The organism is Serratia sp. 25CWL12 (genome assembly GCF_055790885.1).
On record NZ_CM147698.1, the window covers coordinates 346,029 to 403,699 of the forward strand.

47 protein-coding genes and 2 pseudogenes (2 of these 49 cut by a window edge) are annotated in these 57,671 nt (G+C 49.6%); 10 read left to right on the forward strand and 39 right to left on the reverse strand.

Annotation, left to right across the window (positions count from 1 at the left end; genetic code table 11):
* From ACX9GV_RS01590 to ACX9GV_RS01635, 10 genes and pseudogenes are all read right to left on the reverse strand, one after another.
* A protein-coding gene (locus ACX9GV_RS01590) for a phosphoribosylanthranilate isomerase (protein ID WP_023489260.1) crosses the window boundary here: on the reverse strand, positions 1-1,141 show its 5' portion. Its footprint begins 83 nt before the window's first position; the window shows 1,141 of its 1,224 coding nt (coding positions 1-1,141); its start codon is at positions 1,139-1,141; its stop codon lies beyond the left edge, outside the window.
* The gene (gene trpD / locus ACX9GV_RS01595; RefSeq protein WP_473196810.1) at positions 1,101-2,192 is read right to left on the reverse strand and encodes an anthranilate phosphoribosyltransferase; all 1,092 of its coding nucleotides are present in this window, start codon (positions 2,190-2,192) and stop codon (positions 1,101-1,103) included. The genes ACX9GV_RS01590 and trpD overlap by 41 nt, the downstream gene beginning before the upstream one ends.
* Positions 2,189-2,791, reverse strand: a complete 603-nt coding sequence (locus tag ACX9GV_RS01600; protein ID WP_023489262.1) for a cysteine hydrolase family protein — start codon at positions 2,789-2,791, stop codon at positions 2,189-2,191. The genes trpD and ACX9GV_RS01600 overlap by 4 nt, the downstream gene beginning before the upstream one ends.
* 79 nt (positions 2,792-2,870) lie before the next feature.
* The gene (locus ACX9GV_RS01605) at positions 2,871-3,947 is read right to left on the reverse strand and encodes an LLM class flavin-dependent oxidoreductase (protein ID WP_037386620.1); all 1,077 of its coding nucleotides are present in this window, start codon (positions 3,945-3,947) and stop codon (positions 2,871-2,873) included.
* Between the two features lie 157 nt (positions 3,948-4,104).
* Positions 4,105-5,828: pseudogene (hutU, locus tag ACX9GV_RS01610) on the reverse strand (urocanate hydratase).
* Positions 5,829-6,186: 358 nt separating this feature from the next.
* Complete coding sequence (locus ACX9GV_RS01615; RefSeq protein ID WP_023491900.1) at positions 6,187-6,726, reverse strand: YagK/YfjJ domain-containing protein; 540 nt, start codon at positions 6,724-6,726, stop codon at positions 6,187-6,189.
* Between the two features lie 438 nt (positions 6,727-7,164).
* Entirely contained in the window at positions 7,165-7,710 is a 546-nt protein-coding gene (locus ACX9GV_RS01620) for a YagK/YfjJ domain-containing protein (protein WP_023491901.1), read from the reverse strand.
* A gap of 155 nt (positions 7,711-7,865) precedes the next feature.
* Complete coding sequence (locus tag ACX9GV_RS01625) at positions 7,866-8,444, reverse strand: YagK/YfjJ domain-containing protein (protein ID WP_037386618.1); 579 nt, start codon at positions 8,442-8,444, stop codon at positions 7,866-7,868.
* A gap of 181 nt (positions 8,445-8,625) precedes the next feature.
* Positions 8,626-9,222 (reverse strand): hypothetical protein, encoded by a 597-nt coding sequence (locus ACX9GV_RS01630; RefSeq protein WP_473196811.1) that lies wholly within the window; start codon positions 9,220-9,222, stop codon positions 8,626-8,628.
* 97 nt (positions 9,223-9,319) lie between these two features.
* Complete coding sequence (locus ACX9GV_RS01635) at positions 9,320-9,526, reverse strand: helix-turn-helix transcriptional regulator (protein WP_023492866.1); 207 nt, start codon at positions 9,524-9,526, stop codon at positions 9,320-9,322.
* Between the two features lie 217 nt (positions 9,527-9,743).
* On the opposite strand from ACX9GV_RS01635, the gene ACX9GV_RS01640 reads away from it, so the two are divergent.
* Positions 9,744-10,007, forward strand: coding sequence for a helix-turn-helix transcriptional regulator (locus tag ACX9GV_RS01640; protein WP_473197951.1), 264 nt, complete (start codon positions 9,744-9,746; stop codon positions 10,005-10,007).
* Here ACX9GV_RS01640 and ACX9GV_RS01645 read toward each other — a convergent pair.
* Positions 9,986-10,224: pseudogene (locus ACX9GV_RS01645) on the reverse strand (helicase RepA family protein); the annotation flags it as partial. The gene ACX9GV_RS01640 and the pseudogene ACX9GV_RS01645 sit on opposite strands and share 22 nt — an antisense overlap.
* Before the next feature lie 630 nt (positions 10,225-10,854).
* On the opposite strand from ACX9GV_RS01645, the gene ACX9GV_RS01650 reads away from it, so the two are divergent.
* Entirely contained in the window at positions 10,855-11,796 is a 942-nt protein-coding gene (locus ACX9GV_RS01650) for a pectate lyase family protein (protein WP_473196812.1), read from the forward strand.
* Positions 11,797-11,806: 10 nt separating this feature from the next.
* Here the strand turns inward: ACX9GV_RS01650 and ACX9GV_RS01655 are convergent, their stop codons facing one another.
* The 5 genes from ACX9GV_RS01655 to ACX9GV_RS01675 all read right to left on the reverse strand — a co-directional run bounded on the left by ACX9GV_RS01655 (position 11,807) and on the right by ACX9GV_RS01675 (position 22,011).
* Positions 11,807-13,090 (reverse strand): IS4 family transposase, encoded by a 1,284-nt coding sequence (locus ACX9GV_RS01655; RefSeq protein WP_473195461.1) that lies wholly within the window; start codon positions 13,088-13,090, stop codon positions 11,807-11,809.
* Between the two features lie 542 nt (positions 13,091-13,632).
* Positions 13,633-16,719 carry an efflux RND transporter permease subunit gene (locus ACX9GV_RS01660; protein WP_473196813.1) on the reverse strand — a complete coding sequence of 1,029 codons (3,087 nt, stop codon included), beginning with the start codon at positions 16,717-16,719 and terminating at the stop codon, positions 13,633-13,635.
* Positions 16,716-17,852, reverse strand: a complete 1,137-nt coding sequence (locus ACX9GV_RS01665; RefSeq protein ID WP_473196814.1) for an efflux RND transporter periplasmic adaptor subunit — start codon at positions 17,850-17,852, stop codon at positions 16,716-16,718. Before ACX9GV_RS01665 ends, ACX9GV_RS01660 begins: the two co-directional genes overlap by 4 nt.
* Positions 17,853-18,134: 282 nt before the next feature.
* The gene (gene sodC, locus ACX9GV_RS01670; protein WP_023490590.1) at positions 18,135-18,659 is read right to left on the reverse strand and encodes a superoxide dismutase family protein; all 525 of its coding nucleotides are present in this window, start codon (positions 18,657-18,659) and stop codon (positions 18,135-18,137) included.
* Between the two features lie 415 nt (positions 18,660-19,074).
* Positions 19,075-22,011, reverse strand: coding sequence for a DUF2339 domain-containing protein (locus tag ACX9GV_RS01675; RefSeq protein WP_473196815.1), 2,937 nt, complete (start codon positions 22,009-22,011; stop codon positions 19,075-19,077).
* 388 nt (positions 22,012-22,399) lie between these two features.
* Here ACX9GV_RS01675 and ACX9GV_RS01680 point away from each other — a divergent pair, with 388 nt between their 5' ends.
* From ACX9GV_RS01680 to ACX9GV_RS01690, 3 genes are all read left to right on the forward strand, one after another.
* Complete coding sequence (locus tag ACX9GV_RS01680; protein ID WP_473196816.1) at positions 22,400-22,678, forward strand: type II toxin-antitoxin system RelE/ParE family toxin; 279 nt, start codon at positions 22,400-22,402, stop codon at positions 22,676-22,678.
* Positions 22,678-22,965, forward strand: coding sequence for a HigA family addiction module antitoxin (locus ACX9GV_RS01685; RefSeq protein ID WP_023490585.1), 288 nt, complete (start codon positions 22,678-22,680; stop codon positions 22,963-22,965). Before ACX9GV_RS01680 ends, ACX9GV_RS01685 begins: the two co-directional genes overlap by 1 nt.
* A 392-nt stretch (positions 22,966-23,357) precedes the next feature.
* A complete protein-coding gene (locus tag ACX9GV_RS01690) occupies positions 23,358-24,749 on the forward strand; it encodes a Fic family protein (RefSeq protein ID WP_473196817.1) in 1,392 nt (463 codons plus the stop codon).
* A gap of 222 nt (positions 24,750-24,971) precedes the next feature.
* Here ACX9GV_RS01690 and ACX9GV_RS01695 read toward each other — a convergent pair whose 3' ends face one another.
* The 8 genes from ACX9GV_RS01695 to ACX9GV_RS01730 form a co-directional block, all read right to left on the reverse strand.
* A complete protein-coding gene (locus tag ACX9GV_RS01695) occupies positions 24,972-26,294 on the reverse strand; it encodes an MFS transporter (protein WP_037386598.1) in 1,323 nt (440 codons plus the stop codon).
* 267 nt (positions 26,295-26,561) lie between these two features.
* On the reverse strand, positions 26,562-27,392 hold the full coding sequence (locus tag ACX9GV_RS01700; protein ID WP_037386595.1) for a hypothetical protein: 831 nt from the start codon (positions 27,390-27,392) through the stop codon (positions 26,562-26,564).
* 124 nt (positions 27,393-27,516) lie between these two features.
* A complete protein-coding gene (locus ACX9GV_RS01705) occupies positions 27,517-28,653 on the reverse strand; it encodes an alcohol dehydrogenase family protein (protein WP_023491585.1) in 1,137 nt (378 codons plus the stop codon).
* A gap of 153 nt (positions 28,654-28,806) precedes the next feature.
* Positions 28,807-30,105 (reverse strand): MFS transporter, encoded by a 1,299-nt coding sequence (locus tag ACX9GV_RS01710; protein WP_473196818.1) that lies wholly within the window; start codon positions 30,103-30,105, stop codon positions 28,807-28,809.
* Between the two features lie 102 nt (positions 30,106-30,207).
* Positions 30,208-31,830: a dihydroxyacetone kinase subunit DhaK gene (locus ACX9GV_RS01715; RefSeq protein ID WP_473196819.1), complete on the reverse strand. Its 1,623-nt coding sequence runs from the start codon at positions 31,828-31,830 to the stop codon at positions 30,208-30,210.
* 505 nt (positions 31,831-32,335) lie between these two features.
* A complete protein-coding gene (locus tag ACX9GV_RS01720; protein WP_473196820.1) occupies positions 32,336-33,361 on the reverse strand; it encodes a Fic family protein in 1,026 nt (341 codons plus the stop codon).
* A 268-nt stretch (positions 33,362-33,629) separates the two neighbouring features.
* Complete coding sequence (locus ACX9GV_RS01725; protein WP_473196821.1) at positions 33,630-34,610, reverse strand: DNA-processing protein DprA; 981 nt, start codon at positions 34,608-34,610, stop codon at positions 33,630-33,632.
* Positions 34,610-36,721, reverse strand: coding sequence for a RecQ family ATP-dependent DNA helicase (locus ACX9GV_RS01730; protein ID WP_473196822.1), 2,112 nt, complete (start codon positions 36,719-36,721; stop codon positions 34,610-34,612). Before ACX9GV_RS01730 ends, ACX9GV_RS01725 begins: the two co-directional genes overlap by 1 nt.
* 177 nt (positions 36,722-36,898) lie before the next feature.
* On the opposite strand from ACX9GV_RS01730, the gene ACX9GV_RS01735 reads away from it, so the two are divergent.
* On the forward strand, positions 36,899-37,723 hold the full coding sequence (locus ACX9GV_RS01735) for a hypothetical protein (RefSeq protein WP_473196823.1): 825 nt from the start codon (positions 36,899-36,901) through the stop codon (positions 37,721-37,723).
* A gap of 152 nt (positions 37,724-37,875) precedes the next feature.
* On the opposite strand, the gene ACX9GV_RS01740 is transcribed toward ACX9GV_RS01735, so the two are convergent.
* The 3 genes from ACX9GV_RS01740 to ACX9GV_RS01750 all read right to left on the reverse strand — a co-directional run bounded on the left by ACX9GV_RS01740 (position 37,876) and on the right by ACX9GV_RS01750 (position 40,666).
* The gene (locus ACX9GV_RS01740) at positions 37,876-38,670 is read right to left on the reverse strand and encodes an ABC transporter ATP-binding protein (RefSeq protein WP_473196824.1); all 795 of its coding nucleotides are present in this window, start codon (positions 38,668-38,670) and stop codon (positions 37,876-37,878) included.
* Positions 38,667-39,569, reverse strand: a complete 903-nt coding sequence (locus ACX9GV_RS01745; protein ID WP_473196825.1) for an ABC transporter permease — start codon at positions 39,567-39,569, stop codon at positions 38,667-38,669. The genes ACX9GV_RS01740 and ACX9GV_RS01745 overlap by 4 nt, the downstream gene beginning before the upstream one ends.
* Before the next feature lie 134 nt (positions 39,570-39,703).
* Entirely contained in the window at positions 39,704-40,666 is a 963-nt protein-coding gene (locus tag ACX9GV_RS01750) for an ABC transporter substrate-binding protein (RefSeq protein WP_023491598.1), read from the reverse strand.
* A 391-nt stretch (positions 40,667-41,057) separates the two neighbouring features.
* Between ACX9GV_RS01750 and ACX9GV_RS01755 the strand changes: the two genes are divergently transcribed.
* A complete protein-coding gene (locus ACX9GV_RS01755) occupies positions 41,058-41,447 on the forward strand; it encodes an SHOCT domain-containing protein (RefSeq protein WP_473197952.1) in 390 nt (129 codons plus the stop codon).
* A gap of 82 nt (positions 41,448-41,529) precedes the next feature.
* Here the strand turns inward: ACX9GV_RS01755 and ACX9GV_RS01760 are convergent, their stop codons facing one another.
* From ACX9GV_RS01760 to ACX9GV_RS01805, 10 genes are all read right to left on the reverse strand, one after another.
* Complete coding sequence (locus ACX9GV_RS01760; RefSeq protein WP_473196826.1) at positions 41,530-42,843, reverse strand: NAD(P)/FAD-dependent oxidoreductase; 1,314 nt, start codon at positions 42,841-42,843, stop codon at positions 41,530-41,532.
* A gap of 141 nt (positions 42,844-42,984) precedes the next feature.
* Entirely contained in the window at positions 42,985-43,947 is a 963-nt protein-coding gene (yjiA, locus tag ACX9GV_RS01765) for a GTPase (protein ID WP_023489836.1), read from the reverse strand.
* 24 nt (positions 43,948-43,971) lie between these two features.
* Positions 43,972-44,175 carry a YbdD/YjiX family protein gene (locus ACX9GV_RS01770; protein ID WP_023489837.1) on the reverse strand — a complete coding sequence of 68 codons (204 nt, stop codon included), beginning with the start codon at positions 44,173-44,175 and terminating at the stop codon, positions 43,972-43,974.
* A gap of 120 nt (positions 44,176-44,295) precedes the next feature.
* Positions 44,296-46,449 (reverse strand): carbon starvation CstA family protein, encoded by a 2,154-nt coding sequence (locus ACX9GV_RS01775; protein ID WP_473196827.1) that lies wholly within the window; start codon positions 46,447-46,449, stop codon positions 44,296-44,298.
* Between the two features lie 344 nt (positions 46,450-46,793).
* The gene (locus tag ACX9GV_RS01780; RefSeq protein WP_473196828.1) at positions 46,794-47,666 is read right to left on the reverse strand and encodes an STM4011 family radical SAM protein; all 873 of its coding nucleotides are present in this window, start codon (positions 47,664-47,666) and stop codon (positions 46,794-46,796) included.
* Positions 47,667-47,668: 2 nt separating this feature from the next.
* Positions 47,669-48,979 (reverse strand): STM4012 family radical SAM protein, encoded by a 1,311-nt coding sequence (locus ACX9GV_RS01785; RefSeq protein WP_473196829.1) that lies wholly within the window; start codon positions 48,977-48,979, stop codon positions 47,669-47,671.
* Between the two features lie 8 nt (positions 48,980-48,987).
* On the reverse strand, positions 48,988-49,770 hold the full coding sequence (locus tag ACX9GV_RS01790) for an STM4013/SEN3800 family hydrolase (protein WP_473196830.1): 783 nt from the start codon (positions 49,768-49,770) through the stop codon (positions 48,988-48,990).
* Positions 49,770-50,048, reverse strand: a complete 279-nt coding sequence (locus tag ACX9GV_RS01795; RefSeq protein ID WP_473196831.1) for a hypothetical protein — start codon at positions 50,046-50,048, stop codon at positions 49,770-49,772. The genes ACX9GV_RS01790 and ACX9GV_RS01795 overlap by 1 nt, the downstream gene beginning before the upstream one ends.
* A complete protein-coding gene (locus tag ACX9GV_RS01800) occupies positions 49,997-50,884 on the reverse strand; it encodes an STM4014 family protein (RefSeq protein WP_473196832.1) in 888 nt (295 codons plus the stop codon). Before ACX9GV_RS01800 ends, ACX9GV_RS01795 begins: the two co-directional genes overlap by 52 nt.
* A gap of 50 nt (positions 50,885-50,934) precedes the next feature.
* Positions 50,935-51,855 (reverse strand): STM4015 family protein, encoded by a 921-nt coding sequence (locus ACX9GV_RS01805; protein ID WP_473196833.1) that lies wholly within the window; start codon positions 51,853-51,855, stop codon positions 50,935-50,937.
* Between the two features lie 169 nt (positions 51,856-52,024).
* Here ACX9GV_RS01805 and ACX9GV_RS01810 point away from each other — a divergent pair, with 169 nt between their 5' ends.
* Positions 52,025-52,510, forward strand: a complete 486-nt coding sequence (locus tag ACX9GV_RS01810; RefSeq protein WP_473196834.1) for a hypothetical protein — start codon at positions 52,025-52,027, stop codon at positions 52,508-52,510.
* Between the two features lie 62 nt (positions 52,511-52,572).
* Here the strand turns inward: ACX9GV_RS01810 and rtcR are convergent, their stop codons facing one another.
* Positions 52,573-54,159, reverse strand: coding sequence for an RNA repair transcriptional activator RtcR (gene rtcR, locus ACX9GV_RS01815; RefSeq protein ID WP_473196835.1), 1,587 nt, complete (start codon positions 54,157-54,159; stop codon positions 52,573-52,575).
* A gap of 291 nt (positions 54,160-54,450) precedes the next feature.
* On the opposite strand from rtcR, the gene ACX9GV_RS01820 reads away from it, so the two are divergent.
* Both ACX9GV_RS01820 and ACX9GV_RS01825 read left to right on the forward strand, forming a co-directional pair.
* Positions 54,451-55,686 (forward strand): RtcB family protein, encoded by a 1,236-nt coding sequence (locus tag ACX9GV_RS01820; RefSeq protein ID WP_023490342.1) that lies wholly within the window; start codon positions 54,451-54,453, stop codon positions 55,684-55,686.
* 4 nt (positions 55,687-55,690) lie between these two features.
* Entirely contained in the window at positions 55,691-56,482 is a 792-nt protein-coding gene (locus tag ACX9GV_RS01825; protein WP_473196836.1) for a nucleotidyltransferase domain-containing protein, read from the forward strand.
* Between the two features lie 110 nt (positions 56,483-56,592).
* Here ACX9GV_RS01825 and ACX9GV_RS01830 read toward each other — a convergent pair whose 3' ends face one another.
* Positions 56,593-57,671, reverse strand: partial view of an autotransporter outer membrane beta-barrel domain-containing protein gene (locus tag ACX9GV_RS01830; protein ID WP_473196837.1) — the 3' end only. The gene runs 1,942 nt beyond the window's last position; 1,079 of the gene's 3,021 nt are visible here — the last part of the coding sequence; its start codon lies beyond the right edge, outside the window; it ends in the stop codon at positions 56,593-56,595.

Consider the following 57,671-nt stretch of genomic DNA (forward strand, 5'->3'; position numbering starts at 1 on the left):
CCGTGGCCTCGCGGACGCGAGCGATACCCCCATAGTTCACCTTTTCGGCAACACAGATAATCCCCAGCACCTCTGCCCCTGCACGGTGTATGGCTTCAATCAACCCAAGCAGCGTCCCTCCAGAACTGATCAGGTCATCGACGATATAGACGCGATCCCCTTTTTCCACACCGTTGAGGTAAAGCGAACCATGGGTATATTCGCAATCGAAGGCCACCTGCACCTGGCCCGTCAGACCGGAGGGGTACCAGCGGGCAATACCAAAAGGCAGGCCAGATAACAGGGAAACTGCCGCCAACAGCACTCCCCCTTTATCCTCTTCACCCACCAACTTCGTGCCCGGTAGAAAGGGCATGGCATCACATACCCGTCGGGCAGCCTCGTGTAATAACTCAGCGGAGGTTGCCGGTACCTGCTCTGTCAAGGCATTGAGCAAGAATTTGCTGCCTTTGATCTCCACAAGAGGTTGGTCATCGAACGTCGCTTTAAGCAGATCGGTGTCTGACATGGCGGTCGTCTTGTTGAGTCTCTTGGCACTCACTACGCTCTGCATAAACTGTTGCAGCTTGTCGGCATCTTTGGTTCGAATCGACGCCGCGACGCCTGAACTGACGTCCACCCCCTGTGGTGAAAATGCAGTAATGAGTTGCCCAACGTTTTCAGCATGCAGCCCACCCGCAACGATAATTGGCCGTGCAAAGGATTGTCCTGTCAGCAGATCCCAGTCGAATGCGGTTCCGGTTCCCCCCTTCACTCCAGGAAGGTGCGTGTCCAGCAGATAAGCTGAGACGTCATAGGCGTTGATCATCGTGATATTCAGATCGTCTCCGATATGAAATCCTTTAATGACAGGGATACCCACCTGCCGACAATACTCATTGGATTCCTCTCCCTGTAACTGCACGGCGGAAATGCCGGTTTCCCGTGCTATCCGCTGTACGACTGCCAGCGGCTCATCCACAAAGACTCCCACCGTCTGGGTAAAAGGAGGCAAGCGTTCGATGATGGCTTTTACCGTTGATGCATCGACCTGTCTGGGGCCGGGAGAAAAAACGAACCCTAGGGCGTCGGCTCCTGCTTGAAGTGCTATCAGAGCATCATCAAGGTTGGTTATCCCACAAACCTTCACACGTGTTTTCATGGTGATGTTCCTTCATTATTTTTAGTATTTTCTGTGCCTGACCACTGTCAAGCATGTGCCTGGTGATACGTGCGGCTTCCTTGAACGACGGTGCTCGCCCCGCCAAGACCAAGGCTACACTGGCTGTAACGACGGTGGCTTCGCGATGGGGCCCCGGCAGTCCCCGTAAGACATGGGTGCAAATTTCAGCATTACGCTGAGGCGTGCCGCCTTGAAGTTCCGACAGGTGGCACGGTTGAACATCAAAGTCCTGTGGCATGAGGGAGAAGGTTCTCACCTGACCCTGACGTACTTCGCTTATCAGCGTTTCGCCAACGCAACTCACTTCATCCAGCCCATCCACGCCGTGCACGACAAAAGCGTCCACACCGCCCAACCGGCAGAGCACCTCTGCCATGGGGGCCAACTGGGTGGGTCGGGCCACGCCAATGATTTGCCGTTGTGCGCGGGTTGGGTGGACCAGCGGACCAGCCAGGTTAAAGAGGGTGGGAACGCCGATGCTACGGCGGACATTCGTCAACCCTGCCGGGAAACGGTAGTACTCAGAAGTAGCCACAAAAGCGAAATTGCAGGCGTGCAAATCCGCTCGGATCTGTTCTGCCGTGCTGCTACGGGTGATATCCACCCCCAGAGCGGTCATCACATCGCTACTGCCACTGCCACTGGTACTTCCTTTATTACCGTGTTTCACGACAGGGATGCCAGCCGCCGCGACGACAAAGGCGGCTGTCGTGGAGATATTGAATGTCCCGGCACGATCACCGCCGGTTCCCCCGAGGTTAAGCACCGGTAACTCCCCGAGCGAGATGGGAGGATGGCGCATTCTGATGGCCTCGACAGCCCCCATGATCTCCTCGGCAGTCTCCCCTTTCTGGCCGAGTGCGACCAGCGTCGTGGCTGTTTCCAACGCATTAAAACGCTGTTCAAGGATGGCATTGATGACGGCACGAGCCTGTTCTCTGCTCAAGTCCTGTTTTTCTTCCACCAGTGTACGGATCAGTTGTGGGTAGGTGATCTGTCTGGGTAGTCTTGGGTCGACTATTGTGTTCATTTCCCCTCCGCCTTCCCGTACAGCATCGATATCACGGCTGACAAAGGTTGTACGTTGCCGAAGACATAGGCGATATTTTCCAATGCGGCCTCGTGGCGGGTCTGGCTGGTTCCTGCTACACATTCCTGGGGTACCCATACCCGATAGTCGAGCTGCATGGCATCTTGTGCCGTCGCCCTGACACACACATCTGTCGCGACCCCGGTCAATATCAGCGTATTGACCCCCAGCCCCCGCAGTAACAACTCCAGATCAGTTGCGAAGAAGGCACTGTAGCGGCGTTTGACAATGACGTAGTCACCCTCCAGGGGCCGCAATTCGGGGATGATTTCAACCCCTGAACTGCCTTCCAGACAGTGCAATGTCTCGCCATAGTCGAGTTCACGTCCAAAATCGACACGTTGCCGTCGATGTGCTTCCTGGGTGTAGATAATGGGGATATGGGATTGCCGGGCGAAATTCAGGAGCGTTGCCACATGCGGGACAATATCCCGCCCCTTACTACAGGGAATGGGGGCATCTTCATCAATGAAATCGTGTTGCATATCGATAACGAGAATGGCGGCCCGTACCGGTGTGATGATGTATTCCATTGTCATGCTGTTCCTTCCTTAATATCCTCACTGATGAGGGGGCACTCACGGTGAATATCGCCTAGTTACTGTCCGTCAGCAGGCGTCAGGCGAAATGTTTCTCGACGATATTTGCCAGCTCGGCATAGCTGTGACGTGTCGTTTCTAATTCATCAAGGTGGTCAAAGCCCATCACATGGAGTACACCGAAACCACCGGAGAGGTATTGCATCTCCTCTATTTTTTGCCGCACGGTTTCGGGGGAACCAACTATCCAGCAGTGTTTGGCGCAATACTCGGCGGTGACATCGCTGTCCGGTACATCCGGATGGTGTTTCAACAGGCCAAGCGCATTGTTTCCAGCCAGCATGGGCAGATAATCTTCACGGAAATAGCGGCCCATTTCTCCATCAACAGCGAGTTTCCATGCCTGTTTATCGGTTTCGGCGACAAAGAAAGGGCGACTGACTCGCCAATCTGCACGGGAAGGTGGGCGGCGCCCAGTTTCTTGCGCCCCTTCTTCCACGACGCGCCAGTGGGTATGTAAATAATCAGGTGTAAAGCAAAAGCTGATGGGTAACCAACCATTCCTGCCAGCAATACGCAGTGTGTCCGAGGCGGCTGACAGCCCGGTCACTCCTATTGGCGGGTACGGCGACTGAAAGGGTTTGAGATGATATCCGGTAGATTTTTCTAATTGGTCAGCAGGGCGACGAACCGTCCAATATTTCCCTTTGAACTCAAAGGGGCCATCGCTTTCCCAAAAGCGCGTCATAATGGCGATAGATTCGGCCGTCATTTCACGATGTGCGCCAGCGCGGTAATCAATATCAAACATCTCCAGATCGAGATGGGTCCCACTGGCCCCAATACCGACCATTAATCGCCCCTTCGAAATATGATCCAGCCAGCAGATTCGGTGAGCCAGTTCAGCAGGGTGATGAAACGGCAGCATGAAGGCACCCGGCGCCAGCCTGATTTTCTCTGTGACAAGAAACGCCTGGGCCAACAAAAGATCCGGTGAGGGACAGGGTTCTCCAGGCATCATATAGTGTTCCCCGATCCACGCTTCAGTGACGCCAATGTTGTCGAAAAATTGCAGGGTATCGAGGTTGTGGTAATGTCCCTCATACGGAGAGCGGTGACGAGGGTGAGCAGGCATCATGAATGCGCCAAGCTTCATAGTCTATTTCCTTGCATGCCAGTGTTATCCGGATCCCCGGGAGGTTTCGAGCACGGTGACTCGGTGAAAAACAGTCATGTGTATTGCACAAGCGCTTAGCCTTCTCTTCGGGGAGTGATGGCAGAATACAAATAATAAGAGGAAGCGGTGCTTGTGGTTATCGGATCATCGGCAGGGTCAACCCTTGCCGCTTCGCTGTGGCAATCGCCAATTCATAACCTGCATCCGCGTGTCGCATGACACCGGAACCGCAATCATTCACCAGCACTCGGGCTAATCGCTCAGCGGCGGCTTCTGTTCCATCGGCGACGATAACCATACCGGCATGTTGCGAATAGCCCATCCCAACACCGCCGCCATGGTGAAGGCTGACCCAGGTTGCGCCTCCAGCGGTATTGAGCAAGGAATTCAGCAATGGCCAGTCAGATACGGCGTCAGTACCATCACGCATGGCTTCAGTTTCACGATTTGGACTGGAGACCGACCCCGTATCCAGGTGATCACGTCCAATCACGATCGGGGCTTTCAACTCACCTTTGCGAACCATTTCATTAAAGGCCAACCCTGCCAGATGACGTTCTCCCAGGCCCAGCCAGCAGATACGGGCAGGCAGCCCCTGGAAACGGATATGCTTGTGTGCCATATCGAGCCAGCGGTGGGTGTGGTGGTTATGTGGGAAGAGTTCTTTGATTTTGGCGTCGGTTTTGTAAATATCTTCAGGATCGCCCGATAACGCTACCCAGCGAAAGGGTCCCTTGCCTTCGCAAAAAAGCGGGCGAATGTAGGCAGGCACAAAACCGGGGAAATCAAACGCGTTGGTGACCCCCTTATCGAAAGCAACCTGGCGGATATTATTACCGTAATCCACCACCGGTACGCCCATCGACTGGAAGTCAAGCATCGCTTGGACATGCAAGGCACAAGAGTGAGCCGCGGCATCCGTCAGTCTGGCATGTTGGGCGGGATCACGCTGTCCCGCACGCCACTGCGCTACACTCCAACCCGCCGGGAGATACCCATTAATCAGGTCGTGTGCAGAAGTCTGGTCCGTTACCAAATCAGGGCGGAGGCCACCTGCTTTCGCACGTTTAACCAGTTCTGGCAGGATCTCTGCCGCGTTACCCAGCAGGGCTATTGAGACCGCCTCCCGTGCCTTCGTATGTTGACGGATAAGCGCTAGGGCATGATCAATATCTGTGGCTTGTTTATCGACATAGCGTGTACGCAGACGGAAATCGATACTGCTCTGTTGGCACTCAATATTCAGTGATACCGCACCTGCCAAGGTGGCAGCCAGAGGCTGTGCGCCCCCCATCCCCCCAAACCGGCGGTCAGGATCCAACGCCCAGCCAGATCACCCCCATAATGCTGACGACCCGCTTCAGCGAAAGTCTCAAAGGTACCCTGTACAATGCCTTGGCTACCGATATAGATCCAACTGCCCGCGGTCATTTGGCCGTACATAAACAGGCCTCGACGATCAAGCTCGTTGAAATGATCCCAATTAGCCCATTGTGGAACCAGATTGGAATTAGCCAGTAAGACACGAGGCGCGTTGACGTCGGTTTTAAAAATACCGACGGGTTTACCTGATTGCACCAACAGTGACTCATCTTCATTGAGGTTTTTCAGCGAGGTCAGTATCTGATCGAAGCAGGCCCAATTGCGTGCGGCACGGCCAATACCGCCGTAGACCACCAGATTTTGCGGGTCTTCGGCAACGTCGGGATCCAGGTTGTTCTGGAGCATCCGGTAAGCGGCCTCAATCAGCCAGTTTTTACACGTCAGTTGGTTGCCACGCGGGGCGCGGATAACACGTGTGTTATCGTGGCGTATATCTTGTTTTGGTGTAGCCCTTTCAGCCTCTGTTATCGTATTCATAACGTATTCTCCGTATCGTCGTCACAATGCCGGGCATGTCTAGCAATCTGCCAAAGAGAGGGGGGAAATGAGTGTATTAATCAATTGTGATAAAATATATCTATTAATGTTATTAACATATTAAATCATGTTAACGAATATGTTTGTACACAAACTGTACATGTATAGTCAAGCTCTATTTTTGAACAAATGTCTGTTATGCGTGGTCAGATGGTAAAAGCAGGCGAGTGAACCGTTTTTTCCAAGGGAGAGTCAGTGTCACGATTTGTTGTAGTTTATTGTAGTGGATCACAAAATCAGGACATCCTCGTAGCTTTTTTCCACTGCTCTTTGTATTCACCGTGCGGTGATTGGCAACTTACTGGATCGTACATACCACCGAAGATAACGACGTCACGCTGTTGCTGAGCGCAGCGTATTGGGAGGCGTATTGCTCAACATCACCACGGGCAACCTGGATGCAAAGGGCTTCCGACAGCAGCACTTGCGGCAATTCGTCGGACTGCTCAATAACGGATGACCAGGCTTTGCTGATGAGGGCGTTAACAGCATCAATTTGCGTCTGTAACGAAGGGTCATGGCGGACGCTGTAGAACGTATCCTGGTTCAACAACAGTATCGGGATGACGCTATCGCCCTCAATACCCCACAACAGACTGATTTGAGTAGGTGGTGCTGGTTTACCTGCCGATTGGCGACTGTCGATAAATACGTTGAGCAACTGGAGTAATACAGCTTGAAACCGGGTTATCAGCGCGTCTAGGGGCTGCGTTGAAACGGCGAGCAAGCGTAGTGTGACACGTAATGCGATCAGCCTCGGATAATGATTAATGGCAGCCTGAAGCGTGCGTTTGATGTCGTGAGCATCGAGTTGAACGCTGGAAAGAAGAATCCTCATTAGCATCGCCCTCTGGACTGGTAACACGCCAGTATACTGAAAATCGTGCGATGGTAGAAAGAACACGATTTGGCTCCACAATATTGTCGGTAGCACCGCCTGCAAATCAAGTGGGAGGCAACGCTAACGGGATTGATGGCGTTGATTTTTTGCATGTGAGTGTCCTTGTTTGAACCATGAGTAACGCTGGCCCTGCGGCAGGTACAGGGAACCTCGCATGACGCATGAGCGCACTGAGTCAGAGTGGGACCGCCGAATGGGGGGTTGTTAACAAACGCCGTGTGATAAAACCGCTCAGGCTGGGGGGCATCGTTAACGGCTTGGGTTTGCCTGAGATAAAGGGAATACTGGCCATCATTGTGGTATTGGGACAAACTGCAATTGCTGTAAAATGGCATCTGAATAGATGTATGTATCTCCGATCGCTGTTGGTCTGCGTTACACGTTACTCCGGTAGAAGGCAACAGGCGCAGGAAGTTGCCTGGCGATATTTCTCAGCACTTCGTGTTGCGCAGTCAATTTGGCCGGTATTGTGCGACAGGCCAACACACACGGTTCGGATGGAAAGAAAACCTGGGGCTCCGTTGTAAAGGAGGTATCACGGCAGGTAGCAGTCCATGCCTGGCGAATGAGAGCCAGAACCGTTTCCGCGCCCTCCTGCTGTTGCCTGCAACAGAACGTACTGAGATTGAGCATCAGAATGACCTGAATATCGCGTGAGGTACCCATCCCCCATAATACCCTGAGCATAGTGGGTGGTGCAGCTTTGCCTTCTGATTGCCGTATCTCGATGTATCGGTGGGTCATCTGCTGAAGCGCATGAATAAATTGCACTACAGTCTCTTCAGGAAGTCGCAATGCGTCAACATCGGGTTGTCGCAAGCTAAACCGAAAAGCCGCCAGTCGTGGGTAATGGTCAATGGCTGACTGTAGTTCACGATGGATCAACTGCGCATCTGTCAGTTTTTCATTAAGTCGTTCCATGGGATATCTCTGGTCGAGGTCAAAAGAAGGGAGTGCTACGTAATTAAATCGTGAATACGCCGATATGCCCCAGGCTTCCTGAAGCAGCTACGCTGACAGCGGATATCAGTGGCGTAGTCACGCCACTGCAGGCGTTTAACATTGTGATTTCACATTTAGCTGAGCGCTGGCGGAAGCCTTGGGCGACCCGTTAGCGGGCGTTCAGGCACCTCGTTACAGCCGTGAAGTAACAATCCCTCTTTCTGCTGAATTTTAGTCAGATATTCCAGTACCAGCCGGATGTTAGTGATGCTGTCTGGATCGTTGTAGTGCACCGGGATATTGATATTGGCCCTGTAATGCGCTTTAAATTCACAGCGATGATGCCAGCCATCGCCATCGGTAATAACGTGCCACAACTCACCCGCTTTCGCTGCCCAGGGATAGGTTATTTGCGTTCGATTACCATCCAGCCAGAAGACCACATGACCATGGTAGTGATGATCCTCAGTCCACTCGATGACCCAGAAATACCCCACTACTGCTTGAAGGCCCATCATTTTGTCCATCAGCAAGTGGATATCCTTTTCCAGTTGACGGTGAGATTGTTGATAATATTTAGCGGTTCCTTTCTGATAGAACAGATCTATGCGGATAGCCCGCAGACAGGCATACCGATTTATCATGCTGTCTGTATGCCAGTTCAGGACAGACGACAGAAACCAGTCTGGAGTCCAGGTTAGTTTAGTATTCATATGATTAACTCTTGATAGCTGGTTGATACCAGCAGGAGAGATGAAGCCCCCCTCGAAGAGGGGCGATTATCAGGATGATTTGCAAGGAGTTACTGAAGTGGTTGTAAAAAGGGAGTGCCTATTAATTATATTAATTAACCGATATTAATTTTAACTCCCTGAGCAGAACAAGGCTTGAAGCTTAAATTAGCGGGTCGAGGACAGTGCGGTAGGCAAAAATGACGTACTCATCCACTATGCTGGTTAAAGCGTAGTTCTCGTCCTGCCGTTCGTTAATCCAGTGATTAACTTCTTCTTCAGTTTTAATCTTCAGGTTTTCAATCCAGTCAGCAAGAGAATTTCCCAGCATGAGATCGTACCAGCATAACCAGACAAGTTTCAGGCGGGTTTCGGTTCCGCTGAACTGCTGAAACAGGCTGGTGAGTTTATTGGCTAGCGAACGTTGTTTTAAGCGGACACATTCAGAAAGCAGGACACCTTCAAGCATGGGGTGATGTACGAGCAAATGCTCCTGCGTATATAAACTGACGCTCAGATCATCCTCAAGAGATAATGATGCTGCCGATGTTTTCCCGTAAATTATTAGGTGCAAGCATTGCGGAACAATCGCAATAACCGGCTCTTTACCAGGAAATCGTAGGCATCCTACTGCCAGAGTGTGGGTATAATAAATATTCTGATGACACATGCCCTGTCGAACGGCCAGCTTTGTAAAATCCATCAGCCAGGTCTGGTAATATTTGTGGAGTTCTTCGTAACGAGGTTTATAGTCTTTCATGGTGCATATTCCTTCTAGGTGAAATGACAGGCAGCAGAAAACCTCCGGGGTAGCCGGATAATTATTTTCATGCTGCGGGTTTAGTTAGGTGAGAGGTTTATTTGCGGGACTGGTTAATACGCTCCTGAAGCCAGGCTTCAACTTCGCTTTTTAACCAGCGAGAGCTACGACCCATTTTTATTGGTTTTGGGAAAGCATCATCTTTAATTAGCTTATAGAACCACTTGTCCGTTAAACCAGTCACACTGGTGATAAATGCCATATTGACAAACTGGTCTTCTAAAAGAGAAGTATGGGTATTCATTATTCGATTCTCCGGTTAAGAAAGGTAAGCCGGACTCGTGATGTTTGATAACGACCACGTGCTTCGGCATACCAACCCGGTAATTTGTAAAAAAAGTTGAAGGTCATTGACCTCTATGCCACTACGGGCCGTGTATACGCCGCCGGTGTGTGAAGACTCCATTCGTAATTTACTGGCGAACTGGAAGGGTAATCCTCCGATTTTTACAGCCTATAAGCTGTTTTATTGTTTTGCAGCTTATCCGTTGAAAACCTTGAATCAGTTGCGTCCATTGCTGATTGGCTTTCGCAAAGCGAATGGGCTGACGCAAAAAGACCTGTCTGAAAGGTTAGGTGTCACACAGCAAACCTATGCCCGTCTGGAAGCAAACCCTGGAAGCGCCAGTATTGAGCGTTTGTTTAAGGTGCTTACTTTACTGGGGGTTGAAGTGGTGCTCTCTTCTGAACCAAGAGGGCTGTTATCTGCGTCATCATCCACATAGAGATCGACAGAACTCAGGTCATAGGCACGACGTGCTGGTTCTTCTGCATCTTTCATCTTGGTGCAACTGAGGATCAACGCACCGCCATCACCCTCACGGCGCACATTGAACTCTACATTCAAGGCGGCCTGGAAGGTGCTTGAGCCGCGAGCTGTCCTGATCTTTACCGGAGTGGTGAATAAATCAGCACCGTGGCCTGGGTTGCCGCTTTGATGTAGGGGTAAAACTTAGAATGCATCATTTTTTAGCTATGATGTTTGAAATTAAACCTGTTTTTTATCCTGCTCGGTGTACTTCTTTACAGCGCAAAGTACGCAGGAATCTGTTTTTTCGGGATTAAGAAGAGGCTATACAATTTTATAATCCTGTACTACGCTTTAGCTATCTTGTTTTTTAGAAATGCTGTTTCAATTTTAACATGGGCCGATGTTATATATGAAAAAAATACTTTGAGTGTTGGAAAGGCGGCAAGTGCGGGGGAGGCGGTAATATAGCCTACTTTGTAACTGGGTCGAATAAAAAAGCTAACATCTAGGTGCCTTGAATATAGATACTTAACTTCAAGTTGCCTGTGGGCGATATTTTCGCGACAAGTCGGCCTTAGGATTTGACAGCGGCTGGCACCCTTTGTTGGGACAAATAATGCAGCTAATATTTATGGCGTTTGAGAATCAAATGGGATATCCCAGTGATTTCCTAGATTAGTTGTAAGCTTCTCTATCATTCGGTAGTTAGAATGATATGGAATCATGGATCTGTCGGTAAAGGGAGTATAACAATTTGATTTTTTTTGTTTTTTCCTTCTTCCTGGATCTATTCATCATTTAATTAAAATGGAGCTTTATCAATGAGATCAATTAATCACGTACCCCCTCATAAACCATGGTATGAAAATCCTATTGGATGGGCCTCAGAGGCTGGCGGCACAACAGGTGGAGGACAAGATCCAGAGCTTTCTTATTATGTCAAAAATATAGAAGAACTTAGGCAAGCAATAAAAGAATCAGGCGATCGGCCTAAATATATTTGGGTCAGTGGGGTGATTGATGCAAGCGGTGGTGTTCCATATGTTAATCGTGCCGATCAATCAAAACGAGGACGTATATTTATCGGGAGTAATACGACACTCATTGGGATGGACCATCAGGCAAAATTTATCGAAAGTGCACTTTTTGTTCAAGATGCCAATAATGTGATTATTCATAACCTGTTTATTGAAAATCCTGTGGATGTGGAGCCTCAGTTTGAAGACGGTGATGGTTGGAATGCTGAGTGGGATGGATTGAGTATTGTCAGGTCACATCATGTCTGGATCAACAACGTTACATTTAGCGACGGCCGCTTCACCATGGACAATTATAAGATCGTCGATGGTTGGAAATACGTTCAGCATGATGGTTCGTTAGATATTAAACGCGCATCAGACTATGTTACTGTATCGAATACTGTTTTCACACTACACGATAAGACGATTCTAATCGGCCATAGTGACAGCAATGATGCGGAAGATACCGGAAAGTTACGAGTAACATTTCATAATAATTTGTTTACTCGTATTGTACAGCGTACTCCACGGGTACGTTTTGGTAATGTTCATCTTTTTAACAACATCTTTGATAACGATATTGATGACCCAATATATAAATACCAATACAGTTTTGGTATTGGTAAAAACTCGAGAACCTTGTCAGAGTATAATTTTTTCAGGGTGAAGGGATGGACTGAACACTGTGGAATGTTCAAGGAGTTTGGCGGGTCATATCTGTCTGATGTAGGTTCTCATACGTAGGTACTTAAGGTCATAAATCACCCACTACAGCACCCGAGTAAATATCTAAGCCCATTGAAAATAATGATGTTTCTTTATCCCGTTTGAGATTTGCTCGTCGCGCATGTTCTGCCAAAAATGCCACTGTAGTACACAGAAAATCCTCTAGAACCACTGGGTTGAGTAAGGCTTCAAGAAGGTTCTGCATCCAGAGTAAGCTGCATCGGGCCACCTTTTGAGTTGAAATACAGACACCTGCAATCAGTCCAGTAGTGAAAGCCACACTCCTCTTTAGTAGAACGGCCAACATACTGCCCCAGACCAGGGTTTGCACAATGTTTTTATCTCGTGTAATGAACGTTTTCAGACCACAAAATGATTTTAACTCTTTGAAAAATAATTCTATCTGCCATCTCATTGAGTAAAGATGACAAATGTCCCATGCAGAAAAGTCACCCCGAGATAAATTGGTGATCAGGTAACCGGTACGTTGGTTCCGTCTATCCCAAAAGGCGATCAGCCGATAGCTTCCAGGACGATTACTCCACTCGAGGCTTAAATCTCGATATTCACCCGGCTCTACGGTTAACTGATTGAACTCACCCTTTTTCAGCTCCATCACGGGTTTACCAAAACAATCCCGAACAATACAGGAATCTGGTTTGAGATTTTTTTTCGCTCGGAAAATGTAGTAACCCCCTGATTGGTTAATGTTATAGCAATAGTTGAGGCTAAAGTAGCCTGCGTCCATCATCACCAAGGTTTCTTTCAATTCATGGGCATAGGGTTGGTATAACCGCTCACTCTCTTTATCGGCATCAATCCCCAGGTAGTTTGCGGTGCCACTCATCAGATCAAGAGTCATATGAAGCTCAATGGCGGCAGGTGCGGTTGGAAATCGCCCCGGGAATACATCCCGAAGGTCAGGATGTAGAGTGAGCGAACTGCCGTCATGTATATGTATATATTTAAATGGAAATTTTTTTGGTAGGTCCTGTTGAAACGGTTGGATTAGCCATTGTGTCATCGCCTCTTCAACCAGTTTTTGCATGAGCCTTGTCAACTGCGGTTTTTTTAATTGATTGTGAAAAGGTTTATAATAAATCAGTGAGTTAGAGATACTTCCCAATGTCCTATGGATGTCAGCCAAATTGGCATGACGCTGATCGCTGAGTGTTCGGACAATGGCAAAAACCATATGGACAGGTTGTACATTACGTAATCGTTGAATAAATTTAAAACTACGAGCTAATTCAAGTAGATAAAAAGGGTTAAACAGGGCTTTTAGCGTATCGCTCAGCGTGGTAATCTTCATAGGTGTCGTGGCCTTGAGTGGACCTTTTTGTGGTGAAAATATCTGATCATAGTCACGGCGCAACTTCAAGTTTTTTCTGATTTTTATCAATGTATTACGCTAAGATCCTACCTATGTGTAGGTTCTACTTTCAATAGGTTACCGTCTGATGATGAGTGGGGAATGGATAGGCCACCAAGTGACTTAAATAGCTGTGGATTTAATAGCTCTTTTGAAATGCCACCTTACGATTATTTGCCGCAGCAGGGTATGACTGAAGAGCTAGAATATTCAATTAGGAATAGTGTAGGTAATATATTTGATTATCGTATCTTAGTCTGATATTTGTGTGGGTAATTATTCAGATTTTTGTGGATAATAATCAAAGAAAACTACCATTGACCAGAGACCTCCCCCCTGAACAAGGCAATGATGGGGGCACATTGGGGGGGCTATAAATACCCCTTCGGTATCAATACAAGCTAGAGTCGGTTTTAGTTCTGTTAGTGGATTGAAACGCTTGGATCTGAGCGGGCCATTTAATGACCCGCTTTTATCCTTGGCTAAGACGGCTTTTTAGTGAATTTGCGGTAACACCACTGGCTAAAGTCATCGACGTATAAAAATATCGCCGGGATCACCAGCAGGCTCAGCACGGTTGAGGTCAACAAGCCGCCAATGACGGCAATTGCCATTGGTGAACGGAAGCTGGGATCGGCATTGCCTAGCCCTATTGCAATGGGCAACATACCGGCCCCCATGGCAACAGTGGTCATGATGATAGGGCGCGCCCGTTTATGGCAGGCATCCATCAGTGCCTCTTGGCGCGGTTTGGCAGCCACGACTGGCCGCCCGTCGCTGCCATCATTGCCGCGCCGCGCCACAATAGCGTACTCCACCAGCAGAATAGAGTTTTTTGTGGCAATCCCCATCAACATAATCAACCCAATCAGTGAAGGCATTGACAAGCTTTGCCCTGCGACTAACAGGCCGACGAAGGCACCCCCTAAAGAGAAAGGCAGTGCGGCAAGGATGGTCACCGGGTGTAGGAAATGTTTGAACAGCAGCACTAACACGATGTAAATACAGAGGATGCCGATCAGCATCGCCAACCCAAAGCTGGCAAAGAGTTCGCTCATGGTTTCAGCATCGCCTACTTCTACCACTTTCACCCCAGCGGGCAAATTCTGTATTGAGGGGAGTTTTTTAACCTCATTGACCACAGTACCTAATGGAACATTGGAAAGTTCGATCTCCAGATTGATATTGCGTGAGCGATCGTAACGGTTGATCACCGCAGGCCCGCTTGCAATCGCGATATCTGCAATTTGGCTGAGCATCACCGGGCCTTTAGTTCCGGGGATAATAAGACGTTTTAATGATTCGATATCTTGCCGTGCTGCATCATCCAGTTTCACCACGATGTCCAGTTGCCTTTCGGGCAAATTCAGCTTTGGCAACGACATATCATAGTCCCCCAACGTGGCGACCCGCAGTGTTTCTCCGATAGCGGCACTGCTGACCCCCAGATCCGCTGCGCGGGCAAAGTCAGGACGAATGACCACTTCCGGCCGGACCAGGCTGGCGGTGGAGGCGATATTTCCCAACCCTGGAATAGTGCGCAAATCCCGTAGCACTGCCTGTTGGGCGGACATCAAACTGCGCGGATCTTCACCACTTAGCACCAGAATATATTTCTCTCCAGATGCACCCAGGCCCACTTTGGTACGCACCCCGGGCAATTGCGTTAAGAGATCGCGGATGCGAGCTTCAATAGGTTGTTTACGCTCCCTCTCATCGCGCGAAACGAGTTGGATGGTCAAGGTCGCATTACGCGGCTCCACCAGGGAGGAGGAGAAGGGATCGCTTCCCGCACTTCCGGCGCCAATAGTGGTATAGATGCTGCGTATTTCAGGTACCTGACTGAGCAACTGACGAGCCCGTTCAGCCATCGCTTCAGTCTGGGTTAAGGTCGACCCTGGCGGCAGCTCAACAGACACTTGAGTTTGCGAGTTATCATCCGGCGGCATAAATCCAGAAGGTAGCAGGGGGATCAACATCAGCGACGCAATAAAGAATAGCCCGACAGAAAGCAGCGTTTTGACCTTATGATGAGTACACCAGTTGACGATGCGTAAATAGTGGGTGAGCCAGGCTGGATCGCGATCGTTTGCCACTAAGGGCTTGAGCATATAAGCGGCCATCATGGGCGTAAGAATGCGCGCAACGACCAGCGAAGCAAAAACGGCGATCGACGCCGTCCAACCAAACTCTTTGAAAAATTTGCCTGCAATACCGCTCATAAACGCCGTAGGAAGGAAAACGGCGATCAGTGTAAACGTGGTTGCAATCACCGCTAAGCCAATCTCATCGGCGGCTTCTATCGCAGCTTCATAGGGGGTTTTACCACCGCGCAAGTGGCGCACGATGTTTTCGATCTCGACAATCGCGTCATCAACCAGAACCCCGATCACCAACGACAGTGCCAGCAGACTGATCACATTGATAGAAAACCCCAGCAAGGCCATACCAAAAAAAGCCGGAATCACTGACATGGGCAGCGCCACTGCCGAAATAAAAGTAGCCCGCCATTCGCGCAGGAAAAACCAAACGACCAACACCGCCAACAACGCGCCTTCATACAGCAGATTGAGTGATGAGTTGTACTCCGCTTTGACTGGGCTGACGAAGTCAAATGCTTGGGTGATAATCAGATGCGGGTATTCTGCCTTAATTTTTTCCAACGCTTTTTCGACAGCGTCGCCAACTTCTACCTCGCTCTCCCCGCGGCTACGCACGATCTCAAATCCAACAACTGGCTTGCCGTCAACAAAGGCGGAAGAGCGGACTTCAGCCACAGTGTCGGTGACAGTAGCGAGTTGATCGAGTCGAACGTAACGCCCATCGATAAGCGGGATCTGTAGTGCAGCGATCTCTTTGGCGGAGTGTTGCCCTCCTAGGGTGCGAACAGTCTGTTCGCTATTGCCAAGCTCGGCGCGTCCACTGGGGGCATCCTGTTGCACTAAACGCAATTGTTGCGAGATTTGTGCCGCGCTCACCCCCAGACTTTCTAGCTTTAATGGATCGAGCAGCACCTGGACCTGACGATTGACGCCCCCGACTCGATTGACGGCCCCGACGCCGCGGATCGCCTGCAAGCTGCGCACCAGGGTGTTATCCACAAACCATGACAGTGCTTCTTCGTCCAAATGTTCTGAGCGCACCGCATAAACCAGCACAGGCGTTCCAGACAGATTGACACGTTGTACCACAGGATCACGGACATCGCTGGGGAGATCAGAGCGCACACCCTGTACTGCTGAACGCGTATCATCCACCGCTTCCTGGACCGGTTTCTCCAGTTGAAATTCCAGCGTCATAATAACGCCGCCTTCGGAGATCTTGGTATAGATGTGCTTTAGCCCCTGCAGGGAAGCCACGGAGTCCTCCAGTTTGCGCGCCACGTCGTTTTCCAACTGTTCCGGCGAAGCGCCCGGCAAGGCGGCGCTGACGGTGACCATCGGTAACTCGATATCGGGAAACTGTTGGATCTTCATACTACGGAAACTGATGATCCCAGCGACGGTGAGTAGCACAAACAACATAGCCGCAGGGATGGGATTACGTATAGACCAGGTAGAGAGATTCATTGTGCTGTTTCCCCTGTGGGGAGGGGGTTAACGCGCACTCTTTCGCCGTGATTGAGGAAACTGGCACCGCTGGTAACGATGCGCATATCAGGCTGCAGGCCGGTGAGGATCTCAAACCGCCCTTGATATAACTGACCAATCTCGACTTTAATTTCGCTGACGTTGCCCGCGTCATTAACAGCAAAAAGGTAGTGAAACCCTTCCCGTGAGACGAGAGCAGATTGTGAAACGGTAAGCGCTGATATTTCACCGACGTGGAACGTCCCTTGGGCAAACATACCCGCTTTTACCCCGAGCTGTTGTTGCTGTGTCGGGGTGATATCGACATAGACGATGGCGTTGCGTGTTTGCAGGTCGAGTGAAGGGGCCAGGGCGCGGATGCGGCCTGTGAGCTCGGTTCCTGCTGTGGTGCGCAATACGGCACTCATACCCGGTTTGAGGAGGGGTAATTCTGCGGCGGTCAGTTCTGCGCGCCATTCCAGGCGCTCTTGACGGATCAGGCGGAATAATTCGTTGCCACGGTTGGCGACGTGACCAACAGTTGCGCTTCGCGATGAGATAATACCGTCGTCAGGGGCCAGTACGCGCGTTTTTTCCATGCGCAACCGCTGGTATTGAACTTGCGCTTTAGCTTGTTGGACGCGAGCACGTGCTGTTTTATCGGCGGCGAGGTATTGGTCGATCTGCAATTCGCTGAGTGCACCGGTATTCTTCAGTTTGCGCGCGCGTTGTGCATTCGTGCTGGCTTCGTCTTTATTCGCCAGAGCTTCAGCTAAAGCAGCCTCTGCTTGGGCAAGGTCAGCGGCGACTGTTTCGGGGTCAAAACGCGCAAGAAGTTGGTCTTTACCAACGCGGTCGCCAACATTGACGTAAATTTCTGCCAGGCGTAACCCATCAGCCTCACTACTGACAATCGCTTCCTGCCAGGGGGCAATATTACCATTGGCGTTGATTTGGCGTGGTAAATTCTGTTGTCGGGGGACTTCGATATTAACGGTAAGTGCCGCCTGTTTTTCTGGCGGAGTATCACCATGTGCTGGGCTGTTTGCACTTATTGTAAAAATAAAATAAATGCTGATACCGATTATGAGGACAATAGCGCCGAGAAAAATTCTATTTTTGTACCACGTCATGTCAATTATCAACCCTTTGGAGGTGATTAAAAAATCCATTTAACTCATCAGCATACTAAAGTCACATAATCCGAGGCGTCAAGCAAGTCGCACGTCTCCTTTTATAATCGTCATCACGTGGTCGATCGAATGGATGATATTACAAGACAAGTGCAGCACAAGCGGTTGATCTCAACACAGCATCAGCACGGTTTGGTATTGGCTTATCGGAAAGTGAGATAAATAGTTAACCCCTGCCATGGTGTTGTCCAGGGGTTATGCTTTAAGAATCTAGGGAGGTAACTATGCTTTGATCACACCACAAGCAAATCGTGCACCGCCACCGCCAAGAGGACTGGGATGGTCGGAATGGTTATCACCACCTGCATGCACCATGATGGCTTTTCCATTTACCTCATTAATCTGCTTCAATCTTGGCGCTAGCACTGGATAGGTGGATGAGCCATCGGCATCTACATAGAGTGCGGGCAAGTCACCCAGATGGCCATCACCATAAGGGCCTAGGTGTTTGCCTGTTTTCGCCGGATCAAAATGACCACCTGCCCCCAAAGCAGCAACGGCTTTGCCGTCTTTCATTGCGGGTTCGCAACTGCCTTTTTCATGAATATGAAATCCACGAACACCTGGCTGTAACGCTGTTAACTGTGGTGTAAATAACAAACCATAAGGGGTTTCACTGATGGTGATTTGGCCGATATTTTGTCCTATTCCTTCGGCACTGACTTGATGAATGGGGACATTAATGCTTGCCGCCTGTACCGCACTTGATGCAACTAAACCCAAAACCGCATACCAACATTTTTTCATTCCGTGCACTCCTGTTTCATCGGTAGGTATTTAATAAATATTGTCCTAGAGGCTGTTGATCTTTCGTGGTGGATTATTAGGCGGTATGAAGGACTGATATAATGACTTTCGCCAAAAACTAACCGCGACAGCCCAACATGCCAAAAACGATATTAACAGATGGATACTGGTTAAAGCTAATCCACTTGATGCTGAAACGGGTCGCGCCTATGGCAAGCAGGAACACAGAAATAGATTAGAAGTGAAATAGATTCCTCTGCCGGAGGGAAAAATGCTGATTATATGCGTCGTACATAACAGCGAATCTAATCTAACCAGAGCATTGCCCCCCAAGCACTCAAGCTGCCATCTGGCAACCTGAATGGCTTGGGGGGGCACTTATTTCCGCGCAAGCTAACTTTTATTTCCGCGCAGGTTAACTTTGCCCGGCGGTGTTCTCCGTATCTTCAGTGGTGGGGGCTTCAGCAATTTTCATGGTGACAAATTTCTGATAGAACCAACCGACAGCCACCAGACACAGGCCGAGGCCCAGGAATGAGGCGGAACGATAAAGCCCTTCTAGGCCAGACATATCCCACAGGAACAGTTTGACGATCGTCAATGCCAGCAGCCCCAGCGAAGCGAGGCGTACTTTGTCATTTGACCAATGTATTGCGCCGTACATCATGCCAATGGCCGTCAGCATCCACACCAGTGAGTAGCTGTATTGTTCACCGCTATACACCACCGGGCTATCCAACCGAGCACCATGCCACAACTGGCGAACCGTCAAGGTAATGAACACCATTCCCAGCAGAGCTGTGACGCCCAGTACATAAGGCTTTAGCTGTACTGTTAACCATTGAGCTGGCCAGAATTTTAGCGCAACCAACATGAATAGCATTGGGATCGCATAGGCAACGGTGACCATATTCAGCAACGGCAGGTTACCGACACTTTGTGCTGACCACAGTGGGTTAAAGGCAAGCAGGCTGGCTGCTGTCATGAGCAGCATCAGAACAGCACTGGCTTGGGCTGCCCAACGGTAGATATCACGCAGTGAATCCGCCAGCCGTTCGCGATAACCATAGGCCAACGCCATGATGCCGAAGGTGACGCCATGCAATGCACAATCAGTAAGAGAGGCGAAATCCAGGGAAAGATGGTAGCTGCCATGCAACAAGTGGCGTAGCTCGACATTAATCCATAAGGCCAGCAGGTAAATGGCATTGGCCGCTAACCAATTGGCGGTATCGTCACCGCGCCGGGTAGCAAGCAAACGTGAACTCAACCACAGGCAGAGAATCGGAATGCCAAAACCGTATAGCGTCCAGGGAATGGTGACGGAAGCGATATGCAAGGGCGACGAATAGTCAATAATAAAGGGGTTCAGTGATAAACGTGCCAGCAGTAACATGGCATGTATCTTGAAAATCCAGGGCAGCAATGAAATCTGACGCCAACGTTGCCAGAGTACCAGTAACAGCAGTTGAGCCGCCAGCAATAGGGTGAGCGTAACCTGGCTGAAACAGATGAATAGTGCAAAGGCCAACATCAGTTGAGCGGCAATCTGGTAGATTGAGCGCAGAAGCTCTGATGCGCGGGCGTACAAATCACTGAACATGTTCCAGGCGACATACATCACCAGGCAAACTGCCAGCAGAGAGTACTCAACCCAGAACGGCTCAAAGTTATCGCGACAAGCATAATAAGTACTTGCCACAGTACACATCGGTACCAGTACAGACAACGCCGCCCACCAAAGTTTACGGTAAACCGGTCTGGTGACCTGGTAGATGCCATATATCCCGCATATTAGCGCTAATAGACTCACCCCTAATAAGCTGACCCAGACTCTTTCTGGCGTAAAGAGCGCGACTGCGTTAACAAAGGGAGAAATGGCTAATACCCCGACCACTGGGACAAACAGATCCAATGACGGGGAGCGTTTGGCGATCAAGAGCAGGCTGATAGAGAACGGAATCAGCGTGGCCCAGGCCAGCAATGAATAGTTCTCGACTATCGTTAAGGCAAACAGTGAGAACGCCGCAATGAATCCAGTAAATAGGGGATCCAGTAGTGCGTTGGGCCAGTTCGTCCAGTCATTATTGCGGAAACGCATTTTGCTTTTGAGTGACCACCCCAGGTGTGGCCAGGCAAGGAATCCGTAAGTGGTTGCTAGCAGGAACAATGAACGCGCTAACTGGTGTTCTTCGGTGGCCATGGTTAAAGAAATAAATAGCCACAGATAGTTGCCCGCCATTGCTCCCAGCCATAACCAGCGGCGATAAACCCGGCTCATCAGCCCGATAGCGGCCAAACTGACCAGGAACACATAGGCCAATAGCCCGGTGACATTACCACTGCCGGTTGAGACAAATAACGGCACGGTGTAAGCCCCAAGGAGCCCTAACGCGGCCATAAATGGCCCCTGCCATAAAGCCAGTACCATTGCTAGCAGCGAAGTCAGGCTGAGCAATAGCATCAGCACAGGCATCGGGAACATATCGTAGAGATATTTAGCAGCCAGCATTGAGGCGAATAGGCCGATAATCCCCGCGCCACTGAGTGCGGCGGGAATGTAACGGGCATTCGCTAACGGCAATTGAAAACGAGAGCGCCGGAGTAATTCACCCCCAGCGACCATCAGTAGACTCAACACGGTAGCGACGGAAATCCGTAATGTCGGTCCGAACAGCCCGCGTTCGCTGCCCGCTTTCAGCAGGAAAATCACGCCCAGGGCCATGATCACACCACCGATCCACACCATCCAACGGGCGGCAAACTCTTGTTCGAGACGTTTCCAGATACTTTCTTCGGCATCGAGTGAAAACAGCACTTTATCCAACTTGACCCAGACGTCCGGCACCGGAACAGTGGGTTGAATGTGGGCTGGCTCTTCATTGACGGTCTGCGAGATAGTTTGGGGTTGATCCAGTGGTTGAAGCACCTCGCTGCTAGCAGTCACTTCGCTGCTAGTAGTCTCCTCTGCTGCCTGCGTGGTTTGTGCACTCTGTTCACTCTGCTCTTTTGCCGCATAGGCCGCAGCGATGGCTTCAATCTGCTCCTGCTTTTTCAGTTGCACGAAATCCCAGTGGTTTGGACGACCGGATGACCAAGGATCGGATGAGGTAGCGGGGAAGTCTGGCAGGGTGACAACGTTTTGCTCTTCCTCTACCGCACTGGTGGATTGGTGCTCTTCCTGGGCCGCAATATCAGGGGCCACTTCAGGCGTTGACAACGTTTGGGGGCGTTGACTGGATAGCTTGGTGAGCTCTTCACGAATGTATTTGACTGACTCAGATAAGGCACTTATTTGTTTGTAGATAATAAACATGAAAATCAACAAACCAGTCCAAAGCCAATATTCCATTATTCATCCCGTATCTTAAGATTCTAACGTCTTGCTTATGAATAGCTTCAAGCAGCCTATAGAGATGTCTATGATAATGCGAGCTTTTTTTAAAAAATGAAGCTGGCAGATGGTGTTCAAAAAGCTTTGCTTGATTGGCAAGGGGAATGTGATAAACGCGAAAGTACTCACCTTTCTCCAGTCGGTGGGTATTGAGCCAACACCGGGGTAGTTTGATGCCTTGTTATCTGGGGGGCGTAGTTAACTTTGGGCCTGTTCATGCTTTCAGGTTGGACGGTGACCGTTTATTACCGGTCGGGTAGGGTTGCTCAAGCGAGTGTTGCGCTATGCGCGGCATTAATTCATAATGCGTATAACGCAACACATTAGAGCAGTGGGCAGTCAAACCATGATTAAGAGTTTTAAGCACAAAGGATTAAAGAAATTCTTCGAAACGGGTTCAACTGCGGGAATTAATGCCAACCAAGTTGACCGAATTGCTAACCGTTTGGCTGTTCTTAACCGGGCTGTAAAGATTGATGATGTCGATCTACCAGGTTTCGCGTTACATCCTTTGACTGGTAATCGGAACGATCAGTGGTCTATCACGGTAACAGGAAATTGGCGGATCACATTTACTCTATCTGATGGTGATGTTTACATTGTTAATTATGAGGATTATCACTGATGGCTATGATGTATAACCCACCCCATCCGGGGTTATTGGTTAAAGAGTGCCTGGAAACGCTAGGCATGAGTGCCAGAGCGTTGGCTAAAGAATTAGGCGTTGCACCATCAACAGTGCAGAGATTAATCTCTTGTAAATCTGATGTATCACCAGAAATGGCGTTAAGGTTATCCGTCGTTGTTGGTAGCTCTTCTCAGGTTTGGATGGGGTTGCAGGCTGACCATGACCTTTGGCATGCTCAACAGACTATTGATATCTCAACTTTGCATAAGTTGCATGTGGCCTAATGAGGGATTAGTGTCCCCGCTTTCGCGGGGATCGAGTTTATCTGGCCTGCCCCTGCAACAAATCCAACGCATACAGACGTTCGCCAGGCTTTAGCCTATCCAGCAAGAGCATAAACCGCACATTATAAGGTAAATAGTTACCCCTTAAATGGCCGCGGGATTGGGTGGCTTAGGCAGTAAAGTACTCGTCTTCCTCCAGTCGATGGGTATTGAGCCAACACCGTGGGAGTTTGATGTCTTGTAAGCTGGGGCTAGGGTGAAATTTGGCAACGGTCACGCCTCTTTCAGACTGGACGGCGATCGGCTGAGACTGTTGAGATAGAATTGACCTTCATGAACCCTCGCGTTAAATTGCTCATATATTTTAATAAAAAAAAGAACAAGTGAACGCTATGATCAAAAAGACACCAAAGCAAGATGCTCTATATGAATCAATAAGTGACTGCACTAAAGTTCTCTTTAGCGATTTAAATTCGGATAATCTGTTAGAAACCATTAAGTTAATGTCTGTTGTTGATGATAAAGGGCGTTATCTACATTGGGATGACATCTCTAAAAGGATTAGAGTAAAAGAAAAGGCAATTGCGCACTGGTCGTTAATAAAAATGGCAAGGAAAGGTGTACTCAGGCAAGTACCCGCTCTTGGCGATGCTTTTCAGAATATTACTTTTTTCACTTTATTACCTTCAATGCAAAAAGCATGTTCACTTATAGATAGGACATGCACTGAAGCAGGCCTAAATGATTTAATAAGCCGAATCAGTATACCTGGTTACTATTTAGATGATTTTATAAATGAAGAAAGTATTGCCTCTAGTCAACTCGAAGGTGCTTCAACCACTCATGCTGTAGCAAAAAAAATGTTGCTGGAAAACAGAAGTGGTAGAAATGAAAGCGAAAAGATGATTCTTGGTAATCGTCGCTTGATGACTCTTGCTTGGGAAAGTCGTTTTGACGAAATGAGTTTAGCGTTATTATTAACGTTCCATGAGGAAGCTACTCAAGGAATTGACGATGATAAATATCACCCAGGAAAAATTAGAAAAACGAATGATGTTTGGGTGGGAGGACGCGATGGTGAGGTGGTGCATCAGCCACCAGATGCAGAGATATTGGGTGACCTATTAGATAAATATATTAAATGGATTAATTTTTCACATGATGAAGGTATCTCTCCGCAAGACTATCTACACCCTGTTGTGAAGGCATGTATCATGCATTTTGGTCTTGGTTTTTTGCATCCATTCAACGATGGCAACGGGCGAGTTGCCCGGGCAATGTGTTATTGGTATTTATTTAAGCATGGTTATGATGCCTTTATATATATATCTATATCTCAGTTACTCAAAGAAGCCCCTATTCAATATGGTGAAGCTTATATGAAGACTGAAACAGATAATCAAGACGTAACTTATTTTGTTGACTACCAATGTAGGGTGCTTGAAAGAGCTGTTAATGGACTCATTGATCATGTTAGGACTGTTGCCGGTAAATTGCGCGAGTTTGATACATGGGTTTTCACTAGTGGCATACGAAGGAAAATGCCTGATATCCAGCAAACCATCATCAATATGGTGGTAATGGCACCGGGTGAAAGTTTTACTGTTAAAAGTTTTGCCGAGCGGGCTGGCGTTTCAGAGGCGGCATCTAGAATCCATCTTGAGAAACTTGCGGAAGCGGGTATTTTACTTAAACAAGGTGGAGGTGGAAGCCGACCTGTCCATTATCTTCCCAAAACGTCTTTTGATAAAATGAAAAAGGCTTTAATGAAGTTATATGCATGACCGTTTTTTGCCAGCCTTGGCGAATCATCCGTTGAGGAACTAAAAACAGCGCAGGCGTGGGTGAGTAATCTTGTTGGTAAGGGATGTTATCCGCAGTTTATTGCATCTAAGGTATCCGGTGAAACCCACGTTGAGTGGAAACAGGTTTATCCCTGTTTCCACTAATTGGCATTAGAGACGTGAGATGTTCACCGTCCGTTGCGTCAGTCTGTAACGGGCAGACTAGCCCCCTTGAGCCGCGTCTACCAAGGTCAAATTTTTGGTTTCTGGTGCCCAGGCAATGGAGATAATGGCCCCAAAGACTAAGACCAGTGCCAAAATGAGGGTGGTGGTGGCAAGACCATAATGCACAACGGCCAGTGGCAATAAGCCTGTGCCGATAGCGGCGCCCAAACGGCTCATTGAGGTGGCAAAACCGACCCCCATCGAACGTACTTCGGTTGGGAAACTTTCAGCGGGGAATATCCCTACCAAGTTACTGACCGCCGACATGATCAGGGTAAAACTCGCAAAGGTGATGATCAGCCAAAGGGTTTGATGGGCGGGGATCAGGGCTAACATCACTAAACACGCTGCGAGGAAGAAAAACGAACCAATCAGGAAACCACGGCGTGAAAAAATGATGGTTAACGCAATCCCTAATACGGCACCGACAACCAACAATGCATTCAATAACAAATCGGTTGAGAAATTATTATCCAAACCCATCACATTGAGAATTGACGGCAGGAAGGTATAGATAGCGAAATAGGGGATCACCAAACAAACAAAAAACAGGCTATTAAACGCAGTACGACGACGATATTTCGGGCCAAACAGTGAAGCAAACCGCTGTTTAGACGTCACCTTCGCCTCATCACTGAGGATGACATTAGCACCAAAATGCTTATGCACCACCGCCAACGCCTCTTCACTCCGGCCTTTACCCATTAACCAACGTGGTGATTCTGGGGTGCCAATACGCAGCAGTAAAATAACCAATGCTGGCACAGCCGAAGAGGCCAGTAGCCAGCGCCAAGTATCCGGCCCCAATTCTGTCAGGAAATGGCCCATAAAACCGGCAGCGACATAGCCAAACGTCCAGATCACGCTAAACGAGCCCAGTAACACCCCACGATGTTTGCGCGGGGCGAATTCCGCCAACATGGTATGGCCTACGGCATAATCCCCCCCAAGGCCAATACCCACCAAGACACGCAAGAAGAACAACTGTTCTGGTGTGGTGGCAAAAAACTGCAAGGCAGAAGCGAGGGTAATAATGACAAAGCTGAAGCTAAAGATTTTCTGGCGGCCCAGGTAGTCCGAGATCCAGCCAAGAAATAGGCTACCGATAAACAACCCGATTAATGCCGAGCTGCCCAGCATCCCTTCCCAAAACGGTGAAAGCCCCATTTGTGGTTTAATTTGTGCCAATGCAAAACCAATGACACCAAGAACATAACCATCAGTGAAGTGAGCGCCAAACGTCAAGCTAGCGATCTTAATATGGAAACGATTTAACGGCACATCGTCCATACGGATTGGCTGCGGTGTTAAATGTTGCATGAGCCAGTCCTCCTGCTGGAGATATTATTCATATGTTCCCCTGTTTTTTTGAAAAGCCAATTAATAACAACTCTCATTGTTAATTAGTTGGGTAAATTGACCAAGAATGATTAAATAGGCTTAAAATATGAGTTGATTGGATAAATCGTGCTGCAGAATTATTGTAATTGCGAATGTATTGCCTTTTTGGTATTAGCCGTCAATCAACATTATCCGTTTTGTCGAAATATCATTGATGACGGCTAAACCCGATTTTAGATTGCTTTTTTAATTCACAAAACTCGCATAATCTTTAATGAACGGTGGCAGCACAAATAGCATATAGAAGCCCCAGATCACTAAAATAACGTGCAGTACATCGTTTTCAGAGAACCACTTGCCGCCTTTCCAGAGCAGGTCGGTAATGCCAGCTTTGTAGTATTTATCATAACCCCACCAAGACAGGTAGATAAGTACCCATGAACCCATTAAAACCAAATCCATAGTGTGGCCATGCATGAAGTAACGCACCAAATTTAGGATACAGAACAAAATAAAGCTTGGCAGTGAAACCTGTATCATAAATTCAAATGTAATCAGCGATTTTTTAGGTTTAAATGCGCCGTACAAAACAACAATAGGATAAATGATCGATACCACGATTGAGTACCAAATCAGTATTTCCAGGTAGATCCCGGTGGTACATGAATAGGCAATGGCAACCGTCATGGCATTCATACTTAACTGTTGGAAAATAAGGTAAATAATTTCCCACCAGGTGGTCCATGAACAGGTTTCTCGTCTGGCGCATTTCAGCTCATAGCCTAATGCTTGATAACTGGTGCCTGCAATAATGGCGCCCACACCCCAAAGAACCAGTGAGATACCCCACCAATATCTTGATAGCTGATCGTCTTGGGTGACCAGGAAGTTGACACCCGCAACGGTCACGAGCAAACCTAAGAAGTATACCCAGAATGAAGAGGATGGCTGGTTTAACATAAACTCCCAAGAGCCAATCTTCATTTGTTTTCCTGGTTGTTTTTCAAACCAGTTTTCTTTTGTTAATTCAGCGTGCTTTATTTGGTGAACTCTTTCAAAAATGCTGTCAGATTTCATAGGAATATTCCTTGCCAATAATTTTTAAATCGGGCGCTTTACCTGTCTGTGTAAAGCGCACCAATTGTAGTTATGACGTTGTATAGATCACTGCGTTATCTTTATCTTAGCGCGTGCCAGTCAGTTAGATATCATCGTGATTTGGAATCAGAACAAATTTACCCACGTGTTTCTTAAGCGCGAACTCTTGCTGCGCTTCAACGATATTCTCTAGCGGGAAGGTTTTGGCGAGTGCCGGCTTGATTTCACCATTTTCGATGGCAGAAATGAGGCTCGGGAATACTGGCTCGTCCCAACAAGTACAACCGATAAGCGTCAGGTCTTTCAGATAGAAATCGCGCATATCCAGTTCAACGATTGGGCCTGCAATCGCACCTGAAGAAACGAATCGACCACCGCGCTTGAGCACCTTCATCATTTGAGGGAAGTTAGGCCCAGCAACGTTATCAACCACGACATCGACTGACTTATGGCCAAGCACTTTGAATGTGTCTTTGCCAAAAACGATGACTTCATCGGCACCATAGGATTTCACCAGGTCAACTTTGGCTTCACCTTCTGCCAGCCCAATAACGTAGGCACCACGGCGTTTAGCTAATTGAACAACGGCTGAGCCTACGCCACCGGAAGCACCCGCCACCAGAACGCGTTCGCCGGCTTTAATCCCTGAGCGCTGAACCATGTTTTCTGATGTGCCGTATGAACAAGGGATTGAGCCCAGCTCTGCATCTGTCCAGTCACACTCTACTGGGAACACTTCTGTGGCTTCAATTTTCACATATTGAGCAAACGCCCCATCGAAATCAGACGCCATCCAGATATTTTCCATCGAGTCCCAGCCTTCACTGCGGATACAAGGCCTGATGAGAACACGCTTGCCGAGCAGGTGTTTGTACTGCTCATCTTTCACTTCGACCACTTCACCACAGCAGTCGGTACCTTGAATAAATGGGAAGGGGGTTTCTTCATTCCAGCCACCATCTTTTTCTTCAGATGCCTCGGCCTTCTCTTGGTCGTCGTCTGAGAGTGTATTGGTGCTTTGCGTTACTTTTGATGAGTACCAGCCCAGCCGGGTATTGACTTCGGTGTTATTGACACCGGCAGCTAAAACTTTGACCAGTACTTCGCCTTGATCAAGCACAGGAACAGGAACGTCCATATAGACTAATTTATCGTAGCCACCGTTACCGGTGGTAACGACTGCTTTCATTGTTTTATCGCCTTGTTTAACTTCAAAGCGGTTTTTGTCTTTGTTGTACATAACCATTATTCCTTTACTATTTCAGGTGGTTGATAAAATACCAACCACGTTTTGTTAGTCAGGCCCTAAAAGTGTCTTGGCAACACTTTAGAATCCACCCTGTCTATTAAAAGTCAAACTACTTTTAAATTACATATTCTTTACAGGCTCAGCTTAAGCGCCAGTTTTTTGCAGTGCCTGTTCATTTTTTTTGTCAGCAATTTGTGATCTGCGGTAAATCATGGCTATCACGGCACCAAACAGACCGACTACTGCACTCACTAAGAAATAGGCCTGGTAACCCCCTTCATTACCGAACACATCCCACAGGTAACTGTTCATTAGTGGGATCATGATATCCGGTAGGTAACCGATAAATGAGACTGCGCCGATGGCGGTACCCATAATGGCGATATCGATTTTTGATTGACCCAATAGAGACCAGTAGGTGCCACGGATCATGTAGACAAACAAACCCGCCAGAATCACCAACCCACTAATTGCCATGCTAGGCAGTGTTTTTGGTAACAAAACCATTAATATCAAACAGGCAGAGCCACCCAGCAGTGAGCAGGTAATAGTGACTTCTTTACCAATTTTGTCGGCCAGGAAGCCGCCAATAATGCCGCCAAAAGGACGCATCCACAAAACCGCTACCATGATGGAACCGACGCCGATAGGGGTCATACCCAAGTTTGACTGAAGGTGCCCACCAAAGTAGTAACTGGTCCAGAACACGGTATAACCAGCAAAAATGATGATGCCGTGTAGGTAGATATACTTATTGGTAAATACTTTTCCCAGGTCAGAAAACTTAACGCCACTCTCTTCGCTGCCCGGCTCTTTTTCTACTTTCTTGGCTGTTTTGCTGCCATCTTTAACGAAGAAAAACACCAATATCGACGTCACCAAAAGCACGGTTGAATACATGTAAACAATGGAGACTAGAGCGGTTCTCTTATCGGTAACTTCAATGCTGCTCCCCAGAACAACAGTGAAAATTGCCAAGGCCAAACTTGCTAGCAAGGCTTCTACCAAGCCACGTCCGCCATCAAGGATACCGAAGAAACGCCCGTCCTCATCATCGGAAGAGAGCATTTTCACCACTTTCATGTGAGAACTCCAGAAAGTGAAGACGGAGAAAAATCCCCAAATGGCAAAGATAACCACGACGTACTCATATGTTGGCACTTGAGCAAACCAGAAACCACCCAATGCTGTTCCTAGCAAAGAGAGTGCTAATAAGTTTTTGGCGGAAAATTTGTCACTCAGTACACCACTTGGAAAATAACCGACAATAAACACCAAACCAAGAACCGTATAAATCGTGTTCATTTGGGTTAATGACATGTTAAATACTTCCAATATCGTTTCTTGATACTGAGCTTTCAGGTAGATAAGTGGATAGATAGAACCTGCAGCAAGTATCACCAGTGCGAATTGCAAGTATCTTCCTAGATTTCCGTTCTTCATTTTTTCACCTTATCAATTTTCAAACAAATTGATTTTTTTCAGCACTCATTATCCCTGGAACATGAGTGCAGCTATTATTGGAGAGGTGTCTTTTAATTATGTTTAGAATTGACTAAACACGATTTCGATAGCATATGCTCCAGGATCTTTAGTCCCTGATAGGCTGTCACTATTAAGGTAAGATGAGCGACCCGCTTTCGCACTGGTCATCTCAACCGTTGATTCGGCACCAGCTTTCGCTGCTTCAATGGCTGTTAAGAAGCCCTCATTAACCCAAGCCTCTAACGCCGGGTGTAGCGCGTCAATCATGGTGCGATCACCGGGTTTCGCCCCGCCGTAAGCCATCATCTGGCCCAAACCGGCTTGCAGTGCTTTTGGCAGTGAACCATTCAATTCATGGTCACGGCCTGCGGCGGTAAACATGATGGAAAGTAAGACACCCGAAGAGCCGCCCATGACTGAGGTCAAGCAATCAGCAATGGTGGTCATTAGCTTCGATTTGTCTTGCAGTGGAAGCTGATTCGCTTCTAGCTGAGCGAGCACTTTACTGGCACCTGCGGCAAAGGTTGAACCGGTATCGCCATCACCCACGATGGAGTCCAGGTGGTTGAGCTCCGCTTCAATATTGATAATCGATTGGCAGACTTTGCGTAGTACCTGGGCTGTTTCTTCGTGGTGAGAGGGCTCAAATGCCTTCTTGGCGATCAGGCTTTCACAACGGGTCACGGGGATTTCACGGCGAGCCACTGCACCCGGCCAGGACTCTGTTTCTACTTCCGCAGTCAGCGCTTTAGTGATGTCATCCGTCAGTTGAATAGTGGAGATAGAGAAGCCTTTCATATCGATAGCAGTCATCAGCGCACCACTAACAATGAATTTCGCCTGCCGACCCAGCGCAGACTCCATGACTTCTTTCGTCACGATATTCATCTCGATTGGCGACAGCCCACCCAAGTTATTCAGCAGAATGGCGTTATTGGTGACGGGTTTGGCGGCGATAAGCTTGCTGACCATGGTTGAAACCAATTCCCGTGCGGTTGGCAGGTCAATGGTTTCGATACCCGCTTCACCGTGAATACCTAAGCCAAGTTCTGCCTTTCCTTGCGCGATACGGTCGTTGCTTTCCCCTGGCAGTGAACAACTGGTTAGTGCGACGCCAATAGAAGCTGTTTTGTTATGCGCGTCAATCGCCGCTTGTTTCACTTGTTCTAGCGAGCCGCCATTTTCAGCGACATACCCAGCCACTTTTTGCACGAACAGTGTGCCTGCAATACCGCGCGGTTGAGGATTATCGGCGATAGAGATGTCATCACCCACCACAATCAGGTCAACTTTACGCCCCATCTCTTTGGCTTTTTCGACTGCCAGGCCAAAGTTCAGACGGTCACCGGTATAGTTTTTGATGATAACCAGGCAACCTGCATCACCTGTTACATGCAGGATAGCGCTGAGAACGGCATCTACACTGGGGGCAGCAAACAGGTCGCCGCATACTGCTGCGGTTAACATCCCTTTGCCGACAAAACCGGCGTGTGCGGGCTCGTGGCCTGAACCACCACCACAAATGAGTGCAACCTTGTCTTTGTTCCAGTCGTTACGAGCAACCACTTTAGTATTATTATTAAAGTCTAATAATGTGAGGTTTTCTCTGTGTGCTGCATACAGTGAGCCTTGGATGGAATCCAGAACAAAAGACTCTTTTGCGTTTAAAATTAGGTCTGCCATTTTAATTCCTATCCGTATGAAGGTTTTAATTTTGAACAATGGGTTAAAGATAGGTGCATTTGAGTATCAGCACCTCTGCGTATTGTTGACTATACGTCCTGCATACTGTCTGGCGAACAGTAAAAAAAACGTTGCACAATGTAACGTTTGTCTCAATGAAACGTTGCATTATGAAACGTTGAAGTTCTTTTTCTGGCTATAAAGTGAGCTTGAGCACAACGTCGGCCCTTGTTGAGTAAATCGAATATTTGCCGGGTGACAGGATCAGCACACGTATCATCTGGAAACACCGGGCAAGAGTCGGCGCGAGTGTGCCAAGAAGGGAGACGACAGGCGGCCATTGCGCATGCTGTATTTATGGTGAGGGCAGGCCTTCACTGTTGCTACAGGGAGTGATAGCAAGCCACTCAGAGTGGGATTCGTTATGGGTGTGAGGGAGGAATGCCTGAGGATCGCGGTGATGCTGCCACGCGGTTGAAGCATTGAATCTGGCCTTGCCACCAGACTATTGCTTCGTGGTGGTATCCACTAATACTTGCCAATGTCCGTCTTTTTTTGAGCCAAGGTAGGTCAGTTTATGCTGTCGTTTTAATTTTGCCACTGCACGCTCAATGGTACTGGGTGCACGGCCAAGATGCTGTGCAATCTCTGCCAGTGATAATTGCGGTTGTGCACGCAAGAGAACCAAAATTTGCTCTGAGGTTTCTACCCGCGTTTCTACCCGCATTTCTACCCGCGTTTTTACCCGCGTTTCTTGCTCCATCTCGATTGCTTGCTGTAGTTCGGTGGCGAGTGCGGTGGCTATTGCGCTGAGTAAAAATTCGATAAATTGAGTGCAATCACTGCGCGCATCGGCCTGACGAAATGCCTGATAGTAATCATCCTGGCGGGATTTAATGACTGTTTCCACTGGTAAAAAGGCCAGTAACGGTTGCCATTGGCTTAATATCAGAGTTTGCCATAAGCGCCCGATACGACCATTGCCATCACTGAACGGGTGGATAAATTCAAATTCGTAGTGAAAGGCTGATGAGGCAATTAAAGGGTGGGCATCGGTGGTCGCTAGCCAATCAAATAGCTGGTCCATTAGTCGGGGGACTTGGCTAGCGGGTGGCGCCATATGCACCAGTCGCTCTCCACGATAAATTCCGGCACCACCGTTACGCCATTGACCGGCATCAGTAATCAGACCGTACATCATCTGTTGGTGCGCGGTCAGTAAATCCTCAATATTGGTGGCTTGCCAACTGGGCATCGCCTCATAAGTGGCAAAGGCGTTATGCACTTCTTGAATTTCTTTCGGTGTGCCTAAAACGGTTTTACCCGCAATCACAGCCGTAACTTGTTCCAGTGTGAGGGTATTTTGTTCTACTGCCAGCGATGCCTGAATGGTACGGAGACGATTTTCGCGTCGCAGAGCGGGTTGCAACTTGTCTTGGTTTACGGCTAACCAACGGCCAATGGATTCAGAGATTTCCGCGACCCGCCGCAGCATGATATGAGTAAGTTGAAACGGTGGACTATAGCGCATCAGCTTATCCTTTCACTATTGCTGGGGTGATGGTGCCGATCATGGTAGCTTCGTTTGGCTTTGATAGGGTACCAAGATTACACAGTACCACCATGAGCAGGATATTTACCACGTACACCTATACCCACCACTATTCAAGTGGCAGCTTGCATGGCGATGAGGAGAGTATGATAGGCCGGGTAATCATCCTATACAAGTTTCTGACGGTTTCTGGAGCTTGCTTGCTATGCGCTTAGTGCTGAATTGTAGAGCGGCGCGCTATTTTTAACTAAGAAAATAGGTCAATTTGATCTTCTTTTGATTGCGCCGTTTCTGGGGGTGACTGTGCTAACAATAAAGCTGAAATATTGAGGTTTTGAATATCCGCTTCACACTCAATCCCCCCTTTGGCCACTAAGTCTCCATTAGCGGCATCACGGTCATCTGTTGGTTTGACCCATAAGGGCACCCAACAGTTTTTCAGGTTTTCTTGGGCGCCATTAAGCGTTCCCCCTTTTTTACCCGCATGGATCACCAATGCACTATCCGCCAGGCAGTAGATGTATTTATTACGCATCATGGCATTGGCTGCATTAAAGCTCGCCTCTGGATAAAATGGGGAAATCAGCGCCAGATGGTTATTCATTAACCCGTTACGCCATTTAGCACTGGTGGCCGTTTTCAGTAAACTATCAGCCAGAATACCAATCACCGAACCGCCCTGGCGCATGGTAGCTAACATGGCGGTTTCGTCTACGCCCCGGGCACCCCCTGATACAATAGCAACACCCTCGGCTGCGGCCATAACCCCCACTTGTTCGGTAAAAGAGAGGTCTGCAGTGGGAGCATTTCGTGAGCCAATAACGGCCAAGCCCCCGGCATTCAGTAGAGATTGGTTACCACACCCAAAAAGTACCGGAGGACAGCTGTTTCTTAAGCGTTTTTTTAAACGCCACGGGTACTCTGCGTCGGAACGAGTAACGACCCACAGGCCTGCTCTTTGCCATTTCTCCATGGCTAATGCCAAACTATGACCGCGGTTTAGCAGTTGTGAAATACGCTCAGAACTTATCTGCGCATCATTCCAGCCATTAAGCAGCGATTTAGCGGTTGAGGTTAGCAAATCAGCGGGGGATAACGATTGGTTTTTCAACCATAGCGCGAAGCGACCCCATTCTCCATTGGTAAGGGGTTTGGCATCTTCACTACTCAGGTTGCCGAAATAGCTAGTGAGCAGTAAGGTCGCTTGGGCGATGGGTGATAAATTCATCAGTTTCTTACCGAAGATGAAGCCAGTGCCACAGGATACACTACGCCACTGCCTGCTCGCTGTAATAATGCCGCTATAACAGAAAGAGTCCAACCCGAATCGATGATGTCATCAACCAGTAAAACGGGCTGATTGTGGTTAAATTGGGTGATCTCAAAAACGCCATCTAAGTTATGGCATTGATGAAAACGATTGTGCTGCCCTTGCTGGGGTGGGTTATCGCGAATTTTGCGTACCGCATCAACAAAAGGTACCCCTATCCTCAACGCTAATCGTTGTGCAAGCGAGGATACTAAATCAGGATATCTTATGGAAGGCACATGGCACACCCAGGTTGGGGCGGGATTAGGTTGCCATCTTTGCATTATCATTTCCGTCAGCGCTTCGACCAATTCATCCGAAAAATAACCTGAGAATTTGTTTTCTGCTACCGTTCGCCCCCAGCCCGCATCTCCCCAGCGGGAAAGTACTCTGCCTGGTTGTGCCATCAGTGCGCCAAGTAGTCTTGGAAACTGATAAACGGGGAAGGTTCTTGCCGATTCTGCATTGGATTGTGCAACCTGTCCCTTGGGTTGAATGACGATTTCTGCCTGTTTGAGGAAGATGCCTGCGCGATGGGCCAAGCCGGGGTCAATTTCCTGAATGATAACCGGGTGCCCAAGGCAGGACTCGCATCTTCCACAGGCCGCTGGGGCATGGTCATCTAATGCTTGTTGTAAATAGGTCATTTTACAGCCGTGGTAAGTCAGATAATGCTGTACCTCAGCCCATTCCTGCTCTCGCTGACTGGTTAAGTGGGCAATTCGATTATGATCCATCGCATAGCGCACGGGGGTTCTACGCCACTGGCTAGCGACTTTTATAACCGGAGCCGGGTTTTCAACACTGAGTAGCTTTAAGACTTTCTCAATCTGACCTTGTCGCAAGTTAGACTGCTCTTCGATACCGCGAAGTGACAAGCCATCACTGTTTTCCAACAGATGCAAAATTTCGTTCACTTGTGATTCTGAAGGAAAGGCTGAATCCCTGAAAAAGTCATGGATATTCTGATCTTCTCCCCCTGACATCAGCACACCTAGTGCGTTATCAATGCCTCGTCCTGCGCGACCAACCTGCTGATAGTAAGCGACAATAGAACCAGGGGCTTGATAATGAATAACAAAACTGAGGTCAGGTTTGTCATATCCCATCCCTAATGCGGTCGTCGCGACCAAGACTTTCAACTTGTTGTGCAAGAGCTGAGTTTCAAGATGTTCACGGTAAGTATTACTATCGGCAAACTCTTCGGCCTCAATGCTACCGTGATAGGCTTTGGCATCAATTGCATTATTTCTCAACCAAGCGGCGACCTGCTCAGCATCCCGAACGGTTAACGTGTAGACAATCCCGGTCCCCCGTAATGTGGGTATCACTTGAGCTAACCAAGCAAGGCGTGAAGCCTGGTCCGGTAATACCATGGTTTGCAACGCCAGGCTTTTCCGGGTTAGCGTTCCTCGCTGGATGTGAATATCCCCTATCTGGGTTTGAATATCTTCTACTACGCGGTTATTTGCGGTCGCAGTGGTCCCTAATACCGGTGTATTGGCGGGCAATTGCCGCAGGATATTCACAATACGGCGGTAGTCGGGGCGGAAGTCATGGCCCCAATCAGAAATACAGTGAGCTTCATCAATCACCATTAAGGCAATGCGATCGGCAATCGGCGACAAGACAGTTTCAATAAACTCATCGTTAGCCAGTCGCTCAGGGGAGATCAACAGGCAATCGATTTGATTACTGAGGATCTGTTGAGTGATAGCCTGCCAATCAGCGGTGTTAGCTGAGTTTATGGTTTCAGCGACTAAACCCAAGCGTTGAGCAGACTCAACCTGGTTACGCATTAACGCCAACAAAGGGGAAACAATGATGGTTGGCCCCATTCCTCGGTTACGGAAAATTCTGGTGCTGATAAAATAAACTGAGCTTTTACCCCATCCTGTACGCTGTACGACTAATAGTTTTTGATGCTGGTTAACCAGAGCATCGATGGCTTCCCATTGACCATCACGAAATTCAGCAGTGGGATTGGCAAGTGCAGTTTGCAGTAATTGCTGGGCTTGAGTCCGGTTCATTATTGTCCCTCGGTTGACCTAGTGAAAACGCCTGTATCGTTAACACTTGGCCTTTCTTGATAGCATCCAGAGGCAGGTAGTGCAATGAGCCCACGGTGTCGGGGCTGGGTTCGGTATTCATTTTGCGATCTTCCTAGACTGGGCTTGTCACTTACATGCAACTCAAATGCGTTAGCGTTGATTAATCTGGTTCATAATCAGGATGTCGATGACTCGCAGACTTTCTGTTCTTGTGGTGTTGGTGCTATTGTCGCTACTGCGCTGACGGCTTGTGATACCGGTAATGCCAGTATCCCCTCTGAAGCCACTTCTGATGCGTTGACAGCAACGCAGCATAAACTTGCGCTTGAATTGGATGATGATGTACTGGCACAGCAGGCGGCAACAATGATTTTTGGTATCTGTTTGATTTCGCAACCCAAAGAATGTCCTATCCATAAAGTGACTTCCATTCTGGCGTTATCGTTTGGCAATCGCCCCAACGCCAACAGTGGCAATAGCGTTTTACCTGGTGAACAGGAAGCTCTGGCTGATCCTGGGCCGATTAACGAACAATTAGCGGAGGCGGTTTATGAACTCTATAGTCAGCAACCGGTCCCCATCTATGCGCAGTGGGAAATCGCCCGCTTTTTGGAAAATAAGTATCAATTAACCAACGTGGTTTCCATTGAGCCGAAACTTACCCCGGCAGGGAAGATTGAGTATCTGAGTACTTTGGGTGTGGTTCAGCAGGCCGTGGTACTAGCGCAAGGTGCCGCCAATCTTGGCACTTGTGCAGTGATTGGGCACCATGACCATGTGCGTCGTGGTGTTATGACGGCGCAATCATGTGGTATTCGTGCCTTTAAGTCGGAAGGGATCACATTACCTACCGATTATGATCCTCAGTCTGGTCAGGTATGGACTCGCCGCCGGGCTCTCTATGTGCCTTTCGATATGTCCCTATCGATCTTGTTGCCGGTTTTCAGATGGCGGAGCGACAAGATATCACGGCGAATTTAGTCAGGCTGTTGTTTTCAGGTGTGGTAACCATCAGAAAGCAACAGGCTGCGTGGCGGGACAAAGCCAATGGTGATCCTGTTAGCGCCCGAGTTTTCGAGCGACAGGTTACGCTTAATGGCAGAATCACGCATGAGCTTGTCCCTGCATCCCACCTAGCTTAGCAGTAAGCCGTCATCGTCCAGTTTTTCACCGCGTGTTTTTTCAAACATGGCCAGCAGGTCGGTAACTTGCAGGTTTTCCCGCTGCTTACCGCTAACATCCAGTACTACTCGCCCTTGGTGTAGCATCACGGTTCGATGGCCGTGATCCAAGGCCTGGCGCATGGAGTGGGTCACCATAAGCACCGTCAGTTGTTGTTCGGCAACGATACGGTCAGTGAGTGCCAAAACAAAGGCAGCCGTTTTAGGGTCGAGCGCCGCCGTATGCTCATCTAACAGCAGTAATTTAGAGGGTTGCAATGATGCCATTAACAAACTGACCGCTTGCCGTTGCCCCCCCGAGAGCAAGCCCATATGGTCACCTAAGCGGTTTTCCAACCCCAATTCCAGCGTAGCCAGTTTGTCGCGGAACAACTGCCGTTGCTGGTTTTTAACGGCATGTCGAAACCCGCGAGGCTGACCGCGCTGCAGTGCCAGTGCCAGGTTCTCTTCAATACTCAGCCCCTCACAGGTACCCGCCAGCGGATCCTGAAATACTCGGGCGACCATACCTGCACGACGCCAGGCTGGCATAGTGGTGACGTCCTGCTCGCCAATAAACAGATTACCGTGGTCGGGGGTCACATCACCGCTGATCGCATTGAGCAGCGTTGATTTCCCAGCACCGTTGCTACCAATCACCGTAACAAATTGCCCGGTTTCAATGCTCAGAGAGAGACCGCGTAATACCGGATTCTCCAGTGGGGTACCGGGGTTAAAGGTTTTAAATAACTGTTCGGCACGCATCATGATGATCGTCTTCCTTGCTTGCTTTTTAGTTTTTGTTTTAACTTCGGCAGGATCAGTGCCAGCGTGACCAATACGGCGGTGATCAGGTTTAAATCTTGGGCTTGCAGGCCAATAAAGTCGGCATTCAAGGCCAGAGCAATCATCAGGCGGTATAGCAGTGCGCCCAGCAAGGTTGCCAAGGTGATCAGGTAAAGGCTACGCGCGGGTAACAGTGTTTCACCGATGATCACCGCAGCCAGACCCACGACAATGGTGCCGATCCCCATCGAGATATCCGCACCGCCTTGAGTTTGCACATACAGCGCCCCTGCCAGGGCAATCAACGCATTAGAAAGCGCCATGCCGATTACCGTCAAACGGCCAGTGGCAATCCCCTGTGCGCGCGCCATGCGAGGGTTTGCCCCAGTCGCACGCAGAGCAAGGCCGACTTCCGATGACAGAAACGCATCCAGCGCCAGCTTAACCACGATAACAATCACCAGTAGCAGGAGCGGTTGAATCAGCCAGGCATTATCTTCAACCGTGCTGATAAAGGGGGTGAAAACACTCGGTAAGCCAATAAGGGCCAGATTAGGAGCGCCCATAATACGTAGATTGATGGAGTACAGGGCAATCATCACCAGAATACTGGCCAACAGTTGCAGGATGCCGAGCCGCACATGCAGCCAAGCAGTGAGACAACCCGCCCCAGCCCCAGCGATTGCCGCTAACCCACATGCTAACCAAGGGTTGAAACCACTGACTATCATCACGGCGGCAACGGCTCCGCCTAAGGGGAAACTACCATCCGCGGTTAAATCGGGAAAGTCGAGCAAACGAAAGGAAATCAACACTCCCAGCGCAACCAGCGCAAAGATCAAACCGATCTCCAATGCTCCCATCAGGGAAATTAACGACATGCAAACCTCATAAAACCTTACCCCACCCAATGGGGTGGGCCATCCCTAGTAAAATACCGGAGTTCCCCCCTGTGCCGCTATGGTCGCAGCAATTGGGGGGAGTGTGGGTATAAAATAACCATCAACGTAGAAAGTTACTTGATCACTTCCTGTGCTGATTGCACTAATTCTGCAGGTAACGTGACACCTTGTTTCGCCGCTGCTGCTGGGTTGACACTCAAGCTGAGTTTATTACCAATTTCAGGGGCAATGGTGCCGGGTTTTTCACCATTTAACAGGCGCACCACGACTTTACCGGTTTGCCGGCCCAGGTCGTAATAGCTCATCCCGAGCGCAGCCGCCGCACCACGTTTGGCAACGCTATTGTCCCCGGCGATCAACGGGATCTTGGCTTGATTCGCCACCGCAACCAGCGATTCGTAGGTAGAAATAACATTATTATCGGTATTGGTATAAATCACATCCACTTTACCCACCAGGCTTTTGGCTGCTGGGGCCACATCTACGGTACGAGCGGCGGGTGCTTCAACGAGAGTCATGCCGCGCTTGGCTAACTCCTCTTTTAGCTCTTTGACCACCACGGTTGAATTGACTTCACCCGGGCTGAATACCATCCCCACACGTTTGGCATCGGGTTTAACTTTTAACATCAAGTCAACTTGCGGACCAATAGCAAGGCTGTCTGAAACCCCGGTAACGTTGGTGCCGCTGGGCTTCCAACTGCTGACCAGTTTGGCGGCAACGGGATCGGTTACGGTAGTAAACACCACTGGAATGGTTTTGGTGGCGGCAACCACTGACTGAGCGGCAGGGGTGGAAATAGCTACGATGGCATCGGGCTTGTCACCGATAAACTTACGGGCAATCTGCCCGGCAGTGGCCATATTCCCTTGGGCACTCTGGAATTCAACCTTGACTTTATCCTGGTCATAACCCGAGGCTTTGAGTTCATCAATGACACCATCGCGCGTGGCATTCAATGCCGGGTGATCAACGATGGAGACGATAGCCACTGATTTTGGCGTAGCAGCATAGCTGCTTACCGCGAATAAGGTTGCTGCCAGGGTGACAAAAATCTTTCTATTATTTATATGCATAAGAACATCCTGTTAGAGTGATCGTCAGTGCCCAAAATAGTGGCAAATTATCCTAGCACAGTGTGTTCCCCCGCAACATTCCGTTAATCAGGAAAATGACAAAAATCATTGGATAGGTTTTCGCTGATGCTAATTTCATCGCTGAGGCGATGTCCCTCATATTGTATTTATCTTAATGAAATGATTAAAAATTAGTCATTTAATACTATTTAGTCTTCTATCGTCTGGAGGGGAAGGCTGTGGGGTAAAACCCCATGGGCAGTGTCCGTAGCCGTGGCAATAGTGTTGCTTGCCAAGGCTTAACATGGAAAAAATGCTTATATGACATATAATTAAAACGATCAACTATCAAGATGCTGTGATTTTATCCTACTAGCTGTAAGGAGCTATGATGACAGAACATTTATTTACCCTTTGGGACATACTGGTTACATCGTTTTCCCTGTTCTTTTTTATTGCTTATCTGTTTATCATTTTCCAGATTGTCTCTGATCTTTTCCGTGATCATGAATTGAACGGCTATGCTAAAGCAGCGTGGATTATCCCGTTGCTGTTCGTCCCACTGTTAACGTCACTGGTTTATCTGATTACCCGTGGCAAAGGCATGGCAGAGCGCCATCGTGCGCAAGTGCAACGTTCTGTTTCTGCGACCAATGACTATATCCGTGGAGTGGCAGGGAAGTCGCCAGCAGAGCAGATTACTGATGCCAAGAAACTGTGGGATGACGGTGTGATTACCGAGAGTGAGTACTTACAGCTCAAGGCGAAAGCGCTGAGTTAATTGTTACTCTGTTGTTGCTTAAAAAACCAGTTACCTTTATGCGCTATTAAGTCGTATTCGAGGTAACTGGAAAGGCACTTAATCAAATTTCCTTGCGCCCTAAAACTCTTTCTTTGAGTAGGGATGCCGCAATAGCGATATCCAACACCGGTGAAGGTGGCAGATAGTTGGCTTTACCCAGCTCTTGCATGGCACCAATCAGTGGGTGGTCATGCCCAAGTGCATAATCAGCCAAGAGTGTGCCGGCGATGGTTTGCTTAGAGACCCCAGCCCCGTTACAGCCGCCAGCGGTGTATATGCCTTTTCGCAGTTCTCCCCAAACCGGTGCGCCATTTCTGGTGACGCTAATGGTGCCAGACCAGGTGCGAATCAGCGGTACCTCGGTTAGTTGCGGGTAAACCTTATTGAATATTTTTTTGTGCATCAGGGTGGCTTGATAGGTTTGCGCGGCGGTGATGCGGCCATTTAACGCCGGTACCACATGTTGGCGAATCAGGAAGCGGTGGTCTTGGGTATAACGCAATGTTGCCCCGGCAATGGCGTTCACCGGTGTTAGCCCCCAACTGCCCATTTCTGGCAGCTTTTGCCGTTGCTCCGGGGTTAAAGGTGCGGTGATACTGGCAAACGTCGCCATGGCTGCCTGTTTGCTGGTGACCGGGGACAGTTCTCTGGAAAGGGCGTTGGTCGCCAGCATGATGTTGGCGGTTCTTATGCTGCCATAGGGCGTCACCACCTGCTTTACCTTACCGTGGCGGATCTGCATCACTGGGGTATGGTTATAAACAGTCACATTTTCCGGTAGGTTATTGGCTAAACCGATAATCAAGCTGGCAGGGTTCACCAGGATCGAACTCGGGGTGTAGATCCCTTTATGATAAAAACGGCTGCCTAGTTTTTGCTGGAGCTCTTCTTGCGCCAATACCTGGTAAGGCTCATCCATCATATCGAGATTATCGGTATATTCCTGCAATATCCGCTCATTGCTGCTATCAACCTGGCAATGATATTTACCGACGTTCTCCCATTCACACTCGATGCCCTGTTGCTCAATCAAGGAAGTTAATTGATTGATCCCTTCTTGTAATAAGGAACGATAAGATTGGGCTTTTTTAAGTTCGGCGGTTGAACTGCCGATATTATGCGGGAGGCCAATAATAAACCCTGAATTTCTGGCGGATGAGCTTTCAGCGGCACAATCAGCATCGATAACGATAATTTTCAGTTCAGGGCGATGACTGGCCAACCTTCTGGCAAATGAGACACCCGCAAAGCCTGAACCGACCACCACCCAGTCTGCTTCTGCATCACCAATCAGCGGAGGGAAGGCGCTCGGCAAGGTGTTTTCTTTCAGCCAGCCATTTTGGTTTTGGTTTAACGGCACCGATGCGTATTTCAAAACTTAGCGTCCTTTAAAATAATGACTGGCATGGAGTATATAAAATATTCGCCTGAAACGAATCAACAAATGTAGTTAGCAGATGAGATGATTTTCGTTACCAGGCGGATTGCACAATTCATCAGTATGGTATCAACACGGTCACTCCAGTGCGGCAAATCCGGCACGGATCTCTTCTTCCGGCAAATCGATACCGATAAACACCAGCGTGCTTTTACGCTCTTCTTCCGGTAACCACTCGCGATCCCAATCCGCGTTATACAGACGTTGCACGCCCTGAAATAGCAGGCGGCGTGGTTCATCTTTGATCGACAAAATGCCTTTATAGCGCAGCAGATTATCGGCGAATTTGAGCAGTAGACCTTCCATCACCTCGGAGACCTGCATCAGCTCCAGGGGTTGCTGGTGATACACCACAATCGATTGAATATTGTTTTGTGGTTGCGGAATACGGCGGAACAGTGGGGTTGGCGGGGTGACATTAAGTTTGTCATTTAGTACAAAACCTTCAATGTCGAACAGTAGGCTGAGGTCAATGTCACCGTGGGTGGCTTTATAAATAGGCGCACGGGCGTTCATTAACTGTAAGCGCTGGATCAGTGCGTCGTTATCTGTCGCTACATCGGTTTTGGTCAGCAGAATGCGGTCTGCATAGCCGACTTGCGCTTGTGAAATAGTGAACTGGTTAAGCTGTTGATCGGCATGTACTGCATCCACCAGCGTGATAATGCCATCTAACAGGAAGCGTTGGCAGATAACCGGGTGCGAGAAGAACGTTTGGGTGATCGGCCCTGGGTCGGCCATGCCGGTGCATTCAATGATCAGCCGGTCAAACGTCAATTTGCCTTGGTCAACACCATCAAGCAGATCCAGCAGGGCATCTGCCAGTTCGTTGGCTTTACTGCAGCAGATACAACCGTTGCTCAGTGTGGTAATGCGGCTGGCGCGGTCGCCAATCAGTGCGTTATCAATCGGCACTTCACCGAATTCATTTTCGATAACCGCAATCTGGTAACCGTGATTTTCATTGAGAATGTGGCGTAACAGGGTAGTTTTACCCGCGCCTAAAAAACCAGTCAGGATGGTGACTGCGATGGGTTTCATGATGGGTCCTTTTGACTCACTGGGTTAGCAGCAGCGCATACCGCCTTTGCCATCACCCCCGTAGCGAGCATCTTGGCGTTCACGGAAGAACTCCTCATAGGTCATCGCCGGCTTGTCTGGGTGGTTGTCTTTCATATGCTGGACGTAGGTATCGTAGTCAGGCACACCAATTAACATACGTGCTGCCTGGCCGAGATATTTACCCGCCTGGCCGAGGTTTCCGAACATGAGTTAGCTCCACAAAAAATACCCGACGCATTGATGATACCCCATTTACCCTAACCATGGCGGTCAGGACAAACGGGGCGTAATTAATGTTTATGCTATCGGGTATCGTTTAAATCATTATCAGTGGTGCGAAGAAATTTTCACGCCACCTTCTGGGATCGGCACATAAGGCGTTTCCTGGTCGGTACGGTTCGGATTTTTGTGCCCCGCGATGGCGGTTTTGATGCCATAAACCAAGATACTGTAAACCACCAACAGGAACAGAATGCTCAAGCCCGCGTTGGTGTAGTTGTTTATCACGATATGGTTCATATCGGCAATCTGTTTTACCGTCAGGTCAGCGCCACCTTCGGCGATTTTGCGCTTGTACTCTTTAGCCAAGAAGAGGAAACCTTCCAGTTTTGGATTATCACTGAACAGTTTCAGACCCAGCGCATAAGTAGTAACGATCAGCAACCAGGCTGCAGGGATCACCGTAACCCAAATATACTTGGCACGCTTCATCTTGATCAGCACTACAGTACCCAAGACCAACGCCACGGTAGCCAACATCTGGTTAGAGATGCCGAACAGCGGCCACAGGCTCTTAACGCCGCCCAGTGGATCCACCACACCTTGATACAACAGGTAACCCCACAAGCCAACACAACCTGCGGTACCGACAATACCAGCAACCAGTGAGTCGGTTTTCTTCAGGAAAGGTAAGAAATTCCCCAACAGGTCTTGCATCATAAAGCGTCCAGCACGGGTACCTGCATCCAGCGCGGTAAGGATAAACAGCGCTTCAAACAGAATACCGAAGTGGTACCAGAAGCCCATGTTGGCACCCGGAATCACTTGGTGGAACACGTGAGCAATACCCACTGCCAGTGTTGGCGCGCCACCTGCACGATTAAGAACAGAAGGTTCACCAATGTCTACAGCGGTTTGCAGGATCTGTTCAGGGGTGATGACAAAGCCCCAGGAACTGATGGTGGCCGCAGCATGTGCAGACACATCACGCAAAGAGGCCATAATCATTGGCGCATCTGCGGTACCCAGGCGGTGCAGGTCAGGCATGGTGATGCCCAGCGCTGCTGGTGGGGTGTTCATGGCAAAGTACAAGCCCGGTTCGATAATCGAAGCGGCGACCAGTGCCATAATAGCCACGAAGGATTCCATCAGCATGGCACCGTAACCGATAAAACGGGAATCGATTTCGTTGGCCAGCAATTTTGGTGTGGTCCCGGAGGCGATCAATGCGTGGAAGCCGGAAACGGCACCACAGGCAATGGTAATAAACAGGAATGGGAACAGGGTACCTTTCCATACCGGACCGGTGCCATCAACGAATTGTGTTACCGCAGGCATTTTCAGCTCAGGGTTGAGGATCACAATACCGATTGCCAGCCCGACGATAACACCGATTTTCAGGAAGGTTGCCAGGTAATCGCGTGGTGCCAGAATTAACCATACTGGCAGCAGGGCAGAGATAAAGGCATAACCAATCAGCGTAAAGGTGATGGTGGTGTCTTTAAAGGTCAGCGCTGGGCCCCAGTATGGGTCGTGGGCAATGACCCCACCAAACCAGATGGATGCAATCAACAGCACGATGCCGATAACAGAGACTTCACCCACCCGGCCAGGGCGCAGGTAGCGCATGTAAATGCCCATAAACAGCGCGATTGGCACGGTAGAACAGACGGTGAATACCCCCCATGGGCTTTCTGCCAGGGCTTTTACCACGATCAACGCCAGCACCGCCAGGATGATGATCATAATCAGGAAGCAGCCAAATAGCGCAATACTGCCTGGGACCGGGCCCATTTCCTTTTTAATGATCTCGCCAAGAGAGGCGCCGTTGCGGCGTGAGGAGATAAACAGCACCATAAAGTCCTGTACCGCACCCGCCAGTACCACACCGGCTAATAGCCACAGGGTACCAGGCAAGTAGCCCACCTGTGCTGCCAATACGGGGCCAACCAGTGGTCCGGCACCGGCGATGGCCGCAAAGTGGTGACCGAACAGCACGTTTTTATTGGTCGGTACGTAGTTCAGGCCATCGTTATTCACCACCGCAGGTGTCGCACGGGTGGCATCCAAGCGCATCACTTTGGTGGCGATATACAGGCTATAGTAGCGATAAGCCACCAGATAGACCGCTACCGAAGCAACGATAATCCATAATGCACTAATACTTTCTCCCCGGCGTAATGCGACAACACCCAGGCAACCTGCCCCGAGTATTCCCAGCAACATCCATGGGAGATGTTTCAAAATTCCCTCGCGTTTCATTGAGGTATCCTTATTCCAGTCTGCAATAAATAGTGAGTGATAAGTCCGGTTATTAGATGTTTCAGGCAAGAATGACAGGCCTGTTGGCGGACATTGGGTGTAACGTCTTCCCCCTGGTCAGGGGCAGGTTTAGGAACAGCTCATCATCACTGCACTAGGGAAGTGAATACATCTTAATTTCAGTCAGCGGTTTAATAAGCGGGTGAGCGGTTGGAATGGCCCAGTGAGTGGTTTTTGCTGTTGTTACCAGCCACGGGGAGCCAAGGGCCAAAGGGTGACGTGATTCACAAAAACCGTGTTTTGGCACTCCCGATAAAATATTCCAGCTCAAGCAATCATCGGTGTTACTTTTCGCTTAGCACGGCTAGGGGGATCCTCTCCAGGATGCCATTGTTAAACAGCGGGTAGAGTTGCCGTTCTGGCATATGGACATAACCGATATGGCAATAACACTGTGTGCGTGAACAAGGGCGAGGCTTCAACACTTCCCGGTAGTTTTCCTGATAGATATTCCCCAGCTGTTTATCAATAAAGTGGCAGCGCCGAATGGTCCCGTCCTGATCGACGCTGATGACCTGCTCCCCGGTGAGACAAGCTTTACCACGGCTCGGATAATCTTGCGCATTGATGTTGAACAGCGGGTCTATCTGGTTGAGAAAGGCAAGCTGCTCCGGCTGATAGGGATACAACCGTGACCCATTGCGATACGCATTCACCCATAAGTAGACCTCTTGCGGTAATGCGGCCCGCAAGGCGGTTATTGCTGCAAAGTGGGACGGTTTGCCGACAACACCGACACTAAAGCGCACTTGGTAGGCCATCAGGTCAGTTATTTGACGCAAAAAATCCGCGAGCGTCACCTCGCCAGGATGATAGGTCACCCATAAGGCGACTTTATTCCTTTCTGCTTCCTGCAAAAAATCCAATCGACCACTCAGGTTGGTTTGAAACACCACTTTTTCGATGTGTGCTGTCTGGCTTAATGTGATGAGCGCCTGCTGGTAATGTTTGCGTACTAGCGCTTCACCCCAGGGGGTAAAAAACAGCTTAAGTGCCAGATCACTCTGCTGCTGCGCCCATTGGGTAAAGCGCAACAACGAGGCGTGATCTGCTTGCCGTTCAGCTGCGCTCCCCAGGTGTTTGGCAAATGGGCAGTAGCCACAACCGTAATTACAGCTGCTTAAAACCCCCCGGTACAAGACAGTAAGGGAACGCATGATCAGCTTAACTTATAGCTGGACATCTGGTGGACGACCTCATCGGCATACAACCAGGGGCCGATGGCGTCTGAATAAGCCAACCCTTGTGCGGTCAGCGTGATGCGCTTATCGGTCTGTTGTGCCAAACCAGCAGCAAACAGTGACTGTAGTTGAGGATAATCTTGCAGGGGATCACTGTGGAAACGTTGCTGATACAGTGGAAACGACAACCCACTGCTGTGCAGCAAGCTTTGAATAATAAACCGTCGTTGTTGGTTATCTTGATTAAGTTGGAAACCGTAGTTGACCTCAGCAAAATCTTGCGGGCTGCGGCGGATATAATCTTGCAGGATCGACTTGACGCTTTCCTGCCCCACGGCGTATTCGCTGGAATAGTGCAGCTCATGGGTATAAGAGCGGGCTCCGCAACCCAACCCGAGCATACCGTCATTCTGGCAGCAATACTCCCCTTGTCCGGCGAGGCTAGCGGAACGGCGGAACATGCGCATACTGACCTGCTGATAACCGTGCGCCAGCAAATAGTCCCGCCCACGCTGATAAAGCTCAAAACGCTCATCATCCCAGGACTTGCCGGACAACCCGATGCCCGTCAGCGGCCTAACGTACAGCGGGTAAAGAAATAGCTCCTCGGGTTGAAACTCCAGCGCGGTTTGTAGCGACAACAACCAACTCTGTGGGGTTTGATAAGCTAAACCGTAAATAAGATCGATATTCAACACCGGAATGCCGCTGTGGCGAATAGCCTCTAGGGCACGAAATACTTTCGCGTTGCGCTGTGGGCGGCCGACGCTTTTCACTTCACTTTCCACAAAGCTTTGTACGCCGATACTCACTCTTTGGGTGTGGTGCGCGGCTAAAATATGCAACCGATCGGCTGTTGCCGTTGCCGGGCTGACTTCAACACTGGCAGGAACGCGGGGATAATCGACGTTAAAGATATCGATAATCCGATACACTCTTTCCAATTCGGCGGGTTTGAGATAAGTCGGTGTTCCGCCACCAATGGCCAATTGGACCACTTTCATGTCACCGAGTGATTGCTTGGTCTGCCGAGCTTGGCGCTCAAGGGCGTTTAAGTACTCAGTCTCTATGGTTGAAGAGGCATTGACCGTGGTAAACAGATTGCAGAAATCACAACGCATTTCGCAAAAGGGAATATGAAGATATAAAAACAGCGCCTGTTTATTTTGTTCTTGCCATACATCACTCAGTGAACGTGGGCTAAACGGCCGATAGGCGGTTTTATGCGGATAGGCATAGGTGTATGAGTGATAAGGTGAATCTAACAGTGGATGGTTAGTTGACGACATGACATATCCTACAAAATAAACTGTGCATAGGGCACTTCCCACACCGTGGGATGAGCCAGACGATGGCCGAAGAATCCATCCTCGCCAAATGCCTCACCGTGATCAGCACATAGGATCACCAGCGTGGGGCGGCGTAGTGCCATGGTGGCGAACAATCGGCCCAGATGAGCATCGGCATAGGACAATGCTGCTCTTTGCGTAGCCAACGAATCCCGCGTGACATCAGTAAAGATATGTGTCGGTTTATGGGTCGCACTGACATTGATAAATAACAGTAGGGGCTTTTGCGGTGGTAGCGCCTGGAGAACGTTTAACGCCTTGCTGACCTGCCGTTGGGTCGATTGACGGCTACTGGGGCCCATTCCGGGGTTCCAGTAAGCTTCCTGAAATAGCGCTGGGAATTGGGTGCCAAGCGGTGGACGCATATTAAAGAAACCCACACCACCAATACAAACGGTATGGTAGCCACGTGCACTCAAGGCAGCCGGTAAATCAGCTTCATCAAAAGTGAAGGTCGTTACATGGGTCGTTGTTGACCCAGAAAATTGCGCTGCAAATAAGCGGTGATGTTTACCCGGCTCACAGGGGGTCGGTAAGAACCCGGCAAAAAAGGCTTGGTGAGACGGGTAGGTAAAGGTGCCTGGCGCATGACGTTTCTGCCAGCCCTGAGCGGGTAAATAACGGCTGATCGCCGGGGTTTCCCCAGCATTATGGGCCTGCTGTGCGACATCAAACCTCAAACTATCAAGCGTGATGAACAGGATGTCGTGGCTACCGATAAGGTCTTTCATTACAGCGGTTCCTGCAGCGCCAACAACTGAGTGGCATAGGTATCCAGCCCACGGTATAGCACTTGGCGGTGATAGTCACCGAAGGCATTAGCCTCTAACAACACCGCTTGCCTGGAAGTGGTGATTAAGATGTCCAGGCCAGCATAGAGTGCGCCAGGAAAACAAGCGGCTCCTCGTTCAGCCAGAGTCAACACCTCGCGATAGCGCTCTTCACCCAAACGGGCGATTAACTGGTCAAGATTACCGCGCTCCCCCCCAGGTGCAGATTGGTCATACAACCACGCCCCAGCCTGACCAGTGTGTGAGTCGCCTTACCGGCGGTGACCACCACACGGAGATCCATGGCTTGGTTTTCCATGCCCATCTTGGGTAGCCAACGTTCAATCTGCAACGGATGGTGGCGCAGTAAACCGTCTATTAAACCTGCTACTTGGCGCTCATCCCGATAGTGGCGTTGTTTGCGGGAGTTATACAACCTCAGTTCCCCGGCGACGCATTCCATATAAACGGTCGTTGATGCCAGTAGCCCTTTCCGCCCGACCTGCAGGGCGACGGTACCAGAGGCGCTGCTGCCATGAGCCAGTTTGATAAAGACTCTGCGGCAGTCACTCGCTACCATATTACTGCGCAACTGCTCATAACTGTCACATTCCGCCAACGCTTTAGGCACCGGGAGGCCCGCTTGAACAAAACGTTGTTGTGTCACCCGCTTATCAAACATCGCCAAGACTTGATCCGGTTGCCAGGTCAATTGACCAGGGAAGTGCGCGATGGGCGGTAAACGATGGTGTAGATGTTGCAGAAAGCGGCCAAAACCACGATACCACTGCCGAGTCGGCATCAACCGCCCCTGTTCCAGATCCAACGCCGCAAGCTGAGCGATCGATAAATCCCCCTGGCCCTGCGTCCCCAACGCGAGCAATAAGCGTTCGGTTGCCAGGTCTTCCCCTGGCGAGTCCAACCGCAAAATGACATTGGGTTCCCATTGGCGTGCCAGTGCGGCACCATCCTGCATGACCTGCGCATAACTGATCACTTGCGCAGCCGGCCAGTTTAGCCTGGAGAGGGTATTTTGCAGTGCAGTGACTCGTCGGCTGCCAGGTGGTGCTATCACCACCACCTGACGCGGAGTTAACCTGGAACTCGGAGACAACATAAGGTGGGTTACTCACCGATGGCGACAAAGCGCCAGTCATCTTCTGCGTCTTCTTGCTCAGAAACGTCCACGACCATGCCCAACCCTTTTAGTTGAGCCATCATCTCGTCGTCTAAATAGTGGCGATGCAAATCGAGTTTTTTCAAATGACGGAGTGCATCCGCGGCTTGGCACAATGCCTTTCCTCCCTCATTACTGAGTGTCCCCAATGAGAGATCCAATACTTCCAACTGCGGCAAAATGGCCGACTTGACGACAGCCATGGCAATATTATCTTGGTCCTCTGCGTTGCGCAGACCGAGGTAGCGCAAGGCTGGCAGATTGTTGCCTTGGTAAAGTTCCGCCAGATCATCTTGTTGGTAGCTGGCACCGTACTCATCGGTACCTAAATAGAGTTCTAGATGTATCAGGTTGGATAATTTGGCTTGGGCAATCTGGCGCACGGTCTCCCCACTTAATCCTCCACTTTGAACCACCAAATGGGTCAGATTATTGGCGCGCAGATCTGAAAATACCAGTTCGATGCCGCCACGGACGGTGAAGTGAGTCAGGGCGGGGTAGGCATTCATCAGTGGGCTGACATCGGTATTGTGCAACCAACTGACTTCACACTCTTCAACCGTGATATCACCGAAAAACAGCGCGCGCAGCTGAGGGAGATGTGCTGCTGCTTTTATCAGGGCGTCGGCGGCAGCTGACGAGTTTTCTTCATAGGACTCTGGGCTCCACTGCCCAACCACTAGAGCCTGGGTCTGGTTAGCCAGTGGGTCGCTCAGATACTGTTGGAGTTTATCAGCAAAGCTAAGGGGGTCATCATACTCAAGACCAATACGGTAGGCGGTATTATGCAGATTTTTCAAGGGATGGCCCGGTTCCCAAGCGACTACCTTATAACCAGCGAATTCTTCCTGATGCTCGTAAAATGCCATTTTATCTTCCTCTATTCGGGTCTTGGTCGTTAAGTGTTGATAACGGTTATCCACACATTGGGTTTAATTAGACGCGACTAGCAGCGCTGACTGACCGCTTAATGCTTCGAGAACTGATGGTACAATAACCAGAGAATGCCAACAACTGGCGGAAACATAAGGAGTTAATGTGGGTAACAGGTATTGCTGTATTTTTTTAGGCCTACTGCTGATCGCCGGTAGCTGTGCCGCCGCAGAGATGCCAGTGACGGGCTACAAAGCTTATGATCAAACAGGGGTTAGAGATGATACGTTTGAGCTTGATCAAACGGAATTGGTGCTGATCCAGCCAGTAATACAAACATTCACTGATGAGAATTCACAACAGGCGATGGATTTTTCTACCATGATGGATGATTGGTCTCATTATGCCAGTGAGATAACCCGGAGTTTTGAAGCACTGCAGGTACGGGTAGTGAGTACTGACAAACGCTATCTGATCTTTACGTTGGGTGAAAACCAGCGAATGATATTTGATAGTCGCCAGACACCGTCTACACCGGACGAAGCAGTGAGCTGGCAAGCCCTGTTGTATCGCAAAGGGCAAGTGCCGAGACTCATTGATATTACCGATAATAATATGGCTGAGGCGAAAGCGTATCTGGGATTGAAATAGCCTCACTATTTACCCTGCTTCAAGTTGCCGCGCTGTTGGCTGCAACTTGAAGCAGAGCAGTTCTATCTGTGAACATCATCCCAGCTCAAGCCAAAACGGGCCAGATATTTACGCAAGCGGTCGGCATCATTCGGGTGCTTTTTTTGTTGGCGCGAAACAGCGAACAGTTGCCGTCCGGCGTCTGACAGCGAAGCGGCAGTACGGCATACCTGCAATACGGTTGCCAACTGGCTTTGCTCAAATAGGTCGATAGGGGTTAGCTCGACAGGGAGTGATGGGGTCGGAAGTGATGCGGTGTTGCTCTCTTGCCACTGTAATTTCAACCGGTTGATTTCTTCTTCCACCAATGACCGAGTGATGCGGCCCTGTTCTGCCAGGGTTGCCATCCGGGTGATGGAACAACCCAGCTCACGGAAGTTACCGTGCCAGGGGGCCTGCGGAGAACGGGCAAATGCTAGATAATGCTGCCGTGCCTGTTGGTCAAAACGAACCTGGGTCTGGTTGCTACGTGCAAAACGCTGTAGTTCATAATCGATATTGGGCTCGATATCTTCACGGCGCTCCGCCAGCCCGGGCAAGACGAAAGTCCACATGTTAATACGGGCATATAAGTCTTCACGGAAACGCCCTTGGGCAATCCAGTCGCGCAGATTGCGATGGGTGCCAGCGATTAATTGAAAATCGCTGCTCACCTCCTGATCAGAACCGAAAGGGAAAAACTTCTTCTCTTCAATTGCTTTCAATAGCATCGCCTGCTCATCCAGCCCGAGCTCGGCAATTTCATCAAGAAACAACATGCCACCGTTGGCCTCACGCAATAGGCCGGCTCGGGCTTGCAAGGCCCCGGTAAATGCCCCTTTGACATGGCCGAATAGGGTCGACATGGCATTATCGCCACGCAACGTTGCGCAGTTCACCGCGACAAAACGTCCGGTGATTAAATGGCGTGAGTAGCGTAGTTGATAGATACGTTCTGCCAGAAAGGACTTACCGGCACCGGTAGGGCCGTTAAGTAGCAAGGGCGCATTAGAGCGCAGGGCAACCCGCTCGATCTGGTCAATCAAGGCATTAAACGTGCTGTTCCGTGTTTCAATGCCGGATTTCAGAAATGACACTGAGCGCTGTTGTTCATGCAAGAAACGGCTGGTAAGGGTTGCGTAGCGGCTAAGATCCAAGTCGATGACTGAATAGAGACCCGGCGGGGAGACCGGCTCGGTTTTTTCACCTGGGGCGGTTTGCAGCAGTTTTGCGGGTAAATAGCGCGCCTCCGTCAGCAGAAACCAGCAGATTTGTACCACGTGAGTACCGGTGGTGATATGCACCAGATAGTCTTCATTTTCGGTATCAAATGGGTAGCGGTTGGCAAAGTCGAGAAAGGCGCTATAGACCTCTTCAAAATCCCAAGGGTCTTGCAGTGCCACCGGTTGTAATACCACTTGCGTGGTTGGCGATACTGCGATGATATCTTCCGCGACCTGTTGCGCCATCCCTTTGTCTCGGGGTTGATGCAACAGTTCTAGGCGGTCGATGGGGAGGTCAGGTTGTTGGCATACACCGACGGTTGGGCGCCATTTTTTCCAACGGTTCTCTCGTTTACCGCGCCTATCCAGTGTGGTTCCCAGCACACCAATCACAACTCTGCGTTTCATTTTATCCCTTAAGATAAATTGTTATCCTTAAGGATAAGATATACCTTTGTAGTTATGGGTTCCAGTTACCAACAATAGATTTTTTATTTATTAAATATCAATGCATTAAGTTTTTTATCACTGTTTTTCTCGAAATTGGCACGTCTTTCGCTATATCTATGCCAGTTCATTCAGGTTGCTGCTCAGTAATGATAGCTCTGGCTGGAAACTTTAATGTATCAAGCAACGAGAGTGACTTTATGTTCCCGCAACTAATGTGAAGATCGGGAATGATGATATCAAAGAGAAAAGATGACTAACGCTATGAAAAATAACTATCAATTAATCGCGCCAGTTAACAGTGCTCCAATCAAAATGTGGACACAAGGTGTACCCGTTGAGCCTGAAGCACGTGAGCAATTGCTGAATACAGCAAAAATGCCCTTTATTTTTAAACATCTGGCGGTGATGCCGGATGTGCACTTAGGGAAAGGTTCGACCATTGGCAGTGTGATCCCGACTCGTGGGGCGATTATCCCGGCGGCGGTGGGGGTGGATATTGGTTGCGGCATGATTGCGGTACGGACTTCCTTGGTCGCCGCGGACCTGCCGGATAATCTGGCAGGCTTGCGTAGTGCGATTGAACAGGCGGTTCCTCATGGTCGCTCGTCAACGCGCAGTAAAAGAGATAAAGGTGCCTGGGGGGAACCGCCAGCAACCGTCAATAAATATTGGGCGACATTAGCCCCGCGCTTTAAGCGCTTGACCGATAAATACCCACAGTTGCTGAAGACGAACAACCATCTGCATTTGGGGACCCTGGGAACCGGTAACCACTTTATTGAAGTTTGCCTGGATGAAGCTCAGCAGGTGTGGGTGATGTTGCATAGCGGCTCTCGTGGTGTGGGGAATGCCATTGGTTCGCTGTTTATCACTCTGGCTCAACAGGATATGCAGCAGCATATCGCTAACTTGCCGGATCGTAATCTGGCCTACTTTGCCGAAGGTAGCGCGCATTTTGAGGATTATATGGAAGCAGTGGGTTGGGCGCAGGACTTTGCCCGCCATAACCGGGAAGTGATGATGGAACACGTACTGGCGGTGTTGTCGCGGACCATAACCAAGCCGTTTACCACACAGCAGGAAGCGGTGAACTGCCATCATAACTATGTGCAGCGTGAGACACACTTTGGTGAGTCGGTCTGGGTAACGCGTAAAGGCGCGGTATCGGCGCAAGCGGGGCAGATGGGGATTATCCCCGGTTCGATGGGGGCGAAAAGTTTCATTGTGCGTGGGTTGGGTAACGAAGAAAGCTTCTGTTCCTGCAGCCATGGAGCGGGGCGCGTAATGAGCCGTACTGCCGCGAAAAAGCGTTTTACTGTGGCTGATCAGATCCAGGCGACAGCCCATGTGGAATGCCGGAAAGACCATGAGGTGATTGATGAGATCCCCATGGCTTATAAAAATATCGATGCCGTGATGGCGGCACAATCTTCCTTGGTGGAAGTGGTTCATACCCTGCGGCAAGTGGTGTGCGTGAAAGGATAAGAATATGGAAGAGCAATTAAATGGTGTTAGCAGTGCCATGCGTGAAAAAGTCAGGCAGGTACTGCGCGACGTTGAACAACGTTACCAGGTGCGGGTGCTGTATGCCTGCGAGTCTGGTAGCCGGGGCTGGGGATTCGCTTCCCCAGACAGTGATTACGATGTGCGTTTTTTGTATGTCCATCAGCCGCAATGGTATCTGCGCGTAGAACCACAGCGGGATGTGATAGAGCTGCCCATCGATCAAGAATTGGATGTTTGTGGCTGGGAGTGGCGTAAGACCTTAGGTTTGTTGAAACGCGGTAACCCGACGTTGATCGAGTGGCTGGATTCACCAGTGGTCTATCAAGAGAGCCAAGAGAGTGTGGCGGCATTGCGCAGCCTGGTCCCACAGTGGTTTTCTGCCCAGCGGGCACGTTGGCACTATTTGTCGATGGCTCGGAAAAACTTCCGTGGTTATCTACAAGGGGAGCAAGTACGGCTAAAAAAATATTTTTACGTATTGCGCCCACTCTTGGCGGTGCGTTGGATAGAAGCTGGCAAGGGGGTACCACCGATGCGTTTTGACCAGCTATTGGCTGGAACCGTCGATGAACCTCGGCTGTTGGCGGAAATCCATCAGTTGCTGCAGTCGAAGCAGCGTGCGGGTGAAGCGGAATATGGCCCGCGCAGGGAGAGGATACATGGGTTTATTGCCAAGGAACTGGCAGCGGATGTCAGGCAGCAAGCGTTACCGGACAGCCTGGCGGACAGCGACCGTGAACTCGATGAGTTGCTTTATCGTACTGTAATGAGTTAATCAGCCCGGGGAAAAGGTATTTAATCGATTTTCCGGGAACTTGAGTATCACCCAAAAAGCGTAATTGCACCGCCTCTTCCTGCGAAGATGCGGTGCGGAAGGCTTAACTATCAGAAATGCCAGGTAAAGCCAGCATTAACCCGGTTGTCCTGGTGGCTTGACGATACCAGACCACCATAGCCCAGCGAGAGTGTTGCATTGTTGCCAACGGCGACTTCGGCGTTGGCTTTCACTACCGCCGCATCACGGGATACCGGCACGCTATTGTTAACAAATGGCACGCTGCTACCGCTGAACATCAGCCCTATGCCACGATCACTATCACCATACTGGTGTTGCCAGCCCAACTCACCACGCAGGGTAACCGCTTGCAGCTGGGTATCTGCACGCAAGCCGAGTGTTGAGGCGGTGGCATCAGTATGCTGTTTATCACCGTGTAACGCGGCTGCACCGCCATTTTCGGCAATACCGTTATTTTGGTAGTTGATATAGGCCAGGTTGGCGAAAGGTTCCAGCTTCACGGTGCTCGCCTGGATGCTGTAGCCTGCTTCGGCGAACAGTTGTTGAGTGCGAGCGCTGTAATTGGCATTCGGGTTATCAAACTGAGTAGCGTAATTCACGTTGCGTGAGGTCTCGATACGGTGCCAGGTATAGGTGCTGCCCGCACGCAATGCCAGGTTATCAAGCTGCTTGCCGCCGTAAACCCCCAGATGGTAGTTATCGCTGGTGGCATTGGAACCGTAGCCGCCGTCGAGTGAGGTGCGGGTATAACCACTGGTCACCCCAAGCTGCCATTGTTGTGCCAAGGTGGAGTCCAACCCCATCAGGATGCCATAAGTGGATGCCTGATAGCCCGTCGCATTAGCGTCACCAGAGGCGTGATCCCATGCCCCGAGGAATTGTGCCCAAGCTCCCCCTTCATTCACCTTAATGTCTGGTGAGCGGGTAAGCCCTTCACTTTGGCGCAAGCGTTCATTCAAGGCATCCCGCAGGTAACGGCTGTCATTGATCTGGGCTGAGGCCATATCCGCATGAATTTGTCCGGATAAGCGGCGATAGGCCTGCTGTGCTTCCCAAGCGCTTTGACTGGTCAGGATGCTTTCATAAACTGGGTTGCCTGCTGGCAAGGTATCCGCAGCAGTAGCCAGCGCCCGCTGGTTTGGCGTTAATGCCATATCCGCGAAGGCGG

Coding starts and splice junctions, on each gene's coding strand:
- ACX9GV_RS01780 (WP_473196828.1), bottom strand. CDS start 47,666: ATGCGTTCCCTTACTGTCTTGTACCGGGGGGTTTTAAGCAGCTGTAAT.
- ACX9GV_RS01775 (WP_473196827.1), bottom strand. CDS start 46,449: ATGAAACGCGAGGGAATTTTGAAACATCTCCCATGGATGTTGCTGGGA.
- ACX9GV_RS01605 (WP_037386620.1), bottom strand. CDS start 3,947: ATGAAGCTTGGCGCATTCATGATGCCTGCTCACCCTCGTCACCGCTCT.
- ACX9GV_RS01660 (WP_473196813.1), bottom strand. CDS start 16,719: ATGAATCTCTCTACCTGGTCTATACGTAATCCCATCCCTGCGGCTATG.
- ACX9GV_RS01715 (WP_473196819.1), bottom strand. CDS start 31,830: ATGGCAGACCTAATTTTAAACGCAAAAGAGTCTTTTGTTCTGGATTCC.
- ACX9GV_RS01685 (WP_023490585.1), top strand. CDS start 22,678: ATGGCTATGATGTATAACCCACCCCATCCGGGGTTATTGGTTAAAGAG.
- ACX9GV_RS01820 (WP_023490342.1), top strand. CDS start 54,451: ATGACTAACGCTATGAAAAATAACTATCAATTAATCGCGCCAGTTAAC.
- ACX9GV_RS01655 (WP_473195461.1), bottom strand. CDS start 13,090: ATGAAGATTACCACGCTGAGCGATACGCTAAAAGCCCTGTTTAACCCT.
- rtcR (WP_473196835.1), bottom strand. CDS start 54,159: ATGAAACGCAGAGTTGTGATTGGTGTGCTGGGAACCACACTGGATAGG.
- yjiA (WP_023489836.1), bottom strand. CDS start 43,947: ATGAAACCCATCGCAGTCACCATCCTGACTGGTTTTTTAGGCGCGGGT.
- ACX9GV_RS01665 (WP_473196814.1), bottom strand. CDS start 17,852: ATGACGTGGTACAAAAATAGAATTTTTCTCGGCGCTATTGTCCTCATA.
- ACX9GV_RS01740 (WP_473196824.1), bottom strand. CDS start 38,670: ATGATGCGTGCCGAACAGTTATTTAAAACCTTTAACCCCGGTACCCCA.
- ACX9GV_RS01695 (WP_037386598.1), bottom strand. CDS start 26,294: ATGCAACATTTAACACCGCAGCCAATCCGTATGGACGATGTGCCGTTA.
- ACX9GV_RS01750 (WP_023491598.1), bottom strand. CDS start 40,666: ATGCATATAAATAATAGAAAGATTTTTGTCACCCTGGCAGCAACCTTA.
- ACX9GV_RS01650 (WP_473196812.1), top strand. CDS start 10,855: ATGAGATCAATTAATCACGTACCCCCTCATAAACCATGGTATGAAAAT.
- ACX9GV_RS01730 (WP_473196822.1), bottom strand. CDS start 36,721: ATGAACCGGACTCAAGCCCAGCAATTACTGCAAACTGCACTTGCCAAT.
- ACX9GV_RS01705 (WP_023491585.1), bottom strand. CDS start 28,653: ATGTACAACAAAGACAAAAACCGCTTTGAAGTTAAACAAGGCGATAAA.
- ACX9GV_RS01625 (WP_037386618.1), bottom strand. CDS start 8,444: ATGAATACTAAACTAACCTGGACTCCAGACTGGTTTCTGTCGTCTGTC.
- ACX9GV_RS01615 (WP_023491900.1), bottom strand. CDS start 6,726: ATGAGGATTCTTCTTTCCAGCGTTCAACTCGATGCTCACGACATCAAA.
- trpD (WP_473196810.1), bottom strand. CDS start 2,192: ATGAACACAATAGTCGACCCAAGACTACCCAGACAGATCACCTACCCA.
- ACX9GV_RS01805 (WP_473196833.1), bottom strand. CDS start 51,855: ATGGCATTTTACGAGCATCAGGAAGAATTCGCTGGTTATAAGGTAGTC.
- ACX9GV_RS01790 (WP_473196830.1), bottom strand. CDS start 49,770: ATGAAAGACCTTATCGGTAGCCACGACATCCTGTTCATCACGCTTGAT.
- ACX9GV_RS01630 (WP_473196811.1), bottom strand. CDS start 9,222: ATGAAAGACTATAAACCTCGTTACGAAGAACTCCACAAATATTACCAG.
- ACX9GV_RS01745 (WP_473196825.1), bottom strand. CDS start 39,569: ATGTCGTTAATTTCCCTGATGGGAGCATTGGAGATCGGTTTGATCTTT.
- ACX9GV_RS01690 (WP_473196817.1), top strand. CDS start 23,358: ATGATCAAAAAGACACCAAAGCAAGATGCTCTATATGAATCAATAAGT.
- ACX9GV_RS01600 (WP_023489262.1), bottom strand. CDS start 2,791: ATGACAATGGAATACATCATCACACCGGTACGGGCCGCCATTCTCGTT.
- ACX9GV_RS01725 (WP_473196821.1), bottom strand. CDS start 34,610: ATGAATTTATCACCCATCGCCCAAGCGACCTTACTGCTCACTAGCTAT.
- ACX9GV_RS01825 (WP_473196836.1), top strand. CDS start 55,691: ATGGAAGAGCAATTAAATGGTGTTAGCAGTGCCATGCGTGAAAAAGTC.
- ACX9GV_RS01770 (WP_023489837.1), bottom strand. CDS start 44,175: ATGTTCGGAAACCTCGGCCAGGCGGGTAAATATCTCGGCCAGGCAGCA.
- ACX9GV_RS01620 (WP_023491901.1), bottom strand. CDS start 7,710: ATGGAACGACTTAATGAAAAACTGACAGATGCGCAGTTGATCCATCGT.
- ACX9GV_RS01755 (WP_473197952.1), top strand. CDS start 41,058: ATGACAGAACATTTATTTACCCTTTGGGACATACTGGTTACATCGTTT.
- ACX9GV_RS01635 (WP_023492866.1), bottom strand. CDS start 9,526: ATGAATACCCATACTTCTCTTTTAGAAGACCAGTTTGTCAATATGGCA.
- ACX9GV_RS01785 (WP_473196829.1), bottom strand. CDS start 48,979: ATGTCGTCAACTAACCATCCACTGTTAGATTCACCTTATCACTCATAC.
- ACX9GV_RS01720 (WP_473196820.1), bottom strand. CDS start 33,361: ATGCGCTATAGTCCACCGTTTCAACTTACTCATATCATGCTGCGGCGG.
- ACX9GV_RS01700 (WP_037386595.1), bottom strand. CDS start 27,392: ATGAAATCTGACAGCATTTTTGAAAGAGTTCACCAAATAAAGCACGCT.
- ACX9GV_RS01680 (WP_473196816.1), top strand. CDS start 22,400: ATGATTAAGAGTTTTAAGCACAAAGGATTAAAGAAATTCTTCGAAACG.
- sodC (WP_023490590.1), bottom strand. CDS start 18,659: ATGAAAAAATGTTGGTATGCGGTTTTGGGTTTAGTTGCATCAAGTGCG.
- ACX9GV_RS01710 (WP_473196818.1), bottom strand. CDS start 30,105: ATGAAGAACGGAAATCTAGGAAGATACTTGCAATTCGCACTGGTGATA.
- ACX9GV_RS01675 (WP_473196815.1), bottom strand. CDS start 22,011: ATGGAATATTGGCTTTGGACTGGTTTGTTGATTTTCATGTTTATTATC.